Here is a 56,392-nt window from a genome sequence, read left to right as displayed (position 1 = left end):
GCGGCCGTGAGCGTCAGCTGGTCGCCCGCGATGGTGTAGTCGGTGCCGCGGACGAGCTCCGTGCTGCCCTGGCGCAGCCCGGTGAACGTGGTGCCGTTGAGGTTGAGCGTGAGCGTCTTGCTCGTGATCGCGGTCGACCTGGCGCTGAAGACCAGGTCGCTGGCGGCCGTGCCGGACCGGGTGGTCCAGCTCGACTTGAGCTGCGCGAACAGCTCCGGGTCCTGCCACTGCAGCGAGGTCCGGCCGAGGTGCTGGCCGTTGTCCCACAGCATGGTGGTGACCTTCTTCGTCCGGGCGTGGTAGCCGAAGAGCTCGAAGAACTTCAGCTTCTCGCCCTGTTCGATGGTGCCGGTGTGCCGGTCGAAGCCGAGCAGGCCGTACTCGCCGATGATCACCGGGATGCCGCGGGCCACGAAGGTGGTGGCGATCCGGTCGAACATGCCGGTCAGGTCCTGCTGTGCGGTGGCGTCGAAGCGGTAGCCGCCGGCGATGTTCACGCTGAACGGCCAGTAGCCGTAGTAGTGGACCGTGGCGATCAGGTTGGGGTCGTTGACCGCGGTGAAGGTCGCGGCGAGCTCGTCGAGCCGGGCCTGGTCGGCATTGGTGTGCAGGGTCGGCAGCACCAGCAGCCGGGTCGCGTTGCCGCCGCCGGAGTTGCGGACGATCGTCCGGAACGAGGTGTTCAGCTCGTTGAGCAGCGTGGCGCTCTGGGCGTCGCCGGAGCTGCCGGTGAACTGCGGTTCGTTGACGCTCTCCAGCACCAGCTTGGCCGGCGAGTCGCGGAACGCGGCGGCCAGCTGGGTCCAGGTGGCGTTGTAGCGGTTCAGCACGTTCGTCCGGTCGGTGGGCATGGTGTTGATCCACTGCCACGAGTCGTGGTGGATGTTGACCATGACGTAGAAGCCGTCGGCCAGCGCCCAGCCGACCACCTCCTTGACCCGGTTGAGGTAGGCGGCGTCGATCGGGTAGTTCGGCGCGCCGCCCTGGTGCTGGCCCCAGGTCACCGGGATGCGGATGCTCTTGAAGCCCTGCGCCCGGACGCCGTCGAGCAGCGCCTCGGTGATCCGCGGGTTGCCCCAGGAGGTCTCGTCGGCGCCGGTGGCGTCGAGGGAGTTGCCGAGGTTCCAGCCGGGCTGCATCGCGGCGACCGCGGCCATCGCGGTGCCGGCCGGCGGCGTGGACGGCGAGGTGCTCGGCGACGGGCCGGGGCCGGACCCGCTGGGCGACGGGCTGGGCTCGCCGACACCGCCGGTGCAGGCGACGCCGTTGAGGGTGAACGCCGTCGGCGCGGTGTTGCTGCCGGTCCAGGTGCCGTTGAAGCCGAACGAGGCCGAGCCGTTCGTGGCCAGCACGGCGTTGTGGGCCACGTTGACCGCGGTGACCTGCGCACCGGAGGCGCTCACCGTCGCGTTCCACGCCTGGCTGACGGTCTGCCCGGAGGGGAAGACCCAGCCCAGACGCCAGCCGTCGATCCGGTCGCCGAGGTTGGTGACGGTGATGTTGGCGGTGAAGCCGCCGGGCCACTGGCCGGCGGTGGCATAGCCGACCCGGCACCCGGCGGCGGCGCTGGCCTCGGTCGCGGTCGCTACGCCGAGCCCGGCGACCAGCGTGGCAGCGGCGCCGGCGAGCAGGCCGGCCCGCCATCGGTTCCTACGGAGGGACCCCTGCAAGCCGATCATCATGCTCCTCGATCCGCGCGACCCATGCAATTGACCAGCGCAGACTAAGTCTGGACTCCAAACTATGTCAATCGACGAGGCTGGATTTAGCAGCGGTCCAACGGTTCTCCGGTACGGGCAGACCGAGGTTGCCGCGCAGCGTGGTCGCCTCGTATCCGTCGCGCACCACGCCGCGCTCGCGCAGGATCGGCAGCACCCGGTCGGTGAACAGCGCGAATTCGCTGGGCACGGTGACCGTGACGTTGACGCCGTCGAGTGCCCCGGCCTCGAACCAGCGCTGGATCTCGTTCGCGACGGTCAGCGGCGACCCGACGAACGGCGAGCGGCGGGACTCCAGCGTGTGCTGCACGGTCTGGCGCAGGGTGAAGCCGTTCTCCCGGGCCAGCCGGGTGATCTGCTCGGCCTGGGTCTTGAAGCTGCGGGCGCCGAGGTGGCTCACCTCGGGGAACGGCGCGTCCAGGTCGTACGCGGTGAAGTCGTGCCAGCCGAACGGGCGGCCCAGCTCCTTGAGCGCCCGGCGGAAGTCCTTGCCGGCGAGCGCCCGGCGCTCCTTCTCCCGGGCCTGCTCGTCGGTGTCGGCGATGGTCAGGCTGATCCCGGGCACGATCAGCACCTCGTCCGGGTTGCGGCCCTTGGCCCGGGCGCGGGCCCGGATGTCGGCGGCGAACGCCTGACCCTGCGCCACCGTCTGCGCGTGGGTGAAGATCGCGTCGGCGATGCCCGCGCCCAGGTCACGGCCCTCCTCGGAGTCGCCGGCCTGGAAGATGACCGGCTGACCCTGCGGCGAGCGCTCGATGTTGAGCGGCCCGGCGACCGAGAAGTGCTCCCCCTTGTGGTGCAGCGCGTGCTGCCGGGCGGGGTCGAAGAAGACACCACCCCGCTTGTCGCGGGGGAACGCGTCGTCCTCGTACGAGTCCCACAGCCCCTGGACCACCCGGACGTGCTCGAGCGCCCGGCCGTAGCGGGTGGCGTAGTCATAGTGCTCGTCGCGACCGTAGTTGCCGGCTGTCCCGCCGTCCCCGGTGGCCACCACGTTCCAGCCGGCCCGGCCGCCGCTGATCAGGTCGAGCGAGGCGAGCCGGCGGGCGACGTTGAACGGGTCGTTGTAGGAGGTGGTGAGCGTCCCGACCAGCCCGATGTGCGAGGTGTGCACGGCGACGGCGGACAGCAGGGTGAGCGGTTCCAGGCGGTTGAGGTAGTGGTGCGGCGAGTCCGGGGTGATGAACTGGCTGTCCACGATGAACACGTGGTCGAAGCCGGCGGCCTCGGCCTGCCGGGCCCGGGCGATGTACCAGCGGATGTCGACGCTGGCGTCGCCGGGGATCTCCGGACTGAGCCAGGTGTCGTGCTGGCCCGGCCCGCCCACTCCGAGGAGCACAGCGCCGAGCTTGAGGGTCCTGCGAGTCATCCTACTGACCCTATGTGCCTAGTAGGAATTAGTCCACCCTTGCCCGCGCCGAGCGGGCTATGTACCATGCCATAGCAATTAGTTACCGGTGAGTAGGGTGTTGCCGGGCCCCCGGCTCGGACAGGAGAAACCATGGCTGCGGACCTCGCGGCGGCACGTTTTCCGCATCTGCTCGCGCCCCTCGATCTCGGCTTCCTCACGCTGCCGAACCGCGTCCTGATGGGCTCGATGCACACCGGCCTGGAGGACCGCCCCCGGCACGCCGGACGGCTCGCCGAGTTCTACGCCGAACGCGCCCGCGGCGGGGTCGGCCTGATCATCACCGGCGGCTACGCCCCGAACCGCACCGGCTGGCTGCTCCCGCTCGCCGGGAAGATGACCAACCGCCGCGAGGTGCGCCGCCACCGCGGCATCACCGAGGCGGTGCACGCCGGCGGCGGCCGGATCGCGCTGCAACTGCTGCACGCCGGGCGCTACAGCTACCACCCGTTCAGCGCGACCGCGTCTGCGTCGAAGTCACCGATCACCCCGTTCCGCGCCCGGGCCATGACCGCCCGCACGGTCGCCCGGACCGTCGACGACTTCGCGCACGCCGCGGTGCTGGCCCGGGCGGCCGGCTACGACGGCGTGGAGATCATGGGCTCCGAGGGCTATCTGATCAATCAGTTCCTCGCCGAGCGGGTGAACCGCCGCGACGACGCGTGGGGCGGCACCGCGGCCAAACGCCGCCGGTTCGCCACCGAGATCGTCCGCAGGACCCGCGCCGCGGTGGGCGACGACTTCATGATCATCTACCGGATGTCCCTGCTCGACCTCGTCGAACGGGGTCAGTCCTGGCCGGACACGGTCGCCCTCGGCCAGGAGATCGAGGCCTCCGGCGCCACCCTCATCAACACCGGCATCGGCTGGCACGAAGCCCGCATCCCCACCATCGTCACGTCGGTCCCCCGCGCCGCGTTCACCGCGATCACCGGACGGCTGCGCCGCGCGGTGGCCCTGCCGGTCGTGGCCTCCAACCGGATCAACATGCCGGAGACCGCGGAGGAGGTCCTGGCGCGCGGCGACGCGGACATGATCTCCATGGCGCGGCCGTTGCTCGCCGATCCCGACTGGGTGGCGAAGACGGCGGCCGGCCGCGCCGACGAGATCAACACCTGCATCGCCTGCAACCAGGCGTGCCTGGACCACACGTTCGCGCACAAGACGGTCAGCTGCCTGGTGAATCCCCGGGCTGCCCACGAGACGAAACTGATCCTGCGCCCGGCTCGGCGGGTCAAACGCGTCGCCGTCGTGGGCGCCGGGCCCGCCGGCCTCGCCGCCGCGACCACCGCCGCCGAACGAGGACATCAGGTCACCCTGTTCGAGGGCTCCGCCACGATCGGCGGGCAGTTCCAGCTCGCCCGGCGCGTCCCCGGCAAGGAGGAGTTCGGCGAGACCCTGCGGTACTTCACCCGCCGCCTGCGGACCCTCGGTGTCGAAGTGCGACTCGGCCAGGCCGCCACGCTCGCGCAGTTCAGCGACGGCGGATGGGACGAGATCATCGTCGCCACCGGAGTCACCCCGCGAGCGGTGACCATCCCCGGCAGCGACCGCCCCAACGTGCACAGCTACCCCGACGTGCTCACCGGCGCGGTCACCGTCGGGCCCCGCGTCGCCGTCGTCGGCGCCGGCGGCATCGGCTTCGACATGTGCGAGTTCCTCACCCATGCCGGGATCCTCGGCACGCCCCAGCCCGTGGCGGAGTGGATGCGCGAGTGGGGTGTCGACGACACCGGCGCGTACCCCGGTGGATTGGTCCCGCCGTCCGGGCCGACCCCGCCGCGGCAGGTGTATCTCCTGCAGCGCAAGACCGGCAGGATCGGCGCCGGGCTGGCGAAGACGACCGGATGGGTGCACCGGGCCGCCCTCAAGGCCCGCGGCGTCGAGTTCATCGCGGGCGTCAGCTATGACCGGATCGACGACGGCGGGGTGCACCTCACCGTCGGCGGCACGGCCCGGCTGCTGGCGGTCGACGACGTGGTCATCTGCGCCGGCCAGGAGGCGCGCCGCGAGCTCTACGACGAGCTGCGCGCGGCCGACCTTCCCGCCCGGGTCGTCGGTGGCGCGGACGTCGCCGCCGAGCTCGACGCGAAACGCGCCATCTCCCAGGGCACCCACGCGACGCTCACGATCTGACCACCGGCCAGGCACGACCGACCAGAGAGGCACGAACACCCATGCCCGCAGCCAACCCGGACCGGGTCGTGACCACGATCGACGGGCCGGTCGCCAAGGTCGCGCTCAACCGCGCCGACAAGCTCAACGCCCTCGATCTTGACATGATGCGGGCACTGGTCGACGCCGCCCGGCAGCTGCGCCGGGCCGGCGGCGTCCGGGCGGTGATCCTCACCGGCGACGGCACCAGCTTCTCCGCCGGGCTCGACTTCGCCTCGGTGGCCCGGCAGCCCGCCCGCATGATGATCAACTTCGTGCGACCGCCGTGGCGCTCCACCAACCTCTACCAGGAGGCCTGCCGGGCGTGGCGGCGGCTGCCCGTCCCGGTGCTCGCGGTGATCCGGGGACACTGCTTCGGCGGCGGGCTGCAACTCGCGCTCGGCGCCGACTTCCGGTTCACCACCCCGGACTGCCAGTTCTCCATCATGGAAGCCAAGTGGGGCCTGGTGCCGGACATGAGCGGCACGGTCAGCCTGCGCGAGCTGCTGCCGATGGACGTCGCCAAGCGGCTGACCATGACCGGCGAGGTCTTCGACGGCGCCCGCGCCCGCGAGCTGGGCCTGGTCACCGACGTCTCCGCCGACCCGCACGCGGCGGCCATGGCACTCGCGCACCAGCTCGTGGCCCGCTCGCCCGACTCGATCGCCGCGACGAAACTGCTGTTCCACAAGGCGTGGCCGGCCGCGCCGTGGCGCGCGATGCGCCTGGAGAGCCGCTATCAGCTGCGGCTCCTGCTCGGCGCCAACCACAAGATCGCCCGTACGGCGAACGCCGCCAGGACCGCACCCGAATTCACCCGCCGCACCGTCAACCGGTGAGAAACGGAGCTCCCCATGCCCACCCTCGCGCAGCAGGACGACGTCTTCGTGCTGGACCTCGGTGACACCGAGAACCGCTTCCATCCGGACTGGATCGCCGCCGTCAACGGCGCGCTGGACGAGGTGGAGAAGGCCGGCTCCGGCGCCCTGGTGACCACCGCGACCGGCAAGTTCTACTCCAACGGCCTGGACCTGGAGTGGCTGCTCGCGCACGGCGACCAGTACCAGGCCTACGTCGTGAGCGTCCACGAACTCCTGGCCCGGATGCTGGCGCTGCCGGTGATCACCGTGGCCGCCCTGCAGGGGCACACCTTCGCCGCCGGGGCGATGTTCTCCCTGGCACACGACTTCCGGGTGATGCGCGCCGACCGCGGCTACTGGTGCCTGCCCGAGGCCGCCATCGACATCCCGTTCACCGCGGGCATGTCCGCGCTGATCCAGGCCCGGCTGACCCCGCAGGCGGCGCACGAGGCGATGACCACCGCGCGCCGCTACCCCGGCGCCGATGCCCTCGCCGCCGCCATCGTCGACCGGGCGGTCGGCGAGGACGCGGTGCGGGCGACCGCGATGGAGATCGCCCAGTCGCAGGTGAGCACGGCCGGCACCACGCTCGGCACCATCAAGGCCCGGATGTACGCCTCCGTCCTGGACACTCTGCGCAGCGACAAGGGCCCGGTCGGCTGACGAGCCACCCGCCTGGCCGGACCGACAGATGCTCACCAAGGAGCGGTAGTGACAGGCGCATATCTGCGTTACGTAGCACTCGGGGACAGCCAGACCGAGGGAATGAACGACGGCGACGAGGTACGCGGCTACCGCGGCTGGGCGGACCGCCTCGCCGTACAGCTGGCGGCCGCGGACCCGCGCGTGCACTACGCCAACCTCGCGGTCCGGGGCCGGCTCACCCAGGAGGTGCACGCGGAGCAGCTCCCCGTGGCGCTCAGCCTGCGCCCCGACCTGGTCACCGTGCTGGCCGGGATGAACGACCTGCTCCGGCCCCGGTTCGACGCCGCCGAGGTGGCCGGCCACCAGGAGCGCATGGTCGCGGCGCTGACCGGTCTCGGCGCGCACGTCGTCACCTTCGCCCTGCCCGACCCCTCGGTGCTGGTGCCGGCCGCACGCGGGCTCGCGAAACGCGCACAGGACCTCAACGCGCACGTCCGGGAGGCCGCCGGCCGGCACGGGGCCACCGTGGTGGATCTGTCCGCGCACCCGGTCTGCACGGATGCGCGGTTGTGGAGCCCGGACCGGTTGCACCTGAACACGCTCGGCCACACCCGGCTCGCCGCCGCCGTCGGTCACGCGCTGGACCTGCCGGGCAACGACCCCCAGTGGATGAGTCCACTCGCGCCACAGCGGAGACCCGCGGCATGGCGGCGCGCGGTTGGCGAGGCGCACTGGGTCGCGAGCTTCGTCGGGCCGTGGCTCCTCCGGCGCCTGCGCGGTCGTTCCTCGGGAGACGGCCGTACCGCGAAGCGCCCCGCCCTGGCGCCCGTCGAGGAAAATCTCTGACCTAGGTCAGAGATCTCGCGGTAGCATCGGCCGATGGACCCCGCCATCGAGCAGGTCGAGACGGTTCGCGACTTCAACCGGTACTACACGCGCCGCCTGGGCGTGCTGACCGATCGGTATCTCGGCCAGGACCGCCCGCTGAGCGAGGCCCGGCTGCTCTTCGAGATCGGCGACCGGGCCGACGTCCGCGACCTGCGCGCCCGCCTCGGCCTGGACTCCGGCTATCTGAGCCGGCTGCTGCGCTCGCTGCAGGAGCAGGATCTCGTCCGCACCCGCGCCCACCCGGCCGACGGGCGGGTCCGGATCGCCGAGCTGACCGACGCCGGCCAACGCGAGCGCGCCGACCTCGACGCCCGCTCGCGGGCCGGGATCAGCGAGCTGCTGGGGCGGCTCTCGGCCGGCCAGCGCCGGCAGCTGATCGACGCCCAGGACCGGATCCGGCGGCTGCTCCGGCTGGCCGCCGTGACGGTGCGCGGTGCCGCCGCCGGCTCCGCCGACGCCCGGCGATGCCTGCGGGCGTACGCCGCGGAGCTCGCCGTCCGCTTCCCGGAGGGGTACGACGACGCGGCCCTGGTGGACCCCGGCGAGCTGACCGGGGACGCCGGAGGCTTGCTGGTCGCGTACGAGGAGGACCAGCCCGTCGGCTGCGGCGCCTGGCGGCGGCTCGGCGACCGGACCGCCGAGATCCGCCACCTGTGGGTGGCCGGGCCGGCGCGCGGGCTGGGGCTCGGCCGCCGGCTGCTGGACAGCCTGGAGGCGGAGGCGGCCGCCCACGCCGTCACGACCCTGTGCCTGGGCACTCACCGTGCCCTGACCGAGGCGATCGCGCTGTACCGCGCGAGCGGCTACGAGGAGATCGAGCCCTACGACCGGTCGCCCTACAACCAGCTCGCCTTCGCCAAGCGCCTGACTCAGTAGCTGCTTTCGAGGCGGGGCCGGCCCAGGACGAAGCCGTGTTTCTCCGCGACCGCGGAGATCGTCTCCACCTGATCCGCGGAGATCTGGCCGTAGCTGTAGTGGGTGCGGATGCCTTCCAGGCCCAGCAGCACCGTCTCGGCCATGCAGGCGAAGGAGAGCCCGGGCTCCAGCGGGATCCCGCCGATGACGAAGTCGGGGTTGGCGGGCAGGCGCACCACGCCGCCCTGGATGACCGTGACGTCGGGGCGCCGCGCCCGCACCGAGGCGTCGGTGTCCATCGGGACCGAGATATCGCAGATGACCACCGGCTGCGGGCCCAGCATCCCGGCGAAGATGAGCGGATCGGGCGAGTTGCTGGCGGCCAGCACCAGGTTCGCCCGCGCCAGGCCACCGAGATCGGTCGCGATGCTCAGCGGGGCTTCCCCGGGACCGGCGGTCAGGGCGTCGTGCAGCCGCCGGATGTCGTCCTCGGTGCCGGGCCACGTCCGGTCCGCCAGGGCCTGGAAGGACGGATGGCGGAAGATGCTGCCGGCCAGGCCCCGCAGGCCGGCGGTGCGATCCGCCGCACGGGCGGCGTCGATGCGCTTCAGGGCGCGGGCGTAGACCCGCCGGGCCGCCTTGAAGATCGCCTCTTCCCGGCCGGGCCGCCCGATCAGCAGCAGGCTCGGCACCCGGTCGGACATCAGCTCGCTGTAGATGCTGGCGATGTTGCCGTTGGCACCGACCGCGGCGAACCGGGCGCTCTCCAGCGGGATCCCCCGCTCGGCCGCCGCCCGCTCGACGGCGCGCAGGCCCATGCCGACGGTCAACGCGTTGCCGGTGGTCAGCGCCAGGTGGTCGGGCGGCAGGGACTGGGCGTTCGCCGTCACGATGGAGTTGTAGCCGCCCAGGCCCAGGGCGACGCAGCCGGCGGCGGCAGACTCCTGGACGGCTTCGGAGATCATCGCCCGGGTCCGGGTGCCGTCGCCGAAGATGCTCCGGCTCATCTGGCGCGACGAGGCCAGCACGCCCAGGAAGTTCAGCTGGACCTTGGCGCCGGTGCCGGAGACGACGGTGCGGCGATCGGTGAGCTCCGCCTTCAGGTAGGGGCCCACCCGCTCGAGGTAGTCGACGAGTTCCGCGCTCGTGAACAGCTCGAAGCTCGGGTCCCAGAGCGCCATGTCCGAGGTGGTGATGAAGTGACCGACGAAGGCCACCTGCGGCAACGACGGGTCGTGGGCGTCCCAGCCGAGGTCCCGCCGGTAGTCCGCGACGCGCGACCCGCCGGTGGCGCCCACGATGAACCGCGTCAGCCGGTAGGCGTTGGCCTTGTGGATCACCTCGCACGCCGATTCCAGCGCCCGCAGCAGCAGCGCGCCCTCCTCCAGGGACAGCGTCGCGGCGGGTTCGAGGCGCAGGGTGTTGGGGTTCGAGAGGGTGGGTGCGACCCGCACCCCGTGCTCGTGCAGCAGATAGCCGGTCAGCGCGTAGCCCAGCAGCCGCTGCGCGTCGAGCAGCCGGATCGCCCGCGACGGGCTCGCGGACTGGCCGGCGAACTCGACGCCGATCATCAGGCCCGCCCCGCGGATCTCCGCGAGCACCCCGGGATAGCGACGGCGCAGCTGTTCCAGCTGCTCGCGCAGCCACCTGCCGGTCGCCGCGGCCCGGGTCATCAGTCCCTCGCTGTCGAGCACCCGCAGGGCCTCCAGGGCGACGCCCGCGCTCAGATCGTCCTCGGCGAACGTGGAACTGTGGATCTCACCGAACCGGTGCCGGTACCGCTCCCGCCGGACGAGCAGGGCGCCGATCTTCACCAGGCCGCCGCCGAGGCTCTTGGCGAGCAGGACGTAGTCGCCGCGGACCCCGGACTGCTCGCTGAAGCAGAAGCTGCCGGTGCGGCCCATGCCGGACTGGATCTCGTCCAGCACCAGCGGGACGCCCTCGGCGCGAGCGGCCGCCGCGAGCTCCCGCAGGCGCCGCGGGGTGAGGACCCGGATGCCGCCCTCACCCTGGATCGGCTCGACGAAGAACGCGGCTGCGGCCGAGAAGGACCGGCTCGTGATCACCAGCGCGGATCCCGACACCGTGACCTCGTACCGCGTGCGCCGGCAGGCCCGCAGCTGCTCGGCCAGCGCCGCCGGGCCGCTGACGAACCTGGTCGAGCCCTGGTCGAAGGGTCCCCGGTAGGTGTCGTGATGGGTCAGCTGGACCGCGCCCATGGTCTTGCCGTGGAACGCGCCCTCCAGGGCCAGGAACTGGGGGCTGCCGGCGGCCGCCCGGTCGTTGAGGGCGATCAGGTGGTCGAGCGCGGCCCGGGTCCGCCGGTCGCCGGTGTAGCCGAGCTGCCGCAGCACCCTCAGCGCGGCGTCGTCCAGCTCGGGCAGCTGGCGGACCAGCTGCGCCGACTTCTTGACCAGCCGCTGCCGGTGCTCCGCGACGCCTTCCCGCCAGGCCAGCTCCGCGTGTTTGACCGCCGCCTCGACCGCCTCCGCGCCGGTGCTGGCGAACGTGACGACGTACTCGTCCACCCCGCCGCCGACGCGCCGCGACAGCTCCCTGGCCAGGTCCGCCGTGACGGACCGGATCGAACCCTGCGCCTGGACCGGGACGCGGCCGGCGACGAGCCGCACCAGCCGGTCGGTCAGTGCCGGGTGGTAGTGGCCGAAGAAGTTCGCCCCGTACCCGCCCACCGCGTCGAGCACCCGGGCCGGGCCCGAGCCGTCCCCGCAGGAAAGCCAGTTGCCCTCGGCACGCGTGTAGGAGACGTCGAGCCGCAACGAGCGCAGCAGCCCGCCGAGCCAGGGCCGGACATAGGTCTCGTACGTTTCAGCCTGCTGACTCACATGCGATCCCTTACCACCGGACATGCCCGTTACGCCGCCCACAAATGTCGCAGAATGCACCTTTTTGCGGCACCGGACGTTCGGCCCGAAGACGCTGACCTCCGGGAGGGCGCAAGGCCCCGTTCCGCCGGTTCGGCCTACTCTCGACGGTGTGACCATCGCGCCGCCGGCCCTCAGCCTGGACAACCGCTTCGCGCGGGAGCTACCGGAGCTCGCCCTCGCCTGGCGGGCCGAGGAGGCTCCCGACCCGCGGCTGCTCGTGCTCAACGAGCCGCTCGCCGCCGAGCTGGGCCTCGACCCGGCGCGGCTGCGCGGCCCCGACGGTGTGCGCCTGCTGCTCGGCACCGCCGTCCCCGACGGCGCCACCCCGGTCGCGCAGGCGTACGCCGGGCACCAGTTCGGCGGCTACTCCCCCCGGCTCGGCGACGGCCGCGCGCTGCTGCTCGGTGAGCTCACCGGCCCCGACGGCCGGTCCCGCGATCTGCATCTCAAGGGCTCCGGGCGTACGCCGTTCGCGCGTGGCGGTGACGGTCTGGCCGCGGTCGGCCCGATGCTGCGCGAGTACGTCGTCAGCCAGGCCATGCACGCCCTCGGCATCCCCACCACCCGCGCCCTCGCCGTGGTGGCGACCGGGCGCACGGTGCACCGGGAGACCCCGTTGCCGGGCGCCGTGCTCGCCCGGGTGGCCGCCAGCCACCTGCGCGTCGGGAGCTTCCAGTACGCCCGGGCCACCGGCGACACCGACGTGCTGCGCCGCCTCGCCGACCACGCGATCGCCCGGCACCACCCCGCCGCCGCCGGGGCCGAACGGCCGTACCTCGCCCTGTTCGAGGCGGTCGTCGCCGCCCAGGCGGCGCTGGTGGCCCGGTGGATGCTCGTCGGCTTCGTGCACGGGGTCATGAACACCGACAACATGACCATCTCCGGCGAGACCATCGACTACGGCCCGTGCGCGTTCATGGAGGCCTACGACCCGGCCACGGTCTACAGCTCGATCGACCACGGCGGGCGATACGCGTACGGCAACCAGCCGGCCATCGCCGAGTGGAACCTGGCCCGGCTCGCCGAGGCCCTGCTGCCGCTGCTGGACGACGACCAGGAACGGGCCGTCGCCCTCGCGGTGGAGTCGCTCGGCGGGTTCCGCCCCCGGTACGACACCGCGTGGTCGGACGGCATGCGAGCCAAGCTGGGCCTGCCCGGCGCCGTCGACGCCACCGTGGTCGCCACACTGGCCGGCGACCTGCTCACCCTGCTGCGGGCCGACCACGTCGAGCACACGTCGTTCTTCCGTACCCTCGCCACCGCGGCCCGCGGCGCCGCCGAGCCCGTCCGCCGCCTGTTCGTCGACCTGGCCGCGATCGACGGCTGGGTGGCCCGCTGGCGGGCCCTGGGCCCGGACGCCGACGCGATGGACCGGGTCAACCCCGTCTACATCCCCCGCAACCACCTCGTCGAGCAGGCCCTCGCCGCCGCGACGGACGGCGACCTGGACCCGTTCGAACGGCTGCTGGAGGCGGTCACCGCCCCCTACGACGAGCGCCCGGGTCTCGAGCGCTACGCCGCCGCCGCGCCGGAGGACTTCGGCGCCTACCGGACCTTCTGCGGCACCTGAGGCTCGCCTCGGCCGGTCTCAGCCGAGGTGGAAGCGGGCGTCGGTGGCCAGCGCCGCTAGCTGCGGCACGGTCAGGGGCAGGTTCGTGAGCGAACCCGGGTTAGCCTCGCCGTTCGAGGCCGTGCGGCTCTGCGCCATGTAGACCACGACACCGTCCGAGTGGCGGAAGGCCGCCCACTGGTCGATCCCGCTGTCACTGCCGCCGGACTTCACGACGCCGACCCTCGCCGTGCCGACCGTGACGATCTCGCAATCGCCACCCATGGTCCAGAAGCTCCGGGCCAGCTCGCACGGCTCCTGCGGCAGTCCGTTGTCCTTGGTGTGCACCTCCGCCAGCAGCCGTCCGGTCCCGCCGTCCTTGGCGACCGCCGCGCTGGCCAGATATCCCCAGGTCTTCCCGGAGTTGTCGCCCTCGACCGCGGCCTGGTGGCTCCGCAGCGGAATCTTGTCGGCGGTCTCGCCGGTCGGCTTGCTCCAGCCGGCGGGCACCACGGCCAGGATCTCGTCGAGCAGCTTCTTGCCCTGCTCGTAGCGCTCGCCGGAGCGGGCGGTGGCATCCTCCTGGGGCTGACCGTCGCCGTCGAGCGGCCAGGCCGGCTTGGTGTGGTCGCCGGCGTCGGCCGGGGTCGGGTGTGCCGACGGGACTCCGGGGCCGGCCCAGGGCGCGTTGCCGCCGTCGCCGCCCGCGACCAGCCGCAGGCCCGGGTTCACGGCCAGGGCCGTCGCCGTGACCAGCACCGCGGCCACCCCGGCGCCGGCCAGCGTCGTGCGCCGGCGTACCGCCCGGCGCCCGGCCGTCACGGCCGCCGCCGACTCCATCGGCGGTGGCGGGGTGATGGTCAGGCTGGCCCGCATCGCCTCGCGCAGATCGTTCTCGTTCACGGTGCTCTCCTCATCCGGCGCATTCGTCATTCGGCGGTGACGGGGTGGGACATCAGCGTTCGCAGGGTGTCCAGGCCACGCGCGGCCTGGCTCTTGACCGTGCCGGGCGAGCAACTCAGGACCGCCGCGGTCTCCTCGATCGACATGTCCTCCCAGTAGCGCAGCACCAGCACCGCCCGCTGCCGGGGCGGCACCTCGGCCAGGGCCCGCATCAACACCAGCCGGTCGTCGGCCGACACCGGCATGCCCGCCCGGTCGATCGGCGTCTCCTGCGGCCGCTCACGCCGCCACCAGCCCCGGCGGCCGTCGTCGATGTAGGTGCGGATCAGCGCCTGCCTGACGTACGGGTCCAGCGCCTCGTGCCGCGCCACCCGGTTCCAGCGCGTGTACAGCTTGGTGAACGCGGTCTGGACCAGGTCCTCCGCCCGGTGCCAGTCCCCGCAGAGCAGAAACGCCGTCCCTCGCATCGGCCCCCGACCGGGCCGCGAAGTACTCGGCGAACGCCGCGTCGCGATCGCTCATCCCCACCCCTATCCGTGCAGTCCCGGTAAGCACGAGTCCGGACCGCCGAAGGGTTGCACCGGGGCGCCACTAATTGTCAGGACCCGACCGGGCGGCGGGGAGTCAGCACAGATCGAACGCGCCCGGCGTCACCGTGGGACCGTAGGGAGGCCGGCCCGCGGCGGGCCGGCATACTCGGTCATCGCGTCGAGCAGCCAGCGGGCCAGGTAGTCGGCGAACGACGACCGCGGCAGCAGCCGGTAGCCGGCCGCCCCGGTCTGCCAGAGGACCACCGGCACCGGGCCCACGGTCGTCGTGACCGCCCGGCCCGGGAAGAACGCCCGGGGGTGCAGGTCGACCGGGCAACCCTTCTCCAGGACCGCGCGGGCCCGGCCGCCGCTGAGCTCGAGGACGGTCCGGTTGGCCGACACGTCGACGACCGACCCGTGTTCCCCCGCCAGCGCCTGGTGGAGCAGGGCCGCGAGGGTCGACGGCTCGTCCCGGCGCGAGACCACCAGCCACTCGTCGGGGCCGAGCCAGAGCACGTCGTGCTCGCCGGCGGCGGAGGTCTGGCCGCAGGCCGCGGGCAGCGGGCAGCCGATCGCGTCGCCGAGCCGCGCCGCGGCCGCGCTGCCGGGCTCGACGCGAACGCTGATCATGCTCAGCAGCCCGATCTCGCGCAGGGCGACCGCCCCGCCGTGGGTGGCACGCATCGTGCCCTCGAGGTGGGCCAGTGGGCTCTCGCGCAGCATCGTCGGCTCAGCCATCACGCTTGCTCCCTTCGGGGTCGTACAGGACCGGACCGGCCACGAGGACCGGTATCCGGGCGGCGCCCACGGCGGCGACGACGGTCTGGCCGATCCGGGCCCGGCCGCCGGCGACCAGGCCGAGGGCGAACGGCCGGCCGAGAGCCTCGCTGTGGTAGCTGGAGGTGACGTGGCCGAGCATCGGGACGGGGCCGTCCGCCGGGGTGATCGGCACCCCTTCGGCGACGAGCTGGGTGCCCTCGGGGAGCCGGGTCGTGCCGTCGACCGGCAGCAACCCGACCAGGTGCTTGCGGTCGGGGCGGGCGGTGTCGAGCCGGTCGAACGAGCGCTTGCCGATGAAGTCCTTGACCTTCGAGACCACCCACCCCATCCCGGCGTCCTGCGGGGTGACCGTGCCGTCGGTGTCCTGCCCGACGATCGGATAGCCCTTCTCGGCCCGCAGCACGTGCATCGTCTCGGTGCCGTACGGCGTGATGCCGAGCTCGGCGCCCGCGGCGTACACCTGCTCCCAGACCGCCCGGCCGTACCAGCCGGCCACGTTGATCTCGTAGGCGAGCTCGCCGGAGAAGGAGATGCGGCAGATCCGCGCGGGCACGCCCGAGGCGAGGCCGGTCTCCCGGAAGGTCATGAACGGGAAGGCGTCGTTGGCCAGGTCGACGTCGGGCGCGACCCGGGCGACGACCTCCCGCGACCGCGGGCCGACGACGGCGATCGTGGTCCACTGCTCGGTCACGGACGTGCAGTGCACGTCGAGGTCGGGCCACTCGGTCTGGAGCCACTCCTCGAGCCAGTCGAGCACCTTGGCGGCGCCACCGGTCGTGGTGGTCAGGAAGTAGCGGTCCTCGGCCAGCCGCAGCGCGACCCCGTCGTCGAGGATCATCCCGTCGGCGCCGCACATGACCCCGTACCTCGCCGAGCCGACGGCGAGCTTCTTGAAGCCGTTGGTGTAGACCCGGTTGAGGAACTCCCCGGCGTCGGCACCGACGACCTCGATCTTGCCCAGGGTGGTCGCGTCCATCATCGCCACGCCGGTCCGGGCCGCGCGGCACTCGCGGGCGACGGCTTCGTCCATCGTCTCGCCCGGTCGCGGGAAGTATCGCGGGCGCAGCCACTGCCCGACGATCTCGAACTCCGCGCCGTGCGCGACGTGCCAGGCGTGCGGCGACGTGGTGCGCGCGGGATCGAACAGGTCGCCCCGCTCCCGGCCGGCGAGGGCGGCGAACGCCACCGGCGTGTACGGCGCGCGGAACGTCGTGACGCCCACAGCCTCGGGCGTGGTCTCCCCGCCCAGGGCGGCGGCGATCACGCCGATCGCGTTGACGGCGGAGGTCTTACCCTGGTCGTTGGCGGTGCTGATCGAGGTGTAGCGCTTGATGTGCTCGACGCTGCGCATGCCGGTGCCGGTCGCGCGCCACACGTCGGCGACCGTCTGATCCCGCTGCAGGTCGACGAAGTGCCCGGTCCACTGCCCCGGCTCGCCCGCGGCGCCCGGCACCAGCCAGACCGGCCGGATGCCGCCCAGCCCACCGCCTTCGCCCCGCGGCGCCTCGGCGTCGGTGGGGAAGCCGGCCCGGGAGGCGGCGGTCGCGCCGGCCGTGCTCCCGCCGGCCAGCGCCCCGTCGAGCGTGAAGTCGCCGGCCGCCGCGCCGGCGACGAACTGGTCGGCCACCGCGCCGAGCGGCACGAACGCCGCGATCTCGTCGCTCCACGTCAGCCGGCCCTGCCGCTGGCTGTGCAGGTGGACGACCGGACTCCAGCCGCCGGAGACGGCGAGGGTGTCGCACGCGATGGTCTCCCGGTCGCCGGCCAGCAGCCCGTCGTCGCCGAGGCGGGCCACCTCGACGCCGGTGAGCCGGCCGTCGCCGTCGGTGTCGCAGACGACGCTGCCGGTCAGCACCGGAACCGGGGCGGCGAGCGCCCGGGCCGACGCCCCGGGGCGCGCGTCGACGACGGCCGCCACCTCGACGCCCGCGCCCACCAGATCGGTGACCAGGTCGTAGGCGCTGTCGTTCGTGGTCGCGACGACGACGCGGCCGGCGGGGCGCACGGCGTACCGGTTGAGGTAGGTGCGCACGGCGCCGGCCAGCATCACGCCCGGCCGGTCGTTGCCCGCGAAGACCAGGGGCCGCTCGTGGGCACCGGTCGCGAGCACGACCTGGCGGGCGCGGATGTGCCAGCACCGCTGCCGGGAAACACCCTCCGGCGCGGCGTCGAGGTGGTCGGTCCGGTGCTCGACGGCGAGGACGTAGTTGTCGTCGTACGAACCGAACGCCGTCGTCCTCGGCAGCATCGTGACCTCGGCGGCGGCCGCGAGCTCCGCCCGCACGCCGGCCACCCACTCCCCGGCCGGGCGGCCGTCGATCCGCTCGGTGCCCGCCGACAGCAGCGAGCCGCCGCACTCCGGCTGGTCGTCGACGATCACGACCCGGGCCCCACCGCGGGCGGCGGCGGAGGCCGCCGCCAGTCCGGCCGGGCCGGCGCCGACCACGAGGACGTCGGTGTGCACGAACTTCTTGTCGTAGATCGCGGGGTCCGGCGTGGGATCCAGGCGGCCGGGCCCGGAGAGCGTCTCGACCGAGAGACCCTCGCGAACCGCCACCGTCGTGGCCGGCAACATCGACTCCGAACAGCGGCCGAGCACCCGCAGCAGCGCGTTCGGCTCCTCCACGCCGGCCGCGACGATCCCGCGCGGACGGTCCCGGTAGATGGAGCGGCCGACCTCGACCAGCCCGTGGGCGAGCATCGCGGAGGCGACGGTGTCGCCGGGGTGGGCGAGCAGCTCACGGCCGTCGACCGTGATCCGGACCTCGCGGTCACGGTCGATGCGGCCACCGGCCGGCAACCGGTGGGACTGTGCGGTCATCGCGGGTCTCCCGAGGCGATGCTGGGACGGGGATCCCGCGGCCCGTAGACCGCCAGGACCGCGTACGTCACGGTGTCGCGCACGACGTTGAACCAGCGTCGGCAGCCGATGCTGTGCACCCACCGCTCGGCGGACAGACCCTTGGGGTTGTCCCGGACGAAGAGGTATTCACCCCACTCGGCGTCGGTCAGGTCGGCGGGATTCCCGGGGTAGGCGACGTGGCTCTGTCCCCCGTAGTGATACTCGGTCTCGTCCCGGGGCCCGCACCACGGGCAGGTCAGCAGCAGCATCGGTGACTCCTGGGTCTAGTGCGCCACGGCGGCGGCGCCGTGCTCGTCGATGAGGGCGCCGGAGGTGAAGCGGCTCAGCGCGAAGGGCTCGTTGAGGGGGTGCCGGCGGCCCGTGGCCATCGTGTGCGCCATCGTCCAGCCGGCCGACGGGGTCGCCTTGAAGCCGCCGGTCCCCCAGCCGCAGTTGACGTACAGGCCCTCGACCGGGGTGCGGTCGATGATGGGCGAGGCGTCCGGGGAGACGTCGACGATGCCGCCCCAGGTGCGCAGCACGTGCGCCCGCGCGAAGATCGGGAACAGCTCGACCGCCGCGGCCATCTGCTTCTCGATGACGTGAAACGACCCGCGCTGGCCGTAGCCGGTATAGGTGTCGACGCCGGCGCCCATCACCAGCTCGCCCTTGTGCGCCTGCGAGACGTAGACGTGGACGTGGTTGGACATCACGACCGTCGGGTGGACCGGCTCATGCAGCTCGGAGACCAGCGCCTGCAGGGGATACGACTGCACGGGCAGCCGGAGGCCGGCCTTGGCCGCGAGCACGCTGCTGTGCCCGGCCGCCGCCAGCCCGACCGTTCCGGAGTGGATGTCGCCCCGGGAGGTGCGGACGCCGACGACCCGGTCGCCGGCCCGGAGGAAGTCGAGCACCTCGCAGTTCTGGATCAGGTCGACGCCCAGCCGGTCCGCCGCGCGCGCGAAGGCCCAGGCCACGTGGTCGTGCTTGGCGATGCCGGCGCTGGGCTGGAAGGTGGCCCCGAGCACGGGATAGCGCACATCCGGCGAGGTGTTGACGATCGGGCAGACCTTCGAGACCTCGTCCGGCTCGAGCCACGCCACGTCGAGACCGTTGAGCTTGTTGGCGTTGACCCTGCGGGTGCATTCCCGCACGTCCTGCAGCGTGTGCGCCAGGTTCAGCACACCGCGCTGGCTGAACAGGAAGTCGAAGTCGAGCTCCGCCGGCAGCACCTCCCACTGCTTGAGGGCGAAGTCGTAGATCGCCGCGCTCTCGTCCCACAGGTAGTTGGAGCGGATGATCGTGGTGTTGCGCGCCATGTTGCCGCCGGCCAGCCAGCCCTTCTCCAGCACGGCGACGTTCGTGATGCCGTGGTTGCGGGCCAGGTAGTACGCCGTGGCGAGGCCGTGCCCGCCACCGCCGACGACGATCGCGTCGTAGGAAGGCTTCGGATCCGGGGTGCGCCACAGCCAGTCGGGGTGCTCCGGCAACCGATCGCTGGGCATACGCGCCTCCGTGGTATACATCTAATATATCAGTCGTCTGGTAGGCTAGTCGCCATGTCTCAGACCGTCAACCAAGCGTCGCTGACCCGCGACCCGGTGGACGGCCTACGCCCTTCCGCCGAGCAACCGTCGATGTCCGAACGGGCCTACCGGGAGATCCGCGACCGGCTCGTGATGCTGGACATCCGGCCCGGCACGCCGATCAACGACCAGCACCTGGCCCTCGAGTTCGGCATCGGCCGGACCCCGGTCCGCGAGGCCCTCAAGCGCCTGGAGACCGAGCGGCTCGTGGTCGCCTTCCCGCGGCGGGGCACCTTCGCCACCGAGGTGCACCTGACCGACCTGGCCTACCTCACCGAGGTCCGCATCCTCCTCGAGCCGGCCGCCGCGGCCCACGCCGCGATCCGCGCCCGCCCCGCCGAGCGCCGGTTCCTGACTTCGCTCGCCGACAGCGTGGACGAGCTGGACGCCGCGGCGGTGCCGGCCCGCGAGCTGATCCGGGCGGACCTGACGATCCACCGGGCGGTCTACGACTCGACCCACAACCCCCACCTGCGAGACACGCTGGTCCGCTACGACAATCTCGCCACCCGCATCTGGTGCCTGATGCTCGACCAGATCCCGGCCGTCGCCACGCACGTCCAGCAGCACGGCCCCCTGCTGCGCGCGATCGTCGCCGGCGACGCCGACGGAGCGGCATCGCAGGCCCGGGAGCATGTCGCGGGCTTCGAGCGGCAAGTGCGCACCCTGCTGTAGCTCCCCCGGAGCTCAGCGGGTGGCACGCAGCGGAACGTCGGCCCAGTTCACGTCCGAGGCCAGATAGAAGCCGGGATACCCGGGCTGGTTGTAGGTCGTCTGCTGGCGGGCCACCTCGACGCGGTACTGCGGGTCCTGCATGAGCGTGTAGAGCTTGTGGCCGGTGACCTCGGTGCTCAGGTAGATCCGTACCGCCGTGCTGTCCGCCGTGCGGGCCAGGAGTTCCTCGCGCCAGTCGCCGAGCACGTCCGCGACCAGCGACGGGTTGCCCTTGGTGCCGTTGTTGGTCAGCGTGCCCGCGGCGGTCAGCAGGGTGCCGCGCCGCCAGTCGTCGATCGTCGGGGTGACCTCGCCGGCGCCGTTGACGATCTGCGTGGTCAGGTCGGCCGCCCAGCGGATGCTCTGGTTGGTGCCGGGCACCCCGCCGGGCAGCACGGTGCCGGTGGCGGTGTGCAGCCCGGACGCCTCGGAGCCGCCGGGCATGCTGGCCCACGACTCGATGCCGCGCACCTCCGGCAGCACGTCGCCGATCATCCCGCGCCCGGTGTCGCGCCCGGAGTAGGTGCCGAACAGCACCTCGCCGGTGGCCGCGTCCCGCATCGCCATGCCGTACGGGGCGTACGTGGCGCCCTCGTGCACCGTGAAGGACTCCAGGCCCGGCCGGTCCGGGTCGATGTCCGTCACGTGCATGGCGTCGCCGTGCCCGAGCCGGACCCGCTGCCCCGGCGCGGCGCTGCCCTCCGGGAGCGTGCCGAACGACGAGTGGAGCAGGCTGCCGTCGTCGTCGATCGTCGCGGCGCCGTACACGATCTCCTGGCGGCCGTCGCCGTCCACATCGGCCGCGCTCAGCGAGTGGAAGCCCTGGGTGGTGAGCGTGCCGTACCGCGGATCGGTGCCGTCGCGGCCGTGCGGGGAGTCGTTGAACGGGTTGCTCATCGGCGTCCAGCCGCTGTCCACGTACCAGTTCTCCCGCAGCCGGTGACCGTCCCAGCGGTAGGCGACCAGCGTGGTGCGGGTGTAGTAGCCGCGGGCGAACACCGCCGACGGGTGCCGGCCGTCGAGGTAGGCCACCCCGGCGAGGAACCGGTCGACCCGGTTGCCGGGCTCGATCCGGGGCATCGCGTAGTCGCCCCACATCAGCCCGTCGTCGTGCCGCCCCGGCCGGTAGCGCACGGTCTGCAGTTCCCGGCCGGTGGCACCGTCGAACACCGTCAGATACTCGGGCCCGTCGACGATGAAGCCCTCGAAGGCGCGCAGGTTGTTGCGGGCGCTGCGGGCCGGGGCGTAGACGTCGATGAAGTAGTCGACCACGGTCTCGGCGTCGGCCCGCGACAGTGGGTAGGCGTACCGCGGCGCGATGCCGAAGGCGGCCTCCAGGGTCGCCGGCCAGCGCCCGGCCACCACCTCCGGATGCGCGTGCCAGCCCCGGAACATCGTCACCAGGTGCTCGCGGTAGCCGGCCGCGCTGAGCCGGTAGTCGTCGGTGTGCGCGTAGCCGGCCCGCACGTCCGCGCGGGGCATCGTGACGTACCGCCGGGACACCTCCCGGCCGGCCGCGTCGTACCGGATCACCCGCGTGCCCGGCGCCGTCTTGAGCATGAGCTCCGCGCGGCCGTCGCCGTCGAAGTCGTACACCGGGAACTGGGTGTAGTGCGCCCCCGCCCGGATGTTGACGCCCAGGTCGATCCGGTACAGCAGGGTGCCGTCCGCACGGTAGGTGTCGAGATGGACCGGCCCGGTGTAGCCGACCTGCGAGACGTCCTTGGAGTTGGACGGGTCCCACTTGACCACGTACTCGTACTGCCCGTCACCGTCGACGTCGCCGACGCTCATGTCGTTGACCGTGTAGGTGTAGGCCTGCCCGGCGGGCGTCACGCCGTCGGCGGGCTTGCGCAGCGCCAGGTCCCGGTGTGCGGCCGCCCACGGCGTGACGGCGGCACTGCGGCCGGCCTCGCGGCCCCGGACGACCGCCGCCACCCGGTACCGGGACGTCGGGGTGCCGTCGCGGTCCAGCCAGTTGGTACTGTCCGTGACCAGCGCGACCGGCCGCCCGTCGCGGTAGACCCGGAAGTCCGGCCCGGCCAGGCCGGTCGCGGTGGCGCCGGTCGCCTCGGCCGCGAGCAGCCGCCAGCTCACGAACACGCCGTCGCCGGTGGCGGCGGCGACCAGCCCCCGGTCGAGTCGTTCCATCGTGGGCCCGCCGGGCCGCCGCCCGGCCGTGGCGGGCAGGGAACCGCTGAGGGTGAGCAATACCGCGCAGGCCGCGGCCACGAGGGCCGTCGGCCGACGGTACGGACGCAGCGGGTTCCGCACGACGACACCTCCGCGGATCGGACACACCTGACTGAAACGAATCAACGCAGGCTAGGTATAGATCACCGTGGATGTCAAACGTTTCCGCGCGGTTTCCCTGACTGGCGCGAACTGTCAGCAGTCCCCGCAGGCCATCGTGGCGACCTCCGCTCGCCCACCGAGGAGCGGGGGCCCACCGGAGGTCGCGACGACGGCATTGACCAGGTGCTCGAAGACGTGCCGGTCCTGGGCCGAAAGACCCTCGAGGATGTCGGGCAGCCGGTCGGACACGTCGGCGAAGAGCGCATCGACGGCCTCCTTGCCCAGCGGGGTGGTGCTGAGGGTGACGGCGCGCCGGTCGCGCTCGGGGGTGTTGCGGCGGACGAGCCCGCGCCGTTCGGCGCGGTCGACCAGACCGCTGAGGCCCGGCTTGGCCAGACCCATGAGCTGGGCGAGCTCGGTCATGCCCCGCGGCCGGTCTTTGATCATGCACAGGAGCTGGGCCTGGGCGGGCGTGAGGTCGTGCTCGGCGCAGATCTGCGCGTGGCGGCGCTGGATCAGCACGGCCAGGCCGACGAGGGAGGCCCCGAATCCGTGATGCTGTGTCACATCGGCCAGTCTACCTTGCAAAAGTTCGCGCCACGAATTACTTTGTTCGTGGCGCGAACTTCCGATGAGGGTCGCGCGGCGCCGCGGCATCGCGCGGCCGGCAGGTGAGGAGTGAGTCAGATGGTCTTCGACACCCGACGAGGCACCCGGTGGCTGGTCCGGCTGAACAGACCCCGCGGGGCTAACCGTCGCGGCCCGCGGAGCGAGTGAGACCGTCCTCGATCCGGCGCAGCACCCGCAGCGTCTCCGTGCGCTCGTCGGCGGTGAGGTCACCGGCGGTGAGCTCCTCCAGCTGAGCCCAGATCCGTTCGACCTCGTCGCGCAGGGCGAGACTGGCGGCGGTCGGCTCGATGATGAACGCGCGCTTGTCGCCGGCGCACGGGCAGCGGCGCACGAAGCCGGCATGCTCCAGACGCTGAATGGTGCGGGTCATGGTCGCGGCGTCCGAGTCGAGCACGTGCACGAGGTCGGCCTGACGCTGCGGGCCATCGCTCCACAACTGCATCATCACCAGTTCCTGCCCCGTGTGCAGGCCGACCCGGCGTAGCAGCTGACCCGCCAGCATCCGGTGCAGGCGGGCGACCCGCACGATGGCGTGACTGACGAGGCCTTCCCGCGCCTCGGCGCTGCTCTTCATCTCCGCCATTCCCACCCCTTCCTGTTCAGACAGCAACCTACCCCGCGGGAGCAGGTGACCTAGCTCCCAATGGATCCAGGAATCATCCCGGGCAAGATACTTGTTCGGACAGGTAACTCAACGAGTGAAGGAAAGATCATGGCTACCACGTTCGACGCGCACGACCTCGCCGGCACGAAGCTGGCCAACCGCATCGCGATGGCCCCGATGACCCGCAGCCGCGCCCACGGCCCCGGCGGCACCCCGACCGCCCTGACGGCCACCTACTACGCCCAGCGGGCCAGCGCCGGGCTGATCATCACCGAGGGCACCCAGCCGTCGGTGATCGGGCAGGGCTACACCAACACCCCGGGTCTGCACTCCGAGGAGCAGGTCGCGGCCTGGCGCGAGGTCACCGAGGCGGTGCACGACGCGGGCGGCGTGATCTTCGCGCAGCTCATGCACACCGGCCGGATCGGCCACCCCAGCCTGCTGCCGGACGGCCTGATCCCGGTCGGCCCGTCGGCGGTGAAGGCGGCCGGGCAGGTGTTCACCCACGAAGGCCCGCAGGAGTTCGTCACGCCGAAGGAACTGACCGAGCAGGAGATCACCCAGACCATCGCCGACTTCGCGGCCGCCGCCCGCAACGCGATCGCGGCCGGCTTCGACGGTGTGGAGATCCACGGCGCCAACGGCTACCTGGTTCAGCAGTTCCTGTCCTCCAGCGCCAACCGGCGCACCGACGCCTGGGGCGGCTCCGTCACGGGCCGCATCCGTTTCGGCGTCGAGGTGGCGGCCGCGGTCGCCACGGCCATCGGCGGCGACAAGGTCGGGTTCCGGATCTCGCCGAACAACCCCTACAACGACATCGCCGAGGACGACGTGGACGAGCTCTACCGCGCCCTGGTGGCGGAACTGGCCCCGCTCGGCCTCGCCTACCTGCACCTGGTCGAGAGCCCGGACCGGGACCTGACCCGCCGGCTGCGCGAGCAGTGGCCCGCCACCTTCATCCTCAACCCGTTCACCCACCCGGAGCCCACCGGCCCGGCCGCGCTGGCGCTGATCGAGGACGGCACCGCCGACCTGATCGCCTTCGGCGCGCTGTTCCTGGCCAACCCGGACCTGCCCGCCCGCCTCGCCGCCGGCGGCCCGTTCAACACCCCGGACCTGTCCGCTGCCTTCGGCGGCGACCACCGCGGCTACACCGACTACCCGGCCCTCTGAATCGCACGCGGAGAATTCCCCATGAAGCAGGACAAGAGTGTGGTCGTTCGCCGCTCCAACCCGGCGAACCTCGACCTGACCGGCACGAACGTCGCCATCGTCGGCGGCACCGGCGGCATCGGGCGGGCCTTCGCCCGGTTGCTGGCCGCACGAGGCGCACACGTGCTGGTCGTGGGCCGCACCTTCCGGGACGCCGGCCTGCCGGGCATCGAGTTCCTCCCCGCCGACCTGAACCTGATGCGCGAAGCCGAGCGTGTCGCCGCGCGGTTGCCGGCCGAGACGCTGGACCTGGTCGTCCTCACCACCGGCATCTTCGCCGCGCCGGCCCGGCAGGAGACCAGCGAGGGCATCGAACGCGACATGGCCGTCAGCTACCTGAGCCGGCTGGTGATCCTGCGCGGCATCGCCGAGCGCCTCGGCACCCGGCGGCCGGCGATCGAGCACCGGTCGCGCGTCTTCGTCATGGGCTACCCCGGAACCGGCAGAGCCGGCACGCACGACGACCTCAACGCCGAGAAGTCGTACCACACCATGGCCGTGCACATGAACACCGTCGCCGGCAACGAGATGCTCGTCCTCGACGCGGCGAGGCGCTACCCGCACCTCGGCGTCTTCGGCCTCAACCCCGGCTTCATCAAGTCCGACATCCGCGGCAACCTGCTCGGCGCCGGCAGCCTGCCGCACCGCCTCATGGAAGGCGCCGTCGGGTTGCTCACCCCCAGCACCGACACGTACGCCGAGCGCATCGTCCCGCTGCTGGTCTCCCCCGACCTGGACGACCACAGCGGCGTCATGTTCAACCGCAAGGGCGCGGCGGTCCGGCCCACCGCGGCCCTCACCGACGACCACATCGAGAAGTTTCTGTCCGCCTCGACGGACCTGGTCACCCGGACCGGCGTCCGCCTCGGCCCGAGCGCCGACGCCGGCTGAGCGCCGGCCGGCTCAATACCATGTGGATCACACGCGACAGAAAAGGCGAGGCACCCCGATGAGCGACTGGAACACCAAGATCATCGACGAATTCCGGGCGAACGCGGGCATGGTCGGCGGCCCCTTCGCCGGCGCCCCGATGCTGCTGGTGCACCACCGCGGCCGCAAGACCGGACGCGAGAGCGTCAGCCCGATGATGTACCTGCCACACGACACCGACAACGAGATCATCTACGTCTTCGCCTCCAAGGCCGGCGCGCCGACGAACCCGGACTGGTACTACAACATGACGTCCGCCGGAGACGCGACGGTGGAGCGAGGCACCGAAACCTATCCCGTATCCGTTCGGGAACTGGTCGGCGGGGAACGCGACCGGGTGTACGAGGAGCAGGCCCGCCGCTACCCGGGCTTCGCCGAATACGCCCACAAGACCGCCGGCATCCGGATCATCCCGGTCCTGGAGCTGACCCGCGGCACTCAGGAGGGCCCCGCCTAACCGAGGCGACAGAGCTCCACCTGTTCCGGACCGAGCGTCAACCCGGTATGTGGGAGCGGGGTCCGCGCGCTGGACGTGGTGCCCGCATCGTGGACCGTCGGCGAGCCTCGCAGAGGAAGCGATTCCGCCGACTCGCTTCAGGGGCGCTGGCACTGGGATCAGCGTCGCGGGTGCGGTCACCGGGTCTGCGCCGACCACACCCGCGCTGCCCACAGAGTCCACATCGAGCAAGAGCATCGGACGCCGCCGACCAGAAAGACAGCTCCTCCGCGGCGATGAGCGGGTCACCCGTTCGGCGGGTGCGGGTCAGTCGTCCGTGGGCGATCCGTCCCGCCCCAGCCGGTCTGCCGCTAACCTCTGCCCGGCACAAAACGGGCTAACGGGGGTGGACAAGTGGCGAAACGGTGGCTGATCACGGCGGTTCTGCTTCTGGCGCTGGGCGGCTGCGGCGACGAGCCGGAGGCCGAGCCCGCGACCGTACCCGTGCCGGCGACCAGCAGCGACGCGCCCGCACCCGCGCGTCCCCCCGTGGTAGCCGGCCAGACCGCCGTCAGACAGAGTGCCACGGAAGCGGAGAAGAGCGCGGCCGGCTTCGTCACGATTGTGCAGCGCGAGCTGCCCGGCGTGGCCGTGGACCACCGCGACGAGGAGATCGCCGCGCTCGCCGAGCAGGCCTGCGCCGCGCTGGCGGCCGGCCGGTCCGCCGATGCCGTGATGGCCGGGGTCCGGGCCTTCGGCACCGACCGGGCCAGCGCCCGGGAGCTGGTCAGGCTGGCCGTCGGCACGGTATGCCCGGCGCAGGACCGCCGGATCGGCGAGTTCTGACCGGACCACCGCCGGAACAACGCATCCCCACCGGACCACCGCCGGATCGGGCGCGCGTCAGACCTTGCGTGCCACTCCGCAGTACTGGTTGACGTCGATGTCCGGATCGCCCGGGCCTGGGCGCCAGCGTGAGCAGGACACGACGCCCGGGTCGAGCAGCTCCAGGCCGTCGAAGAAGCCGGCGATCTCCGCCGCGCTCCGATACTTGATCTTGGGGGTGCCGTACTCGTTCCAGTATGCGACGATGCTGTTCGCGGCCTCGGTGTTGATGTCGTGGCAGCCGTGCGCGATCGCCAGGTAGCTGCCGGGCGGCAGCGCGCCGACGAGCTCCGCCACCACGTCGCGGGCGTCGTTGTCGTCGCGGATGAAGTGCAGGATGCCGAGCAGCGTGACGGCCACGGGCTGGGTGAAGTCGAGCGTCTTGCGGGCCGCCGCGATGATGGCGGCCGGGTCGTTCAGGTCGGCCTCGACATACTCGGTGACGCCCTCCGGCGTGCTGGTCAGCAGCGCGCGGGCGTGCACCAGCACGAGCGGGTCGTTGTCGACATAGACGATCTTGGCGTCCTTGGCGATCGCCTGGGCGACCTGGTGGGTGTTGTCCGCGGTGGGCAGGCCGGTGCCGATGTCGAGGATCTGCCGGATGCCCCGGTCCGCGACGAGGTGGCGCACCATCCGGCCGAGGAACGCGCGGTCGGCCACCGCCAGGTCGATGATCGAGGGCAGCTGCCGGGCGATCTCGTCACCCGCGGCCCGGTCGGATGCGAAGTTGTCCTTGCCGCCCAGCCAGTAGTTCCACAGCCGGGCCGAATGCGGCACCTGCGTATTGATCCGGGCGTCCACGGCCGGCTCCGACATCGAGGTTTCTCCTTGGTCCACAGTGGGGGAGGCGACACATCCTCGCACCATCTCCGCGGCGAGCACACCCCGGATCGGGTATCAGCCGAAAGTCGCAGTCGATCCACAGCATGTCAATCCCCTGGTCAGATGCAACGCACAGGTGAACTCCGGATGCTGGGAGGTGTCCACCACCCAGCCCAGGAGGTCATCATGTCGGCTCGCGGAATGCTCGGACTGGTCGGAACCGCCGTCGGCGGCCTGATCGGCTGGAACGGCGACCCGCTGCCGACCGCCGACCCGGCGGCGCTGCGCGACCTGTTCGCGGACCTGGGCCTGCGCGTCGGCCCGGCCGAGGACGACCTGGCCGCGGCCGTCCGCGGCTTCCAGGCCCGCGTCGGCCTGGCCCCGGACGGCGTCGCCGGCCCGCACACGGTCCACCTGCTCGCCCGGTACGCCAAGGAAGCCCGCGAGCTGCACCGCTTCGAACGCGACGTGGCCGCCTGAAGAGAAGCGACATAGCCGCCCGAGAGAAGCGACATAGCCGCCCGAGAGAAGCCACGTAGCCGCCGACTGAGAAAGACGCCTGAGAAAGATGCCGGAGAGAGACGCCTCCCCCGAGCCGGGCCGGGCGAGAAAGCCTCAGTCCGGATTTCCCAGCTGACGGAGCGCGTCCAGCCCCGGCAGCAGGAAATACTCCCCGCCCCGGCAGGTCACCAGGGGGCGCGGCACCGGCACGTACGCCGGCGGCGAGCCCTCCAGCAGGATCCGCGCGCCCGGCCCGCCGGAGGTGGCGAAGACGTCCTCCTCGCGGCCCCGGCCGAAGGCGTTGCCGTCGGCCAGCCACTCGGTCTGCACGAACTCGAACTGCCGGCCCGGGTCGCCGACCACGGCCAGGAACAGCAGCCCGCGCTCCGTGCCGTCGTCGTCCGCGCCGGGTGGCAGGTACGTCCCGTACGGGATGCCGCGGCGCAGCATCAGGTGCCGCCGGCTGAGCTTGCGGCCGCCGGGCAGCGACCCGCGCGGGTTGGCCCGCCGCACGTGCGCCCCGGCCGGGCACGGGGCCAGCGGCTCGCCGTCGCGGCGGCGGCCGACGAGACCGGCGGCGACGTCGTCCGCCCCGCCCTCGAAACGCCCGGCCGCGGCGGCCGTCATCTCCCGGAACGCGGGCACGTCCTGCTCCAGCTTGCGATAGACGAGGTAGCTGCCGTTGCGGCTCAGGCCGGGCGGCAGGTGCCGGCCGGCGACGTCACCGTCGACGTCGGGCATGCCGAGCACGAACTCGCCCGGCGGCAGCACCTCGCCGGGGCCGGCGCGGCCGTGGCCGGCCACCCGCGGCTGGGAGATGCCGTCGGCGAAGCCGAAGTGCTCGATGAACGTGCGCCCGTCACCCTCCGGGGCGGGCATCCGGGCGCCGCGCTGCTCGCCCACCACCCGCAGCCCGCCGCTGTCGGCCACGTCCGTGCGCAGCCGGGCGAGCCACGGCTCCAACTCGGCGTCGCCGGTGGCGGACAACAGCAGCACGATGTCCACCCCGCCGGGCGCGTCGAAGGGCTGCTGCCAGGGCTCGGTGCCGCGGCCGGGAGACAGCACGTCCTCCCGGGCGTGCATGCCCTCGCGGAACTCCTCCGGGAAGGCCGCCAGCTGCGCGGCGGGCACCCCCAGGCGGGTCAGCCCGGCGTGACTGATCCCCAGGTGCAGGGCCCGGGCGGGCCGGTCGCCCACCTCGGCGGCCGCGGTGACCTCGGGTGCGACGGTACGCAGCCAGCGCCGCGCCGGCGCACCGGAGGTGACCCGCAGGAAGAGGTGGGCGGCGACACTGTGGTCAGCGAAGCCGCGCAGCACCAGTCCCTGGATGTCGGGCAGCTCCAACTCCGCCGCCGGCCCGGGGTCCGGGGCCTGCTCCTCCGCCGGGTCGACGGCGATCCGGAAGCGGCTCCGCAGGGTGCCGTCGGCGTCGTTCGGCGCGGTCGCGGCGAAGGCGGCCACCTTGCCGCGCAGCCGCAGGGCCTCGTTGATCTGCGCGACCGTGGCCTCGGGGCTGCCCGAGAAGGTGTAGTCGGCGCGCACGCTGCGGTCGGCGAAGAACGCGACGAAGGGCTCCTGCCGGTGGTGCCCGGGATAGCCGGTGCAGTCGCCCCAGATGGCGTCGGCGGCCGGGCCGAGCGACTGCAGCCGCCCGAAGAAGTCGGCCGGCTCGCCGTCGACGGTGGCGGTCAGCATCAGGTACGGGTGCGGCAGGTCGTCGGGGCGGGGCGGCCGGCCGCCGTGCGCGAGCAGGTCGAGCAGCCGGGCCTTGCGGGTCATGCCCGCCGGCCGCCGCTGGCGCACCGCGTGCTCCAGCACCACCAGCCGGGCGAAGTGGACGCCGGCCACGCCGGCGAACGGGCTCCGCTCCCGGTACGCCCGCAGCCGGGCACGGACGTCGGCGGCCCTGCCGTCGGCGATCCGCGCGAACACGGTCACGGACCGGGTGCCGGTCTTGACTCGGCTCATGGCTGTGCCTGCCTTTCGCCTGCCCTCGTGGCCCTCGCCTGCGAGGCCGTCGCCGACGCCGGCATGCGCCGCTCAGTGCGCTCGCTCATGCCGCCGCCTCCCAGCTGTAGAGGTCGCCCTGGGCCTCCTCGAGGAACCGCTGCCAGGCGGCGCCGAACTCGGCCGGGTCGGCGGTGCCGAGGTGCCGCTCGTACGCCTCCCGCACGCGCAGCGCGGCCGCGATCTCGGTCACCCCGGACCCGGGGTACGCGGAGTAGTAGTGGTCTACTTCCAGGTCGTTCGCGGCGATGTAGCGCCGGAACGGCTCCGGCGGCAGCGCACCCGGGAAGCCGAACGACCAGCCCCAGATCAGCGCCATCCGGGCCGGGATCTCCAGCGAGAAGGCGTCGATGTACTTGCCCCAGGCGCCGTTGAAGTCGCTGCGGAACAACAGGTAGGCGTACCGCGAACGGCGCCGCTGGCCGGGCAGCCGAGGGAGCACCGACCAGTGCGCGAAGTGGATGAACGACATCCGTTTGAGGTCCTCGGGCGCACCCATCAGGTGCCGGATGAACAGGAAGGTCCGCAGCAGCGGAACCCAGCGCCGGGGCATCGGGGTGAGGACGGTCAGCGGGGTGCCGCGACCGGCCAATGAGGACAGATAGGAACCGTCCCGCGATTCCTCGCCCGGTGGATCCGTTGTCTCGATCATGGTGATGATCCCTCACGAAAGATCAACCGAATCGGCTTCCGCCGACGCGGTACGGGTATCCTCGCGTCGTCGCGACGGGAATACACTCGGCCGATGATGCTCGGACGGACCGCCGAACGTGCATTGATCGACGGTCTTCTGACAGGTGCACGGGCTGGGCGCAGCGCCGCGCTCGTGCTCACCGGGGAGCCGGGCATCGGCAAGACGACCCTGATCGGATACGCGATTGAGCAGGCCACGGGCCTGCAGGTGCTGTCGGCCCGGGGTTATGAGGACGAGTCGGAGATCCCGTTCGCCGGCCTGGCCGACCTGGTGCGCCCGCTGCTGGACAAGCTGGACGAGTTGCCCGCCCCGCAGGCCGCCGCGCTGCGCAGCGCCCTGGCCCTGGGTCCCCCGGTCGCCGGCGACCGGTTCACCGTGTGCGCCGCCACCGTCGGGATCCTGGCCGCGGCCAGCGAGACCTCGCCGCTGCTGATCGTGGTGGACGATCTGCAGTGGCTGGACGCGTCCTCCCGCGAGGCCATCCTGTTCGCCGGGCGGCGGCTGCACGCCGACGGCATCGCGCTGCTGCTGGCCACCCGCGACCCGGCCGACGCGGCCGCCCTGCGCTCGTCGCAGGTGCCGCTGGCCGGTCTGTCCGTCGAGGAGGTCGACGAGCTGTGCCGGTTGACCCTCGCGGTCGCCCCGGCGGGCACCGGGGCGCGGCTGCACGCCGCCACGGCGGGCAACCCGCTCGGGGTCATCGAGCTGTGCCGGGAGCGGCCGGAGACGACCGACGAGGGCGTCACCGCGCCCTTCGTGGCGCCGGGCTCGCGCATCGAGCGGGCGCTGCACGGCCGGCTGGACCAGCTCGACGACATCACCCGGCGGGCGCTGGTGCTGGCCGCGGCCGCGGTCGGCGGTGACATCGGCACCCTGCTGGTGGCCGCCCGGGCGACCGGCCTGGCGCTGCGCGACTTCGCGCCGGCGGAGAAACAGGACCTGATCATCGTGGACGACCAGCGCATCGAGTTCCGGCATCCGCTGCTGCGCTCGGTGGCCTACCACGGCGCGTCCACCGACGAGCGCGTCGCCGCGCACACCGCCCTGGCCGACGCCCTGGCCGACGTGCCGGGCGACGCCGCGGCCGACGCCCGGGCCTGGCACCTGGCCGCGGCCACCCTGGCCCCCGACGCCCACGTCGCCGCGGAGCTGGAGCAGGCCGGGCTGCGGGCGAGCCGGCGCGCCGGTTACGCGGCGGCGGCGCGGGCGTTCGGACAGGCCGCACGGCTCAGCCGCGGCGCGGAACGGTCCCGGCGGCTGCTGCGCGCGGCCCGGTGCTGGCAGCTCGCCGGGCGCAACGACCAGGTGCTGACGCTGCTCGACGACGCGCTGCCGCTGACCACCGAGCCCGGCCGCCGCGCCCTGATCCAGCACATGGACGCCTACGTGCGGATGTGGCGGGAGCGCCCGGACGGTGTGCTGTCGTTCCTGGTGGAGAGCGCGGAGGCGGTGGAACAGGCAGATCCCGCACGGGCCGCCTTGATGTATTCCGACGCCTGCATCCCGTACTTCATGGTCGGTGACATCGAGCAGCTGCAGGCGGTGGTCCGCCGCGGCTACGAGCTGGCCGGCCGGGTCGGCGGGACGGCCGAGTTGGTCGCCGCGGTCGCGCTGGCCGGCGGGCTCACCCTGGCCGGCGACCGCCAGGCGGCGACCGCGCTGCTGCTGCAGTGCCACGCCGAGCTGATGACGGCCGATCCCCTGGTCCGCGCCCAGGACCTGTGCCACGCGGCGCTGACCTGGATCTGGCTCGAGGACTTCGACCGGGCCGGGGAGCTGCTGGGCCGGGTGGTCGCCGCGGCCCGGTCGGCCGGCGCCCTGGGGGTGCTGCCCCAGGCCCTGGGCATCGAGTCGGAGCTGCATTTCCGGATCGGGCGCTGGCACGACGCGCGGGTCAGCGCGGCGGAAAGCGTGCGCCTGGCGAGCGAGACCCGCCAGGCCAACCTGTACGGGCTGTTCTTCGCCGGCCGCCTCGACGCGGTCCAGGGCCGCGACGACGACTGCCGCAAGCAGGTCGCCCGGACGGTGGAGGTGGCCGAGCGGCTGGGCGTCGCGTGCATGGCCCTCTACACCGGTCACGAGCTGGGCCTGCTGGCGCTGAGCCACGGTGACGCCGGCGAGGCGATCACCCGGCTGGAGGCGGTCCGGGCGCTGCCCGTCGTCGCGCACATCCACGAGCCGGCCGTGGTGCCGTGGGTGTTCGACCTCGTCGAGGCGTACACCCGGGACGGCCGGACGGACGCCGCGCGGGAGCTGCTCGCCGAGCAGGAGTCGCGCCCGGGCGGGTCGTGGGCCGAAGCCGCCGCGGCCCGGTGCCGGGCGCTGCTGGCCGCCCCCGAGGAGATGGCCGAGGCCTTCGAGGTCGCCCTGGCGGCCCCGGGGTGTGCCCTGATGCCGTTCGAGCGGGCCCGCACCCAGCTCTGCTACGGCGAGCGGCTGCGCCGGGTCCGCCGGCGGGCGGACGCCCGCCGGCAGCTGCACGACGCGCTGGAGACCTTCACCCGGCTCGGCGCCCGGCCCTGGGCGGAGCGGGCCCGCACCGAGCTGCGCGCCACCGGCTCGACGGTCGGCCGCTCCACAGACGCGCTGCCCCGGCTCACCCCGCAGGAGCTGCAGGTGGCGCTCGTGGTGGCCAGGGGGGCCACCAACAATGAGGCGGCGGCCACCCTGTTCCTGTCGCAGAAGACCATCGAATACCACCTGAGCAACATCTACCGCAAGACCCACATCCGGTCCCGGGGCGAGCTCGCCGGCATCGCCGGTGCCGCGCAGGGTTGAGCGGATCAATGCCATGCCTGCGCACCGAGGCCGGCCCGCTCCAGCGACGACCGCAACTTGCGCAGCGAGCGCATCCGGGTCGGCCCGATGCTGCCGATCGGGATGCCCCGGCGCCGGGCGAGATCGGCGTACGCCGGAGCGTCGTTGCTGCTCAGCGCCACCATCAGGGCGCGGGAGGAGTCCGGCAGGGAGTTCACGTGCTGCCACAGCAGGTCGTTCATCCGGGCGTCGAGGACGGCCTTCTCCGGGTGCGGTGCACGCTCGTCGCGCTGCTCGGCCTGCTGCTCCAGGCCCGGGACCTCGCGCTTGCCGGTGCGCATGACCTTCAGGCACTCGCGGCGGGCGATGGTCACCAGCCAGGAGCTGACCCGCTCCGGGTCGCGGACGTCCTCGAGGTGCTCGAACGCGCGCAACCAGGTATTCTGCACGACGTCCTCGGCGTCGGACTCCGCTAGCCGGAACGACCGCACCGTCCACCAGACGAGCCGCTCGAACTGCCGCACGAATCTGTCCGCGGCACCGGCCGCGCCGGACTGGGCGTCCCGCAGGACGTCCCGGGAACCGCTGAACTGATCGATCGTCATGATCGTTCCTCCCCTGGACCGGGTTCCGCTCGTGACGGAACCGCTCGGAACCCGACTGACGCTAGGGACTGACGGCCCGGCTGAGATCCGGGTGCCACCCTGGGGATTTCGGGCGCCGACCCTGGGGTCCGCCCCCGGGCCGGTATCGGTACTGAAATCGGTATGGCTACCGTGGTCCGGCGAAGGCCCGGCGTGCAGAGTGGATGTCGCGGAGGCACACCTGCACGGAAGGGGCCGAGCGATGTCCAGAGAGATCAGCAGTGCGGTGCCGGGCGAATGGACCCCGGGTGCCGAACTGGCGGCCACGGCCGAGGCGCTGGCGGCGCTGTGCTGGCTGCTCAGCCAGCCGGCGCCAGGTCAGCCGGGTCCGGCCGGCCGGACCGCCGGAACTGTCGCCACGATCAGGGGCGCCACGATCAGAGACCTCCCGCAGCGCCGGCACGGCGGCGGCCGGCTGGCGACCGACCCGGGTGCCTGACCATGTCCCGCCCCTGCCCCGGGCCCGGGGCGGCCGGCGAGGAGCCGGCCTATCCGGGGCCGGGCCGCACGACGGCCCAGATGACCTTGCCGGTGGCCGTCGGCATGGCACCCCAGACGGTCGCCGCGGCGTGGACGGCGCGCAGCCCCGGGCTGCCCTCGTCCCACGCATGCCGGCCACGCGGCGCCGGATCGGCGACGACCGGCAGCCGCGGATCCTCGTCGCTGACGGCCAGGTGAATCCCGGCACCGCGCCGCGCGACGGTGGCGACGACGGCGGTGCCGGCGTGCTTGACGGCGTTGTCGACCAGCTCGCAGATGATCAGGCCGGCCGGATGCCGCAGCCGGGGCAGCTGCCACGCCTCGCAGGCGTCCGCGATCAGGGCACCCGCCGTGATCACCGCGCCGGGCTGCGGCGGCAGGTGCACCCGGACGCGCTGGGTCAGCGGCAGCCGGCCGGCCACCGCGGCACGGGCGTCGGGCAGGGTCGTGAACACCGGCAGGTACCGCTTGGCGCCCAGCCTGTTCAGCCGGGCCGTCAACGCCGTCGTCAGCGGCAGGCACACCACGACCGACACCGGCGGGGCCAGCCGGGCCCCGGTGATGCCCATCGTCCACCAGGCCGGGGCACTGGAGGCCAGCGGATCGTCCAGGTCGTGCAGGTCGACGATGACCGCCAGGGGATGCTCGACGAAGCACTTGGTCACCGCCGTCCAGGCCTCGACGCGCAGCGACGGGCTCCAGCGGCCCCGGACCGCCACCTCGATCACACCGGCGTCCACGTCGGCGGTGACGGAGACGGAGCCTTCACGGCGAGCACGGGCACGGCGGATCAGGTACGGCGGCTTCAACTCGCCCGACATCGTTACTCCCGCATAGGCAGCTTGGTACACAAGCGCGCCACCCGACTGCTTGAGCAGCAAATGTCCATCGACCCAACGCGATTCACGCTAGCTGCGACCGCCGGGCGTCCGCTATCACCCGCAGGTGGCGTCCTGCGGCGCGACCACGGACCGGCGCCGCGCCGCGTGGGCCTGATGACCGATCCGGTGAAGATCGATCCGGTTAGGATCAGGCCAGCTCGCTGGCTGCGACGTACTTCGATGGACGAGGAGCATCCTGTGCCGGACCGCAACGGAATCGGGGGCAGCACGCGGCCGCGGCCGGCGATCAACACGACGGTCGCGCACAACGCCCGGGTCTGGGACTACTGGCTCGGCGGCGAGGACAACTTCGCGGTCGACCGGCAGGTCGGTGACCGGATCCGCGCCAGGTTCCCGGTGATCAGCGACGTGGCCGCGGGCAGCCGGCAGTTCCTGATCCGCAGCGTGCGCTACCTGGCCGGCGAGGCCGGCATCCGGCAGTTCCTCGACCTCGGCACGGGACTGCCGACGGTCAACAGCACCCACGAGGTCGCCCAGGCGATCGCGCCGGAGTCGCGGGTCGCCTACGTCGACAACGACCCGCTGGTGCTGGTGCACGCCCGGGCCCTGCTGACCAGCGGTTCCAAGGGTCTCACCGACTACGTCGACGCGGACGTGCACGACCCGGAGGCGGTGCTCGCCGGCGCGGCCCGGACCCTGGACCTCTCCCTGCCGGTCGCGGTGATGATGCTCGGCGTCCTCAACTTCGTGCACGCCGACACCGACGCGCGGCGGATCGTCAGGCGGGTGATGGCGGCCGTACCGTCCGGCAGCTACCTGGCGCTGAGCCACCCGACGCTGGAGCTCGGCGGCGAGCCGCACGGCCCGGCGATCGCGTTCTGGAACGAGCGGTCCACTCCGAAGACCCGCGCCCGCAGCGGCGCCGAGGTCGCCGCGCTGCTGACCGGCCTCGACCTGGTCGCACCGGGCCTGGTCTCCTGCCCGCGCTGGCGCCCGGACGACGACGGCGAGCCGGCGGAGATGCCCCTGTGGGGTGCCGTAGCCCGCAAGCGGTGACGCGCCCGGCCGGGGTCAGTCCCGGGGGGCCACCCCCGCGGCGACAGTCAGGGTCCCGGCCACGGTGTCGATCGTGGCCCGCGTGCCGAGCGGCACGGTCAGCTGCCCGATGCCGTGCCCGACGCGCAGCCCGCCCAGCACCGGCACGCCCAGGTCGCCGACCCGGTCCTGCACGGCCTGCGCCGCCGTCCACTGCCCGGCCGGGGTGGGCGCGTTGGTGAACTGGCCGATCGCGATGCCCTTGATCCGGTCCAGCGCGCCGGCCCGGCGCAACTGCGTCAGCATCCGGTCGTAGCTGTACGGCGCCTCGTCGACGTCCTCGAACAGCAGGATCGCCCCGTCCAGTTCCGGGAAGTCGCGGGTGCCGTACCCGGTCTGCAGGATCGTCAGATTCCCGCCGAGCAGCGTCCCGGTCGCCGTGCCCGGCACCTCGACCGCGGCGCTGGGCTCGGCCGGGTCGCGGGTCAGGACCACCGGGTCGGTCGTCATGATCGCCGCGCGCAGCGCCGCGATCTCCGCCGGGCCGGTCCGGGAGTCCGTCCAGTTGACCATCGGGCCGTAGAAGCTGACCAGCCGCGCGCCGCGCCACAGCCGGCCGCTCAGCGACGTGAGGTCGCTGAAGCCGACGAAGACCCGCGGGTCGCGGCGGACCGCGGCCAGGTCGAGGCGGTCGATGACGCGCTGGGTGCCGTAGCCGCCGCGGGCCGCGAAGACGCCGCGGACGCCGGGGTCGCGGAACGCCGCGTTCAGGTCCGCGAGGCGGGCGTCGTCGGTGCCGGCGAGGTAGCCGAAGGTGTCCCGGACGTGGGCGCCGAGCTCGACCACCAGGCCGAAGCCGGTCAGGATCTCGATGCCGCGCGCCAGCCGGGCGTCCGGCGCCGAGCCGGGTGCGACCACCCGCACCCGGTCGCCGGGACGCAGCATCGGGGCCCGGACGACCCGGCGGGGCGCGGCCTGCGCCTGGGCGGGGACGAGGGTGCCGCCGGCCAGGGCGGCGGCACCCAGGAGGGTACGGCGAGTGATCGTCATACCTCGCAGCGTGTCGTGCCGGGCTATCGATGGTCAAGGGCAGCGTACCGGGCGTTCTCGCCCAACTCCTCCTCGATGCGGATGAGCTGGTTGTACTTGGCGGTGCGGTCCGAACGGGACAGCGAACCCGTCTTGATCTGCCCGCAGCCGACCGCCACCGCCAGGTCCGCGATGGTGGTGTCCTCGGTCTCGCCCGAGCGGTGCGACATGACCACCCGGTAGCCGGCCTTGCCCGCCGCGTCCACCGTGGCCAGGGTCTCGGTCAGCGTGCCGACCTGGTTGAGCTTCACCAGGATCGCGTTGGCGTAGCCGCCGTCGATGCCGGCGCGCAGCCGCCCGGCGTCGGTGCAGAACACGTCGTCGCCGACCAGTTGCACCCGGTCGCCGGCCCGCTCGGTCAGCAGCCGCCAGCCGGCGAGGTCGTCCTCGGCCACTGGGTCCTCCAATGAGCTGATCGGATAGCGGGCCAGCAGGCCTTCGAGGTAGTCGACCTGCTGCTCGACCGTACGGTCGCGGTGCTCGCCGGCGTAGCGGTAACGGCCGCCGGAGAAGAACTCGGAGGCGGCCGGGTCGAGGCAGATGGTGATGTCGGTGCCGGGCTGGTAGCCGGCGTCCTCGATGGCGCGCAGCACGAACTCCAGGGCCTCGTCGGCGGTCGCGAAGCGCGGCGCGAAACCGCCCTCGTCGCCGACGTTGGTGTTGTGCCCGGCCGCGGCGAGGGACGCCTTCAGGGTGTGGAAGACCTCCGCGCCCATCCGGACCGCCTCGAAGAAGGTCGGCGCACCGACCGGCGCGATCATGAATTCCTGGAAATCGAGCGGGTTGTCGGCGTGCGCGCCGCCGTTGACGATGTTCATCATCGGCACCGGGAGCAGCCGGGCGCCGGCGCCGCCGACGTAGCGGTAGAGCGGCTGGTGGTGGGCCCGCGCGGCGGCCTTCACCGTGGCCAGGGAGACGCCGAGGATCGCGTTGGCGCCCAGCCGGGCCTTGCCGGCCGTACCGTCGAGCTCGATCATGGTCCGGTCGACCCCGGCCTGGTCCTCGGCTTCCAGGCCGGTCACGGCCGCGGCGATCTCGCCGTTGACCGCGGCGACGGCCCGGCGCACCTCGCGGCCGTGGAAGCGGGCCGGGTCGCCGTCGCGTAACTCGACCGCCTCGTGGCTGCCGGTGGAGGCCCCGGACGGCACCGCCGCCCGGCCGCGCGAGCCGTCGGCGAGCACCACGTCGACCTCGACCGTCGGGTTGCCCCGGCTGTCGAGCACCTGCCGGCCGGTCACGCTGCTGATCATCGTCATGGGCCCAGCGTGGCAACAGATCGGGGCCCGCGGAAGCGCGACGATGAACACCTTGACCCGTACCCCGGGGTACGGGTTTAGGGTCGCCGGATGCGGGTGGGTGAGCTGGCGCGGCGGACCGGGACGACGATCCGCGCCTTGCGGTACTACGAGACGGCCGGGCTGGTCGTGCCGCGGCGGCTGGGCAACGGCTACCGCGAGTACGACGCCGTGGCGATAAGGCTGGTCGCGCAGATTCGCGAGCTCATGGCGCTCGGGCTCAGCGTCGAGGAGACCCGCCCGTTCGTCGAGTCGATCGCCGCCGGTGCCGACGACGCCGACGTGTGCGCGGCGGCGCTGGCCACGTACCGGAGCACCATCACCGGCCTGCAGGAACGCATCGGAGCGCTGACCGCCCAGCGCGAGGCCCTCGACGCCCGGCTCGACGAGGCCGCCGGCCGCGTCGTGACCGGGCGGCCCGCGCCGGGCGCGGATCCGGCCGCGCTGGCCGGCCGGCGGTTGCCCGCGCTGGACTTCTACGGCACCGACGGGCGGCCGGTGGACCTCGGCGCGCTCGGGCCGGGCCGCAGCGTGATCTTCGTGTACCCGCTGACCGGCCGGCCCGGCGTCGACCTGCCGAACGGGCTGCTGGAGATCCCCGGGGCGCGCGGCGGCACCGAGCAGGCGGCGTGGTTCCGCGACCACCACGCGGAGCTGCGCACGGCCGGCGCGGCCCGGGTCTACGGGCTGTCCGCGCAGTCCAGCGGCTACCAGCGCGAGCTCGTGCACCGGTTGCGGCTGCCCTACCCGCTGATCGGCGACCCCCGGCTGACCTGCGCGCGGGCGCTGGGCCTGCCGACGTTCACCGCCGGCGACATGACTCTCTACGAGCGGCTCACCCTGGTCGTCGCCGATGACGTGGTCGAGCACGTCTTCCATCCGATCCCCGAGCCGGCCTCGCACGCCCGGCAGGTGCTGCGCTGGCTGACCAAACGCCGGTCGGCGAGCCGGAACGAACCGCGGATGTGACACTGGGCAGCGATGCCAACCATCGACCGCTCCGCGACCCCGTGGCGTGCCGCCCGCCGGATCGCCGCCGAGGCCGCCACCGCCCTGCCCACCGAGGACGTACCGCTGGACCGGGCGGTGGGCCGCGTCCTGGCCGCCGCGGTCCTGGCCCGCTCCGACCTGCCCGGCTTCGACACCGCGGCGATGGACGGCTACGCCGTGTCCGGCGCCGGGCCCTGGCAGGTCGCCGGCCGCGTGCTGGCCGGCGGCCCGGCGTGGCCGCGGGAGCTCGGGCCGGGGCAGGCCGTGGAGATCATGACCGGCGCGGTCGTGCCGGCCGGGACGGTCGCGGTGCTGCCGTACGAGACCGCCGATCTGAGCGGCAGGACGGCCGGCACGAAGCCGCACATCCGGCGGACCGGTGAGGACGCGCGGGCCGGTGCCGAGCTCGTCGGCGCGGGCCGGCTCGTGACGCCGGCCCTGGCCGGGCTGCTGGCCCAGGCCGGCGCCGACGAGGTGCCGGTGCGCCGGCGGCCCCGGGTGCGGCTGGTGGTCACCGGTGACGAGGTGACCAGCGCCGGGGTCCCGGCGCCGGGGCAGGTCCGGGACGTCTTCGGGCCGATGGTGTCGGCGCTGGTCGTGGCCGCGGGCGCGGTGGTGGCCGAGCGGCTGCTGCTGCGCGACGACGCGGGCCTGCTGGCCGACTGCCTGACCCGGCCGGACGCCGACGTGGTCGTGGTGACCGGGTCGTCGTCGGCCGGTGCCGCCGACCATCTGCACCGGGTGCTGGAGAAGGTGGGCGCGCGGCGGCTCGTCGACCGGGTGGCGTGCCGGCCGGGCGGGCCGCAGTTGCTGGCCGCGCTGCCGGGCGGCCGGTGGGTGGCCGGACTGCCGGGCAACCCGTTCGCCGGCCTGGTCGCGGCGGTGACCGTGCTGCAGCCGCTGCTCTGCGCCCTGACCGGCCGGTCCGGGCCGCCGCTCCTGCGGCTGCCAGTGCGGGGCGAGGTGGTGATCACGCCGCCGACGACCCGGCTGGTGCCGGTCCGGCTGGCCGGTGACCACGCCGTGGTGGTGCCGGGCAGCCGGCCCGCCAGCCTCGCCGGGGCCGCCACGGCGGACGCCCTGGCCGTGCTGGAGGACGGCTGGACCGACGGCTCCCCCGCCGACCTGGTGCTGCTCTGAGCCGTCGCGGGTGGTTTCAGGCGGGGACGACGAGGCGGAAGCCGACCCCGCGGCGGTTCTCGATCCAGCCGGCGCCGCCGAGCTTGCGGCGCAGGCTGGCCACGTGGAAGTCCAGGGTCTTGCCGGGGCCGAAGAAGTCCGGTTCCCACACCGTGTCGAGGATGTGCCGGCGGTCCACCACCACGCCCGGATCGGCGGCGAGCAGCACGAGCAGGTCGTACTCCTTGGGCGCGAGCGACACCGGCACGCCGTGCAGGCGGATCTGCCGGGTGCGGGTGTCGATCGCCAGCGGGCCGTAGCGGCGTACCGGGTCGGCCGTGGGCGCGGCACGGACCCGGCGGCCGACCACCCGCATCCGGGACACCAGGTCGTGCACGCTGAACGGCTTGGCCAGGTAATCGTCGGCGCCCAGCGCCCGGTCCGCCTCCTCCCCCGGCGCGGTCAACATGATCAACGGTACGTCCCGGGTGCGGCGCAGCCGCCGGCACAGCTCGATGCCGTCGAGGCCGGGCGGGTCGAGGCTGGACAGGTCGAGATCGAGCACGGCCACGTCGTAGGGCGGCGCGACCAGGGCGGCGGCGCCGGTGACCGCGTGGTCGGCGACGATGCCGTACCGGGCCAGGCCCTCGATGAGCGGTTCCGCGATCGACTCGTCGTCTTCCACCAGCAACACCCTCATACCCGGTGGTACGGCTGCGAAGGCCCCATGGTTGAACTCAGCCGGGCGCTTGTGGGGCGGCGGGGCGAGCAGCACCCTGGTGGGATGGAGCTGATCGACCCCGCGCAGGATCCGCCCGCCGCCGAGCCGGTGCGCATCGGGCTGGCGCTCGGCGGCGGGGCCGTCCGCGGCGCGGCACACATCGGCGTCCTCAACGTCCTCGACAAGGCCGGCCTGGCGCCGGCGGTGATCGCCGGCTGCAGCGCGGGCGCCCTGGTCGGCGCGCTGTACGCGGCCGGGATGAGCGCGCCGGACATCTCCGCGCTGGCCCGCGGCCTGGGGTGGAAGCGGCTGGTGCGCCCGAGCATCTCCGGCCGCGCCCTGTTCGAGACGTCCCGGCTCGGCGCCTTCCTGGACAAGACCCTCGACGGGCGGGACTTCGCGGATCTGCCACTGCCCTTCGCCACCGTGGCCTGCGAGCTCACCACGGCCCGGCGCGTCGTGCTCGACGACGGCCCGGTCGCCAGCGCGATCCTGGCCAGTTCGGCCATCCCGGGCGTCTTCCCGCCGGTCGAGCGCGACGGCATGCTGCTGGTCGACGGCAGCCTGGTGGACATGGTCCCGGCGGCGCTGGCCCGCAGCATGGGCGCCGACATCGTGGTGGCGGTGGACGTGTCGGGTCCGCTGCCCCGCCGGCCGCCGCGGACCATGGTGCAGATCATGGTGGCGGTCAGCGCGCTGCAGCCCGGCGTGGCGGAGCTGCTGGCCCGCGACGCCGACCTGGTGCTGACCCCGGATGTGGACGCGTACGCCTTCTGGGAACTGTCCCGGATGAGCGAGTTCGAGCAGGCCGGCCAGGCGGCGGCCGAGGAGTCCCTGCCCCTGCTGCAGGCCCTGGTGCGGGTGGCCGAGGCCCGCACGGCCTGGGCGCACCGCACCGCCCGCCCGGCGCCCTGAGCGGGCCGCGCAGTGCGGGTGATCGGCCGCAAGGTGAGTCTCGCCGGGGTCCGGCGCGGCTGGTTCTGGGTGCTGCGGACCACGCTGAACCGGGCGGTCATCCGGGCCGCGCGGCGCGGCCACGGCCCGTTCGCGCTCATCCGGCATACCGGCCGCAAGACCGGCAGACCGTACGAGACACCGATGCTGCTGATCCCGCACGGCGACGGCTTCATCGCGGAGCTTACGTACGGTCCGCGGGTGGCGTGGCTCCGCAACGTCGTCGCCGCGGGCGGCCACTGCACGGTGCTCCGCGAGGGCGTCACCTACCGGATCGACGCCGTCCGGCCCTGCGATCCGGAGGTGGGCCGGCGCGCGTTCGGCTTCCCCGCCGCCCTGGTGCTGCGCCTGGCGCGCCGCCGGGATTTCCGCCTCCTGCACGTGGCGACGCCTCCCGCGGGTGGCGGCGCGGAAATCGATCGCGCGGCGGGGTGAGCCTGTGTGATCGTGCCCGCGTGGCCCAACCGATCCTGCGCACCGACCGTCTGCTGCTGGTCCCGCTCGCGGACCGCCACCTCGAGCTGGAGGTCGCGCTCGACTCCGACCCGGAAGTGCTGCGCTACCTCTTCGGCCGGGCGCGGAGCCGGGACGAGGTGGCCGCCTCCCACGCGCAGCGGATGGCCCACGCCGGCCCGGTGGACGGCCTGGGCTTCTGGATGGCGTTCGCGGCCGACGGCGGGGAGGACGACTTCGTCGGGCTCATGATGCTGCCCCCGGCGCACGGGCCCGACCAGCCCGACGACCCCACCGTCGCCGAACTCGGCTACCGGCTGGCCCGCCGGCACTGGCGGAAGGGCCTGGCCAGCGAGGCCTCCCGGGCACTGCTGGCGCACGCCTTCGACACCGTCGGGCAGCGCCGGGTGATCGCGCAGACCATGACGGTGAACGCCGGCTCCCAGGGCGTCATGCGGGCCGTCGGGATGCGGTACGTGCGCACCTACTTCCCGTCCTGGGACGATCCGCTGCCGGGGGCGGAGTCCGGCGAGGTCGAATACGAGATGACCCGGGCGATGTGGGCCGGGCAGCGACGGTAGGCCGCGGCGCGGATGACAGACTTGGGGCCATGGGGCTGTTCACGGTGGCGCGGGCACGGACGGAACTCACCAGGCTGCGGCCGCTGCTCGACGAGCTCGTCGTCGTCCGGGCCGACCTGGTGGAGTTGTCCGCCGCCCTGTCCACGGACGGCGCACCGAGTGCGCTGGGCGGCCTCCCCGAGCAGAAGGCCGCGGAGGCCCGGCTCAACGAGCTGATGACCGAGGTGCAGGAGACCGGGGCGGATCTCAAGGGCGTGGCGCCGCTGCTCGTCGACTTCCCCGCCGACCTCGACGGCGTTCCGGTGCTGTTGTGCTGGCTGGAGGGCGAGCCCGAGCTGGCCTGGTACCACCGCCTCGACCTCGGCTTCGCCGGCCGGCGCCGGCTGCCCTGACCGCTCATTCCTCCGGCGGCACCAGCAGGGGGTGCCGGAGAGCGTCCCGTTCCGCCAGCCGCTGCACCGCCCGGCGGTATTGCGCCGCATTGATCTCGCCGGCCAGCAACTGCCCGGCGAGCACGCCTTCCAGCGTCTCCGGCACCCCCGGCGCGGGACTCCGGGCGGAGTCCTTCGAGGATTCCTCCGGGGCCTCGTCCGCCGTGTCCTTGACGGCCACCCAGGCGGTCGCCACGACGATGGCCACCAGAGTGATCGTCAGCAACACCATGAAGATCATCGTCGCCATCACCTCCCAGCACCATCCTCGGCCCGACAGGCCCCGTAGACCAGAGCCGAATGTCCCACCGGCATCCCGATCGACCTGCCGGACTTTCGTCCGTTCATTCAAAAGTTTGCTGCAAAGGAGACTATCTTTCGTCGAAATTGACGGCTAGCGTCCTGTCTCAGGCGTAACACGTGTGACACAAACCCCCTTGCGTCTCCCTACTCAGGCAGGTCCGGTGCTTCGGCGACACCGGGCCTGATGGTGCCCATCCCTCTGCACAAAGCAACAGGTGGAGAAGCCATGAACGAGCCTCAGTCCAAGCCCCCGCTCACCCGCCGTAGCCTGCTCGCCGCCTCCGCCGGAGCCGCAGCCGCCATCGGTGCCGTGGGTCTTCCCGTTCTGCAGACCGCGACCCCGGCGCTCGCCCACGGCAAGCTTCGGGTCGAACCGCTGATCCCGCAGCGCAACCGGGGCATCATCCTCTACAGCGTGCGGGACCGGATCGCCGCGGCGCCCGACGACTCCGGTGTCCCGTACGGCTTCGAGCGGGTGCTGGCCCGGCTCGCCGAGATCGGCTACAAGGAGATCGAGTTCGCCGGCTACAACCAGCACACGTCGATCCTGGGCCGGCAGATCACGCCGGCCGAGATCCGCAAGATCCTCGATGACAACGGTCTGGTCGCCAACGGCACCCACACCCAGATCAACCCGGCGACGTTCGAGCAGCAGCTGGACATCGCCGAGACGCTGGGCATGAAGCACATCGGCACCGGCAGCGATCCGACCGGCAGCGCCTACCCGGCGGACTGGGACGCGGCCGCGGACGTCTGGAACGGATTGGGCCGCGCCGCCCGCAAACGCGGCATCAAGCTCTACACCCACAACCATGACGCCGCGTACGGCTTCCTGCTCGACACCGGCCCGCTGGACGCCAACGGCAGGCCCACCCGCTCGTCCGGCGTCCGCAAGCTGGAGTACTTCTTCGGCAAGACCGACCCGCGGTATGTCTACTTCGAAATGGACATCTACTGGGCGTACGTGGCGCGGTTCAAGCACAAGGAATACACCGACAAGTGGGGCCGGGCGCGCACCGACATCTTCGATCCGATCCTGACGGTGGCGCCGCGGACCGAGCGGTTCCCGCTCTTCCACGCCAAGGACGGTGACCGGGCGCCGGAGCAGGCGAACGGCCACGTGATGGTGCCGCTGGGCGAGGGCGACCTCAACTTCCAGCAGTTCTTCGAGGTCATCGGCGAGCAGAGCTATCACCATGCCAACTGGGAGCAGGACACCGCACCGGGCGGTGCCGCCAACCCCGGGCAGTCGCTCGCCTTCGCCAAGACCAGCTACACCAACATGTCCGAGCTCACCATCTACCGCCACTAGGCCGGGGTGCCGTCGTGCTGCCTCTGCGAAACCCCATCAGGCGATGGCTGTCCGTCGTCTCGGCCGCCGCGCTCGCGGCGCCGTTCATCGTGGCAGGTCCCGCGGTCGCGCACCCGGGCCACGAGCACCACGACATCGATGTGCTGGTGTTCACCAAGACCGCCGGTGAGCGCCGGGCGTCGATCGACAAGGGCGTCAGCGTCATCCGCGCGCTGGGCCGGGACAACGACTTCCGGGTGACGGTCAGTCAGGACGCCGGCGTCTTCACGTCCGAGAGACTGACCAGATACGACGCGGTGGTCTTCCTCAACACCACCGGCGAGGTGCTCGACGCCGCACAGCAGGCGGCGTTCGAGGTCTACGTCCAGGCCGGCGGCGGCTTCGTCGGCGTGCACGCCGCGGCCGAGACCGAGCCGACCTGGACCTTCTACCACGACCTGCTGGGCGCCACGGCGACCAGCGCGTCCCCGGTGAGCCCGGCCGGGATCACGGTGCGGGACCGGGTGCACCCGGCTGCCGCGCCGATGCCACGGACTCAGAGCTTCACCGAGGAGTGGTACAACTTCACCATCGGCACGCCCCATGTGCTGGCCACCGGCGGCTCGGTGGGGCCCGACCAGCCGATCGCCTGGTGCCAGGACTTCCAGGGCGGCCGCTCGTTCTACACCGGACTGGGCCACTCGGCCGGGACGTATTCGGCGAGCGCCTTCCGCAAGCACCTGCTCGGCGGCATCCAATGGGCGTCCGGCCAGGTGGCCGGCGACTGCGGCGCCACCGTCCAGGGCAACTACGAGAAGGTCACGCTCAACGACGAGCCCGGCGAGCCGATGACCCTCGCCGTGCTGCCCGACGGCCGGGTGCTGCACAACACCCGCACCGGGCAGGTTCGGCTGTACACCCCGGCGACCGGCCTGAGCCCGGTGATAGCCGACATCCCGGTCTACACCCACGACGAGGACGGCCTGCAATCCGTGGCTGTCGACGCCGGCTTCAAGACCAACAAGTGGGTGTACCTCTACTACGCGCCGCGGCTCAACACCCCGATGGACGATCCGGCCACGCCGACGATCAACGAGGGCGACGCGCCGGCCACCAGCGCCGATCCGACCGTCTGGGACAAGTTCAAGGGCTACAACCAGCTGTCCCGGGTGAAGCTGGTCGAGACCCCGACGCCGCACCTGGACATGGCGACCGAGCAGCAGATCCTGCGGGTGAACACCGACCGCGGCAACTGCTGCCACGTGGCCGGCGAGGTCAAGTTCGACGCCGCCGGGCTGCTCTACCTGGTCACCGGCGACGACACCAACGCCGGCGGCTCGGACGGCTTCACGCCGATCTTCGAGGCGCCCACCCAGAGCCCCGCCTACGACGCGCAGCGCTCCGCGGCCAACACCAACGACCTGCGCGGCAAGGCGCTGCGGATCAAGGTCAGATCCAACGGCACGTACGGCATCCCGGCCGGGAATCTCTTCCCCGAGTGGCGGGACAAGGCCGGCCGGACCCGTCCCGAGATCTTCCTGATGGGCCTGCGCAACCCGTTCCGTTTCGAGGTGAGCGACAGCGGCTACGTCTACCTCGGCGACTACTCGCCGGACTCGCGGGTGCCCAGCGCGGCCCGCGGCCCCGAGGGCACCGGCCGGTGGATCGCCACGAACAAGGCCGGCAACTACGGCTGGCCGTACTGCTACTCGCCCGATCTGCCGTACCTCGACTACGACTTCGCCACCCGCACGTCCGGACCGCCGTTCAACTGCGCGGCGCCGGTGAACGAGTCACCGCGCAACACCGGCCTGACGCAGCTGCCGCCGGTGCGGGCGCCGCAGTTGACCTACACCTTCAACGCGCTCACCCCGTGCCCGTCCGCGTACCTGGCGAACCCGCCGGTGGCCTGCGACTTCAAGTGGCCGACGCTGGGCACCGGCGGCGTCGGGCCGATGGGCGGCCCGCAGTACGACTACAGCGCCCGCCTCGACTCGGAGACGAAGTTCCCGGCCTACTACGACGACGCCGTCGTCTTCGGCGAGTTCACCCGGGACCGGCTCTTCGCCATGCGTACCGACGGCAGGGACCGGCTGCTCGGCGTCGAGCCACTGCTGAACGGCTTCGTCTGGGACAACCCGATGGACATGGAGTTCGGCCCCGACGGGCACCTCTACGTCCTGGAGTACGGCAACGGCTTCTTCCGGGCCAACCCGGAGGCGCAACTGTCGATGGTCCGGTACGTGAAGAACGGCCGGTCCCCGGTGGCCAGGGCGGCGGCGACCCCGACGTCCGGCCGGGCGCCGCTGACCGTGCGATTCTCCAGTGCGGGCACCGCGGATCCCGACCCCGGCGACTCGGTCTCGCTCGGCTGGGACTTCACCGGCGACGGCACAGTGGACTCGACCGACGCCGAACCGAGCTTCACCTACACCGCGAACGGGGTCTACAACGCCCGGCTGACCGTCACCGACAGCACCGGCCGGACCGCGGTCGCCACCCGCACCATCACGGTCGGCAACACCGCGCCGGTGGTCGAGGTGGTCACGCCGGCCACGGGCTCGTTCTTCGACTGGGGCGACACCATCCCGTTCACGGTGCGGGTGACCGACCCCGAGGACGGCGTGATCGACTGCACCCGGGTCGAGGTGTCGCTGGTCATCGGGCACGATGAGCACGGCCACGGCATCAACTCCACGACCGGCTGCTCGGGCACGCTGCCGAGCCCGGCCGACGGCGCCGACCACGCGGGCGGCTACCTGTTCCTCGGGGTCAGTGCCACCTACACCGATCAGGGCGGCGGCGGGCAGCAAGCGCTGTCCGACACCGACCAGGCACGCGTCCAGGTGTGGCGGCAGCAGGCCGAGAACGCCCAGGCCAAGAGCGCCGTGGCGAGCGCGCTGACCAACGACGTGGACGGCGTGGCGCACCTGACCGCCATCGACAACAACGACCATCTCGCCTTCCGGCCGATCGACCTCGGCGGGATCGGCTCCGTCACGCTCCGCGTGGCCGGTGGCTCCGCCGCGACCGCGGGCAGCCCGCGGGCCGCGGTCGAGTTTCGGCTGGGCTCGCCCACCGGGCCCGTGGTGACCACGGCCACCGTACGGGCCACGGCGGGCACCGCCTTCTGGGAAAGCCAGACGTTCCCGATCAGCCATCCGGCAGGCGAGCAGGATCTGTACCTGGTCGTCAAGACCGTGCCGGGCGCCCCGGCCACCGGGCTCTTCAACCTGAACTGGGTGGAGTTCACGGCCGCGCCGTAACAGACGTGTGGTGGGCGGGGCCGGGCGCCGACCGGCCCCGCCCACCACCGCCATTTCCAGCCCCGTGGCCGGCGGGTCAGGCCGGCAGCAGCTCGGCGGCGGGCAGGCACGACTCGGCGCTGTCCCTGATGCCGGCCAACATCCGGCGTTCCCGCACCAGGCCGCCCGGCTCCAGCACCACGCGCTGCACCGCCCGGCCGACGATCGTGATCGCCCCGGCCGAGTGCACCGAGGTCCGGGGCACGCTCGCCGGCGCGGCTATCCGGTTCCGGCTGACCAGGCGGGTGCCGCCGCGCTCCGCGGACAGGCCGAAGATCCGGACCCGGGCGTGGTCCCGCGACCGGAAGGCCAGGGTTTGCGGAATGTCGCAGATCTCGACCCGCATGTCGGGCCCGGCCGGGCCCGGCGGCAGCACGTCACCCACCGCCAGCTGCGGAAACTCCGGCAGGACCGGCTCCGCGCCGCCGGCCATCCGCACCAGCCACGGCCAGACCGCCTCCGGCGGCGCGTCGATGGTGACGCCCCGGGTGGACACCACCTCGGGCGCGGGCAGCATGTCATCGCCGGGCATCGGCCGGCGGACCTCCTCGTCGGTGGCGCCGCAGGTCAGACACCATCGCCGGACGGACGGGGTGTAGCCGAGGGCGGCGATCAGCGCGGCGCCGGCCAGGACCTTGACGATCCGTCGCATGGTTTCCTCCTCGAACGTACGCCGCCTGAGGCCGTGCGTCCTTCCTACCGTCCCGGGCCCATCGACGAAAGGTCCCGTCGTGCCCGTCCGGGCCAAGGGCGAATGGCCCTTCCGGTCATCGGCCGTTAGGGCGATGCTGGACAGGAAACCCGACCGGCTCGCCTACCGCTGGAGGATCGCCATGAACGCCCACATCGGTGACCAGCTCGTCCTCGACGGCACCCACGTCGGCGACAGCCGCCGGACCGGTGTCATCACCGGACTGCCGCACCGCGACGGATCCCCGCCGTACCTGGTCCGCTGGCTCGACGACGGCCGCACCACGCTGATCTTCCCGGGCCCGCAGGCCCGGATCGAACCGCCGGACCCGTCGGAATCCGGCAGCGGCGCAGCCTGAGAGGCGCACCATGGTCACCCGGGTCGCAGCGCCACGATCACCGACGGTCGACGAGATGAGCGCGGCCGTCGTGCGGGAGCTGCACCAGCGGTTCCCGCGTTGTGCCGTCACCCGGCGCGGCCCGCACGACGGCGACCCCGCGCTGCTGCGGGCCGACGGCGGGGAGATCTCCTTGATCGGAACGCGCTGGGCCGAGGCCGACGGCCGTTCGACGCCCGTCGTGCTGGTGGGCGGGACGGCGCCGGCGCCCGGGCAGCCGGTGGTGGCGGCTGTCGACGACGACGCCTGCACCAGCCGCGTCGTCCGGTATGCCGCCGAGCAGGCCCGCCGGCTAGCCGTTCCGCTGCGCGTGGTGCACGTCTGGACCGGCCAGGACCGGGCGGCGCCGTGCCCGCGGACCAGATATCACGACGGTGCGTGCGACGCCGACCGGCTGCTGTCGGCGGTGCTGTACGACCACCTGCCGCAGGAGGAGGCCGACGCCGCCGAGCGCGAGATCCGCCACGACAGCGAGACGGTGCCCGCGCTCACGGCGTTGAGTGCGACGGCCTCGATGATCGTGGTGGCCGCCTGCAGCAGGCCGCTGCCCGCCGGCGAGTGCCCGCTCGGTGACACCGTGCGGGCACTCGTCGGCCGCACGGCCTGCCCCCTGGCCGTGCTGGCACCCGACCCGACCTGACAACGGTCAGCCGGCGGTGCCCAGGCGGTCGCGGAGGAATCGCAGGGCGCGCGCCTCGTCGAGGATGCCGCCGCCCTCGTGCCCGTTGTACGGCCAGACCTGCAGCTCCCGTTCGCCGCGGTATTCCTGGTAGGCCGCGCAGACCGTCGACGGCGGACAGACCGCGTCCATCAGCGCGACGGAGAACAACGCGGGCGCGCCCGCCCGGCGCGCGAAGTTGACCCCGTCGAAGTACGCCAGCGTCCGATGCACCCGCTCCACGCTGTCGCGATGCACGGCGAGGTAGTCGGCCACCTCCCGGTAGGGGTAGGCGTCGGTGATCCGGGTGGCCCGGGGAAAGTCGCAGAGGAACGGGACGAAGGCCACCGCCGCGGCCAGGTCGGACCGCAGCCCGGCCACCGCGAGCGCCGTTCCGCCGCCCTGGCTGCCGCCGACGACGGCCACCCGGTCCGGGTCGACCTGGTCGAGCGACCGGGCCGCGTCGACCGCGCGTACGGCATCGGTGAACAGCCGCCGGTAGTAGTAGTCGGCGGGGTCGCCGATGCCGCGGGTGAGCACGCCGGGCCCCTGCGGAGCGCCCGACCCGGGATCGGGGGTGTCGCCGGCGCTCCAGCCGGAGCCCTGCCCGCGCGAGTCCATCAGCAGGTGCGCGAAGCCGGCCGAGGACCAGAAGAGGTTCTCCAGGGCATTGCCCCGCCCGCCGCCGTAGCCGACGTACTGCACGACCGTGGGCAGCGGCCCGGTCGCGGCGGTGGGCAGCCGCAGCCAGGCCCGCACCTGCTGGCCGGCGAAGCCGCGGAAGGTGACGTCGTGGGTGACCACGGTGGTGAGCCCGGTATCGACCTCGGTCAGGCTCACGTCGAGGTCGTGCGTCGCGGCCTCGGCCAGGGTCTTCGCCCAGAAGTCGTCGAAGTCGGCGGGGTCGGTCTGCGTGCTGCGGTACGCGAGCAGTTCGTCGCCGGAGAGGTCGGTCAGCACCGGTGCGGTCCTCCTGAGCAATGGGTGACGGTCAACCTGAGCAGTGGACCACGAACGTCCTCAGCGGTGGGTGACGGGTCGTCCTGAGCGGTGGGTGACGGTCGTCAGGTGAGGGCGCAGGTCACCGCCGGCCGCGCGTTCGTGCCGTTCGACGAGGCCACGAAGCCGAAGGTGGCGGTGGCACCGACGGCCAGCGCGCCGTTCCAGCCGGCGTCCCGGGCACTGACCGCGGCGCCGCTCTGCACGACCGTAGCGTTCCATGCCTGGCTGATCCGCTGACCGTCGGCGAAGCTGAACGCCGCGCTCCACCCCGACGACGGCCCGGTGGCGCCGTTGCGCACGGTCACCTCGCCCTGGAAGCCACCGGTCCACTCCGAGACCACGCGATAGGCCGCGCCGCATCCACCGGCCGGCGTGGTCGGCGGCGTGGTGGGCGGCGTGGTCGGCGGCGTCGTCGGCCCGGTTCCGGCGAGGACCTTGGTGAGGGCGGGGTACCAGCGGTCGGCCATCTTCTGGAAGCCGGCGTTGTTCGGGTGCACCCCGTCGGTGTTGTCCGCGACCGCGTCGTAGCCGGTCCACAGGTCCGCGACGGTGATCGACGACCGTGCCGTCGTCAGGCCCGCGGCCCAGCCCGGGATCGCGTTGTTGAGCGCCACCACGTCGGCCGGGCAGGTGGCGCAGGCCGCGGCGCTCATCGGGATGATCTGCGCCACGATGATCTTCATGTCGGGGTTGTTCGCGCGCATCTGGCCGACCAGCTTGGTGAACGCGGCCAGCTTGTCCGCCAGCGGGAGGTAGCCGCCCCACATGTCGTTGGTGCCGAGATGCATCATGACGACGTCGGGCCGGGCCGCGGCCAGCCACGGCGGCAGCTGGTCGTTGGCGGCGATGCCGGTGGCCGAGTAGCCGCCGTGGCCCTCGTGGTCGGTGTCGTAGGTGTACCCGGGGTTGCAGCCGCCGCCGTCGGACACCCCGCCGACGAAGTCGACGCCGGTCTGGCCGGAGGTCTGCAGCCGCTGCCAGAGGACGGCGCGCCAGCACCCGGGCCCGGCGGTGATGGAGTCGCCGAGCGGCATGATCCGGACCGGGGCGGCGGCCGAGAGCGCGGGCCGGGCCGCCGTGAACGCCGGCACAGCGGCGACGGCGACGAGGGCCGCGGCCAGCAGGATCGAGCGGAACCTTCGCGACATGGTCGTTCCTTCCGATGCTGGGCGCGACAGCGCCGCGGGCCGCCCTGGCCGGCCGGCCCGTCACGGTGGGAGCGTGGCGGACCGGCCGGGTTTTCGGGGGCGGGATGGAGGTCTATGGGTTGACGGTCAGCAGGTGGGCCTTGAAGCCCTCGCCGTAGGTCTTGGTCGGGGTGCCGTTGAAGTCGTCGATGAGCACGTTGCCGCCGGTGCAGCCCCACGGGTTCCAGGTCCAGGCCGTATACCCGACGCCGTTGGCGTCCGCCCAGGCCATCACCTTGTCGATGTAGTCGTGCGCGCAGGTGTCCTGGCCGATCTCGCCCGCCTGCACCGGCACCTGCGCGGCGACGGCGCCGATCTGGCTGTCCCAGCAGGCGGCGGTGACGCAGGCGTTGAAGTTGTAGGTGTGCCAGGAGGCCATCAGGTTGCCGGTGCGGTCGGCCGGCTTGTAGGCCAGCCACTGGCTCAGGTCGTTGGTCCAGGTGAGGCCGGCGGTCATGACGACGTTGGTGGCGCCGGTGGCCCGGACCGCGTCGAGCAGGTCCTGCATGCCGGCGACCTCGTAGGTGATGCCGGTGCAGGTGCCACCGTCCCGCAGGCACTTCCAGGCGGCGGTCATGTCGGACCAGTTGTTGGAGGCGTCCGGATAGGGCTCGTTGAACAGGTCGAAGACGACCGCGTTGTTACCCTTGAACATGGTGGCCACGCCGGTCCAGAACTGCGGCGTGTACTGCATGGTCGGCATCGGCTTCTGGCAGGTCGCGTTGACGTCGGCGCAGGCCGAGATGTTGCCGGTGTACTGGCCGTGGGTCCAGTGCAGGTCGATGATCGGGGTGATCCCGTTGGCGGCCAGCGCGTCGGCGTAGGCCTTGACCTCGCTCTGATACGCCGCGCCGCTGGGCGAGCCGGAGAGGCCGAGCCAGCAGTCCTCGTTGAGCGGGATCCGCACCGCGTGGATGTTCCAGGCCTTCATCGCGTCGATGCCCGCCTGGCCGGTCGGGCTGCCGTCCCACATGCCCTTGCCCTGCACACAGGCGAACTCGCCGCTGGACCGGTTGACACCGAGCAGCCGGTAGGTCTTCCCGGCGGCGGTCACCAGCTTGTTCCCGGAGACGTGCAGCGCCGGCGCCGCACCACCCGGCGGCGGCGTGGACGGAGGAGTGGTGGGCGGGGTCGTGGGCGGGGTCGAAGGGCTGCCGTTGCAGGCACGGCCGTTGATGCTGAACGAGGTGGGCGGCGGGTTGCTGCCGCTCCACGAGCCGGTGAAGCCGAGCGACGACACCGTGCCGCCGGTGGGCACGGCGCCGTTCCAGCCCAGGCTGGTGGCGGTGACGTGGGCACCGGACTGGGTCCAGGTCGCGTTCCAACCCTGACTGACCTGCTGGGTGGCGCCGGGGAAGTCGAACTCCAGTTTCCAGCTGGTCAGCGGGTCGCCCAGGTTGGTGAACGACACACCGCCCTGAAACCCGCCCTGCCACTGGCTGACCACCGTGTAGGTGGCGGAGCAACCGGTGGCGGCGGCCGACGCGGTGGACACCGCCGCCGTTCCGCCTGCGATGACCAGGACGGCGGCCGCCGTAGCCACGAGGGCGACGCGGTGCTTCATCGAGGCTCTCCTCTCCGGGACGCGATGCGTGGGTATCAATATGATGGGAGCGCTCCCAATAGAGTCCGGCATGTTTCTTAGGTAAGTCAAGATATGAACTTCACTAACTTAAGCGACTTAATAATGGGTCGCACCACGAGCCGGCGAGGACCACGGGCCGCCTCGCCACCTCGCCGCCTCGCCATCTCGGCCGGACGGCGGATCGGACGACAGCCCCGGCAGACCTAGGCAGGTCAGGACCCAGGCGGTCAGCCGCGCAGGGACGACTGCAGCACCAGGGCGGCCGCGCCGGTGGCGGAGGCGGTCGCCGCGGCCAGCGACACGGTGACCGAGACGGACCGTCGCCAGGTGCGGGCGCTGGCCGCCGCGATCCGGTCGGTGATCGCGGGACCGTACACGAACGACGCCGCGGCGAACCCCGGGCCGGTGAGCACGAGCAGGTCGACGTCGAGCAGATTGACCACCGACTCGGCGGCCGCGGCGACGTAACGGGCCGACTCCTCCAGCAGCGCGCGGCAGCCGGGCGCACCGGCGCGCGCCGCGCGGGCCACGGCGGCGAAGTCGGCGATCGTGCTCCGCCGCGCGGCCCGCTCCAGCCCGGCCTCACCGGCGGCCACCGGATCGGCCAGCGCCGCCTCGACGACCACCTGCGGCCCGGCGAGAGCCTCAAGACACCCGCGGCTGCCACACCAGCAGGCCGGGCCGTCGACCTGAAGGCAGAGGTGGCCGAACTCGCCGGCGTTGGCGTGCCGGCCCCGCAGTGCCACGCCGTCGAGCACGATGCCGGCCCCGATGCCACTGCCCATGTAGAGCGCGGCGAACGGCCGGGTGGCCTCGACCCGGGCCACCCAGTACTCCCCGACGGCGGCGGCGGTCGCGTCATTCTCCACCAGCACCGGCCAGCCCGTGGCCTCGGCCAGCCGCCGGTCGAGGTCGTCACCGTAACGGCCCGACAAACCCGACCCGCCCAGCACGCCCGACCCATCCGACAAACCCGACACGTTTGGCAGGCGCGACCCATCCGGCAAGCCCGGCCTGCCCGATACATCCGGCAAACCCGACACGTTCGGCAAACGCGGCTCATCCGACAAGCCCGATACATCCGGCAGGCGCGACCCATCCGGCAAGCCCGGCCCGCCCGATACGTCCGGCAAACCCGACACGTTCGGCAAACGCGGCTCATCCGACAAGCCCGATACATCCGGCAGGCGCGACCCATCCGGCAAGCCCGGCCCGCCCGATACGTCCGGCAAACCCGACACGTTCGGCA

Annotated in this window: 51 protein-coding genes (1 of these 51 cut by a window edge); 25 read left to right on the top strand and 26 right to left on the bottom strand. The window is 72.8% G+C overall.

All coding sequences use genetic code 11. The features are described from left to right. On the bottom strand, positions 1 to 1,670 hold the 5' portion of the coding sequence (locus DMB66_RS43395) for a cellulase family glycosylhydrolase (RefSeq protein ID WP_233625260.1). It extends 427 nt beyond the left edge of the window; only the first 1,670 of its 2,097 coding nucleotides appear in the window; the start codon lies at positions 1,668 to 1,670; its stop codon lies beyond the left edge, outside the window. Positions 1,671 to 1,746: 76 nt separating this feature from the next. Continuing rightward, on the bottom strand, positions 1,747 to 3,087 hold the full coding sequence (locus DMB66_RS43390) for an NtaA/DmoA family FMN-dependent monooxygenase (RefSeq protein WP_125809952.1): 1,341 nt from the start codon (positions 3,085 to 3,087) through the stop codon (positions 1,747 to 1,749). 132 nt (positions 3,088 to 3,219) lie between these two features. Here DMB66_RS43390 and DMB66_RS43385 point away from each other — a divergent pair, with 132 nt between their 5' ends. From DMB66_RS43385 to DMB66_RS43365, 5 genes are read left to right on the top strand one after another with little or no spacing between them, the layout of a single operon-like run. Then, positions 3,220 to 5,262, top strand: a complete 2,043-nt coding sequence (locus DMB66_RS43385) for an NADPH-dependent 2,4-dienoyl-CoA reductase (RefSeq protein ID WP_125809951.1) — start codon at positions 3,220 to 3,222, stop codon at positions 5,260 to 5,262. Positions 5,263 to 5,303: 41 nt separating this feature from the next. After that, entirely contained in the window at positions 5,304 to 6,119 is an 816-nt protein-coding gene (locus DMB66_RS43380) for a crotonase/enoyl-CoA hydratase family protein (RefSeq protein WP_125809950.1), read from the top strand. Between the two features lie 15 nt (positions 6,120 to 6,134). Further along, the gene (locus DMB66_RS43375; protein ID WP_125809949.1) at positions 6,135 to 6,803 is read left to right on the top strand and encodes an enoyl-CoA hydratase-related protein; all 669 of its coding nucleotides are present in this window, start codon (positions 6,135 to 6,137) and stop codon (positions 6,801 to 6,803) included. A gap of 48 nt (positions 6,804 to 6,851) precedes the next feature. Then, a complete protein-coding gene (locus DMB66_RS43370) occupies positions 6,852 to 7,631 on the top strand; it encodes an SGNH/GDSL hydrolase family protein (RefSeq protein WP_233625259.1) in 780 nt (259 codons plus the stop codon). Between the two features lie 33 nt (positions 7,632 to 7,664). After that, entirely contained in the window at positions 7,665 to 8,549 is an 885-nt protein-coding gene (locus tag DMB66_RS43365) for a MarR family winged helix-turn-helix transcriptional regulator (protein ID WP_125809948.1), read from the top strand. On the opposite strand, the gene DMB66_RS43360 is transcribed toward DMB66_RS43365, so the two are convergent. Then, the gene (locus tag DMB66_RS43360) at positions 8,543 to 11,371 is read right to left on the bottom strand and encodes an aminotransferase class III-fold pyridoxal phosphate-dependent enzyme (protein WP_158647559.1); all 2,829 of its coding nucleotides are present in this window, start codon (positions 11,369 to 11,371) and stop codon (positions 8,543 to 8,545) included. The genes DMB66_RS43365 and DMB66_RS43360 overlap by 7 nt on opposite strands. A 151-nt stretch (positions 11,372 to 11,522) precedes the next feature. Between DMB66_RS43360 and DMB66_RS43355 the strand changes: the two genes are divergently transcribed. Then, positions 11,523 to 12,983: a YdiU family protein gene (locus DMB66_RS43355; RefSeq protein ID WP_125809946.1), complete on the top strand. Its 1,461-nt coding sequence runs from the start codon at positions 11,523 to 11,525 to the stop codon at positions 12,981 to 12,983. 18 nt (positions 12,984 to 13,001) lie between these two features. Here the strand turns inward: DMB66_RS43355 and DMB66_RS43350 are convergent, their stop codons facing one another. From DMB66_RS43350 to DMB66_RS43325, 6 genes are all read right to left on the bottom strand, one after another. After that, positions 13,002 to 13,865: a hypothetical protein gene (locus DMB66_RS43350; RefSeq protein WP_125809945.1), complete on the bottom strand. Its 864-nt coding sequence runs from the start codon at positions 13,863 to 13,865 to the stop codon at positions 13,002 to 13,004. A gap of 26 nt (positions 13,866 to 13,891) precedes the next feature. Next, a complete protein-coding gene (locus tag DMB66_RS43345) occupies positions 13,892 to 14,332 on the bottom strand; it encodes a SigE family RNA polymerase sigma factor (protein ID WP_199752964.1) in 441 nt (146 codons plus the stop codon). A gap of 183 nt (positions 14,333 to 14,515) precedes the next feature. Further along, positions 14,516 to 15,133, bottom strand: a complete 618-nt coding sequence (locus DMB66_RS43340) for a sarcosine oxidase subunit gamma (RefSeq protein WP_125809944.1) — start codon at positions 15,131 to 15,133, stop codon at positions 14,516 to 14,518. Then, positions 15,126 to 17,996, bottom strand: coding sequence for a sarcosine oxidase subunit alpha family protein (locus tag DMB66_RS43335; protein ID WP_125809943.1), 2,871 nt, complete (start codon positions 17,994 to 17,996; stop codon positions 15,126 to 15,128). Before DMB66_RS43335 ends, DMB66_RS43340 begins: the two co-directional genes overlap by 8 nt. Then, on the bottom strand, positions 17,993 to 18,286 hold the full coding sequence (locus DMB66_RS43330; RefSeq protein WP_125809942.1) for a sarcosine oxidase subunit delta: 294 nt from the start codon (positions 18,284 to 18,286) through the stop codon (positions 17,993 to 17,995). The genes DMB66_RS43335 and DMB66_RS43330 overlap by 4 nt, the downstream gene beginning before the upstream one ends. A gap of 15 nt (positions 18,287 to 18,301) precedes the next feature. Further along, positions 18,302 to 19,522: a sarcosine oxidase subunit beta family protein gene (locus tag DMB66_RS43325; RefSeq protein ID WP_125809941.1), complete on the bottom strand. Its 1,221-nt coding sequence runs from the start codon at positions 19,520 to 19,522 to the stop codon at positions 18,302 to 18,304. Between the two features lie 54 nt (positions 19,523 to 19,576). Here DMB66_RS43325 and DMB66_RS43320 point away from each other — a divergent pair, with 54 nt between their 5' ends. Continuing rightward, a complete protein-coding gene (locus DMB66_RS43320; protein WP_125809940.1) occupies positions 19,577 to 20,278 on the top strand; it encodes a GntR family transcriptional regulator in 702 nt (233 codons plus the stop codon). Between the two features lie 12 nt (positions 20,279 to 20,290). Here the strand turns inward: DMB66_RS43320 and DMB66_RS43315 are convergent, their stop codons facing one another. From DMB66_RS43315 to DMB66_RS43305, 3 genes are all read right to left on the bottom strand, one after another. Then, entirely contained in the window at positions 20,291 to 22,591 is a 2,301-nt protein-coding gene (locus DMB66_RS43315; protein WP_199752962.1) for a rhamnogalacturonan lyase, read from the bottom strand. Between the two features lie 114 nt (positions 22,592 to 22,705). Further along, positions 22,706 to 23,179 (bottom strand): MarR family winged helix-turn-helix transcriptional regulator, encoded by a 474-nt coding sequence (locus DMB66_RS43310; RefSeq protein WP_233625258.1) that lies wholly within the window; start codon positions 23,177 to 23,179, stop codon positions 22,706 to 22,708. A 181-nt stretch (positions 23,180 to 23,360) separates the two neighbouring features. Then, complete coding sequence (locus tag DMB66_RS43305) at positions 23,361 to 23,825, bottom strand: MarR family winged helix-turn-helix transcriptional regulator (protein ID WP_199752961.1); 465 nt, start codon at positions 23,823 to 23,825, stop codon at positions 23,361 to 23,363. A gap of 129 nt (positions 23,826 to 23,954) precedes the next feature. On the opposite strand from DMB66_RS43305, the gene DMB66_RS43300 reads away from it, so the two are divergent. The 4 genes from DMB66_RS43300 to DMB66_RS43285 all read left to right on the top strand — a co-directional run bounded on the left by DMB66_RS43300 (position 23,955) and on the right by DMB66_RS43285 (position 27,270). Next, positions 23,955 to 25,019, top strand: a complete 1,065-nt coding sequence (locus tag DMB66_RS43300) for an alkene reductase (RefSeq protein WP_125809938.1) — start codon at positions 23,955 to 23,957, stop codon at positions 25,017 to 25,019. Between the two features lie 21 nt (positions 25,020 to 25,040). Beyond that, positions 25,041 to 25,949: an SDR family NAD(P)-dependent oxidoreductase gene (locus tag DMB66_RS43295; RefSeq protein ID WP_125809937.1), complete on the top strand. Its 909-nt coding sequence runs from the start codon at positions 25,041 to 25,043 to the stop codon at positions 25,947 to 25,949. 58 nt (positions 25,950 to 26,007) lie between these two features. After that, positions 26,008 to 26,445 carry a nitroreductase family deazaflavin-dependent oxidoreductase gene (locus DMB66_RS43290; protein ID WP_125809936.1) on the top strand — a complete coding sequence of 146 codons (438 nt, stop codon included), beginning with the start codon at positions 26,008 to 26,010 and terminating at the stop codon, positions 26,443 to 26,445. A 393-nt stretch (positions 26,446 to 26,838) separates the two neighbouring features. Continuing rightward, positions 26,839 to 27,270 carry a DUF732 domain-containing protein gene (locus DMB66_RS43285; RefSeq protein ID WP_158647558.1) on the top strand — a complete coding sequence of 144 codons (432 nt, stop codon included), beginning with the start codon at positions 26,839 to 26,841 and terminating at the stop codon, positions 27,268 to 27,270. A gap of 57 nt (positions 27,271 to 27,327) precedes the next feature. Here the strand turns inward: DMB66_RS43285 and DMB66_RS43280 are convergent, their stop codons facing one another. Then, positions 27,328 to 28,125 carry an SAM-dependent methyltransferase gene (locus DMB66_RS43280; protein WP_125809934.1) on the bottom strand — a complete coding sequence of 266 codons (798 nt, stop codon included), beginning with the start codon at positions 28,123 to 28,125 and terminating at the stop codon, positions 27,328 to 27,330. 192 nt (positions 28,126 to 28,317) lie between these two features. Here DMB66_RS43280 and DMB66_RS43275 point away from each other — a divergent pair, with 192 nt between their 5' ends. Next, on the top strand, positions 28,318 to 28,611 hold the full coding sequence (locus DMB66_RS43275; RefSeq protein WP_125809933.1) for a peptidoglycan-binding protein: 294 nt from the start codon (positions 28,318 to 28,320) through the stop codon (positions 28,609 to 28,611). A gap of 135 nt (positions 28,612 to 28,746) precedes the next feature. On the opposite strand, the gene DMB66_RS43270 is transcribed toward DMB66_RS43275, so the two are convergent. Next, positions 28,747 to 30,600, bottom strand: coding sequence for a Dyp-type peroxidase domain-containing protein (locus tag DMB66_RS43270; protein ID WP_125809932.1), 1,854 nt, complete (start codon positions 30,598 to 30,600; stop codon positions 28,747 to 28,749). 85 nt (positions 30,601 to 30,685) lie between these two features. Continuing rightward, a complete protein-coding gene (locus tag DMB66_RS43265) occupies positions 30,686 to 31,291 on the bottom strand; it encodes a hypothetical protein (RefSeq protein WP_125809931.1) in 606 nt (201 codons plus the stop codon). Between the two features lie 93 nt (positions 31,292 to 31,384). On the opposite strand from DMB66_RS43265, the gene DMB66_RS43260 reads away from it, so the two are divergent. Further along, positions 31,385 to 34,111: an AAA family ATPase gene (locus tag DMB66_RS43260; protein WP_125809930.1), complete on the top strand. Its 2,727-nt coding sequence runs from the start codon at positions 31,385 to 31,387 to the stop codon at positions 34,109 to 34,111. Between the two features lie 5 nt (positions 34,112 to 34,116). Here DMB66_RS43260 and DMB66_RS43255 read toward each other — a convergent pair whose 3' ends face one another. Beyond that, positions 34,117 to 34,695 (bottom strand): RNA polymerase sigma factor, encoded by a 579-nt coding sequence (locus tag DMB66_RS43255; protein ID WP_125809929.1) that lies wholly within the window; start codon positions 34,693 to 34,695, stop codon positions 34,117 to 34,119. Positions 34,696 to 34,936: 241 nt separating this feature from the next. Between DMB66_RS43255 and DMB66_RS43250 the strand changes: the two genes are divergently transcribed. Next, entirely contained in the window at positions 34,937 to 35,173 is a 237-nt protein-coding gene (locus DMB66_RS43250; RefSeq protein ID WP_125809928.1) for a hypothetical protein, read from the top strand. A gap of 49 nt (positions 35,174 to 35,222) precedes the next feature. Here DMB66_RS43250 and DMB66_RS43245 read toward each other — a convergent pair whose 3' ends face one another. Then, entirely contained in the window at positions 35,223 to 36,035 is an 813-nt protein-coding gene (locus DMB66_RS43245) for an ATP-binding protein (RefSeq protein WP_125809927.1), read from the bottom strand. 225 nt (positions 36,036 to 36,260) lie between these two features. On the opposite strand from DMB66_RS43245, the gene DMB66_RS43240 reads away from it, so the two are divergent. Further along, the gene (locus tag DMB66_RS43240) at positions 36,261 to 37,112 is read left to right on the top strand and encodes an SAM-dependent methyltransferase (RefSeq protein ID WP_370320375.1); all 852 of its coding nucleotides are present in this window, start codon (positions 36,261 to 36,263) and stop codon (positions 37,110 to 37,112) included. Positions 37,113 to 37,127: 15 nt separating this feature from the next. Here DMB66_RS43240 and DMB66_RS43235 read toward each other — a convergent pair whose 3' ends face one another. After that, a complete protein-coding gene (locus DMB66_RS43235) occupies positions 37,128 to 38,036 on the bottom strand; it encodes an LD-carboxypeptidase (protein WP_233625264.1) in 909 nt (302 codons plus the stop codon). Between the two features lie 128 nt (positions 38,037 to 38,164). Continuing rightward, positions 38,165 to 39,436, bottom strand: coding sequence for a phosphopyruvate hydratase (gene eno, locus DMB66_RS43230; RefSeq protein WP_125809924.1), 1,272 nt, complete (start codon positions 39,434 to 39,436; stop codon positions 38,165 to 38,167). 90 nt (positions 39,437 to 39,526) lie between these two features. Here eno and DMB66_RS43225 point away from each other — a divergent pair, with 90 nt between their 5' ends. Both DMB66_RS43225 and DMB66_RS43220 read left to right on the top strand, forming a co-directional pair. Next, positions 39,527 to 40,444 (top strand): MerR family transcriptional regulator, encoded by a 918-nt coding sequence (locus DMB66_RS43225; RefSeq protein ID WP_125809923.1) that lies wholly within the window; start codon positions 39,527 to 39,529, stop codon positions 40,442 to 40,444. Positions 40,445 to 40,456: 12 nt separating this feature from the next. After that, a complete protein-coding gene (locus DMB66_RS43220; RefSeq protein WP_125809922.1) occupies positions 40,457 to 41,605 on the top strand; it encodes a molybdopterin molybdotransferase MoeA in 1,149 nt (382 codons plus the stop codon). Positions 41,606 to 41,621: 16 nt separating this feature from the next. Here the strand turns inward: DMB66_RS43220 and DMB66_RS43215 are convergent, their stop codons facing one another. Further along, on the bottom strand, positions 41,622 to 42,269 hold the full coding sequence (locus DMB66_RS43215; RefSeq protein ID WP_199752960.1) for a response regulator transcription factor: 648 nt from the start codon (positions 42,267 to 42,269) through the stop codon (positions 41,622 to 41,624). 99 nt (positions 42,270 to 42,368) lie between these two features. On the opposite strand from DMB66_RS43215, the gene DMB66_RS43210 reads away from it, so the two are divergent. Genes DMB66_RS43210 through DMB66_RS43195 form a run of 4 tightly spaced genes read left to right on the top strand, consistent with a single transcriptional unit; the run spans position 42,369 to position 44,685 of the window. Beyond that, positions 42,369 to 43,220 carry a patatin-like phospholipase family protein gene (locus DMB66_RS43210; RefSeq protein WP_125809920.1) on the top strand — a complete coding sequence of 284 codons (852 nt, stop codon included), beginning with the start codon at positions 42,369 to 42,371 and terminating at the stop codon, positions 43,218 to 43,220. Positions 43,221 to 43,238: 18 nt separating this feature from the next. After that, a complete protein-coding gene (locus DMB66_RS43205) occupies positions 43,239 to 43,694 on the top strand; it encodes a nitroreductase/quinone reductase family protein (RefSeq protein WP_233625256.1) in 456 nt (151 codons plus the stop codon). A 20-nt stretch (positions 43,695 to 43,714) separates the two neighbouring features. Continuing rightward, the gene (locus DMB66_RS43200; RefSeq protein ID WP_125809918.1) at positions 43,715 to 44,293 is read left to right on the top strand and encodes a GNAT family N-acetyltransferase; all 579 of its coding nucleotides are present in this window, start codon (positions 43,715 to 43,717) and stop codon (positions 44,291 to 44,293) included. Between the two features lie 29 nt (positions 44,294 to 44,322). Further along, positions 44,323 to 44,685, top strand: a complete 363-nt coding sequence (locus DMB66_RS43195) for a DUF2203 domain-containing protein (RefSeq protein ID WP_125809917.1) — start codon at positions 44,323 to 44,325, stop codon at positions 44,683 to 44,685. 4 nt (positions 44,686 to 44,689) lie between these two features. On the opposite strand, the gene DMB66_RS43190 is transcribed toward DMB66_RS43195, so the two are convergent. Beyond that, positions 44,690 to 44,977, bottom strand: a complete 288-nt coding sequence (locus DMB66_RS43190; RefSeq protein ID WP_125809916.1) for a hypothetical protein — start codon at positions 44,975 to 44,977, stop codon at positions 44,690 to 44,692. 276 nt (positions 44,978 to 45,253) lie between these two features. On the opposite strand from DMB66_RS43190, the gene DMB66_RS43185 reads away from it, so the two are divergent. Together DMB66_RS43185 and DMB66_RS43180 are read left to right on the top strand one after the other, a co-directional pair. Next, positions 45,254 to 46,339: a sugar phosphate isomerase/epimerase gene (locus tag DMB66_RS43185; RefSeq protein ID WP_125809915.1), complete on the top strand. Its 1,086-nt coding sequence runs from the start codon at positions 45,254 to 45,256 to the stop codon at positions 46,337 to 46,339. Positions 46,340 to 46,353: 14 nt separating this feature from the next. Beyond that, positions 46,354 to 49,584 (top strand): ThuA domain-containing protein, encoded by a 3,231-nt coding sequence (locus DMB66_RS43180; protein WP_125809914.1) that lies wholly within the window; start codon positions 46,354 to 46,356, stop codon positions 49,582 to 49,584. Between the two features lie 76 nt (positions 49,585 to 49,660). Here the strand turns inward: DMB66_RS43180 and DMB66_RS43175 are convergent, their stop codons facing one another. Next, entirely contained in the window at positions 49,661 to 50,275 is a 615-nt protein-coding gene (locus DMB66_RS43175) for an SRPBCC family protein (protein WP_125809913.1), read from the bottom strand. A 133-nt stretch (positions 50,276 to 50,408) separates the two neighbouring features. On the opposite strand from DMB66_RS43175, the gene DMB66_RS43170 reads away from it, so the two are divergent. Both DMB66_RS43170 and DMB66_RS43165 read left to right on the top strand, forming a co-directional pair. Next, complete coding sequence (locus DMB66_RS43170) at positions 50,409 to 50,672, top strand: DUF1918 domain-containing protein (RefSeq protein WP_233625255.1); 264 nt, start codon at positions 50,409 to 50,411, stop codon at positions 50,670 to 50,672. Between the two features lie 55 nt (positions 50,673 to 50,727). Then, complete coding sequence (locus DMB66_RS43165) at positions 50,728 to 51,351, top strand: universal stress protein (RefSeq protein ID WP_158647557.1); 624 nt, start codon at positions 50,728 to 50,730, stop codon at positions 51,349 to 51,351. 6 nt (positions 51,352 to 51,357) lie between these two features. Here DMB66_RS43165 and DMB66_RS43160 read toward each other — a convergent pair whose 3' ends face one another. The 4 genes from DMB66_RS43160 to DMB66_RS43145 form a co-directional block, all read right to left on the bottom strand. Further along, entirely contained in the window at positions 51,358 to 52,329 is a 972-nt protein-coding gene (locus DMB66_RS43160; RefSeq protein ID WP_125809911.1) for an acetylxylan esterase, read from the bottom strand. Between the two features lie 104 nt (positions 52,330 to 52,433). Beyond that, on the bottom strand, positions 52,434 to 53,519 hold the full coding sequence (locus tag DMB66_RS43155) for a cellulose binding domain-containing protein (protein WP_125809910.1): 1,086 nt from the start codon (positions 53,517 to 53,519) through the stop codon (positions 52,434 to 52,436). 112 nt (positions 53,520 to 53,631) lie between these two features. Next, the gene (locus DMB66_RS43150) at positions 53,632 to 55,122 is read right to left on the bottom strand and encodes a cellulase family glycosylhydrolase (protein ID WP_125809909.1); all 1,491 of its coding nucleotides are present in this window, start codon (positions 55,120 to 55,122) and stop codon (positions 53,632 to 53,634) included. Between the two features lie 248 nt (positions 55,123 to 55,370). After that, complete coding sequence (locus tag DMB66_RS43145; RefSeq protein ID WP_233625254.1) at positions 55,371 to 56,114, bottom strand: ROK family protein; 744 nt, start codon at positions 56,112 to 56,114, stop codon at positions 55,371 to 55,373. Between the last annotated feature and the right edge of the window lie 278 nt (positions 56,115 to 56,392).

This window comes from Actinoplanes sp. ATCC 53533 (genome assembly GCF_003947245.1).
This window is presented reverse-complemented; position numbering and strand designations above follow the sequence as displayed.

Excerpts from the sequence above, each read along its gene's own strand:
- DMB66_RS43390 (WP_125809952.1), bottom strand. The coding sequence starts at position 3,087 with ATGACTCGCAGGACCCTCAAGCTCGGCGCTGTGCTCCTCGGAGTGGGC.
- DMB66_RS43385 (WP_125809951.1), top strand. The coding sequence starts at position 3,220 with ATGGCTGCGGACCTCGCGGCGGCACGTTTTCCGCATCTGCTCGCGCCC.
- DMB66_RS43380 (WP_125809950.1), top strand. The coding sequence starts at position 5,304 with ATGCCCGCAGCCAACCCGGACCGGGTCGTGACCACGATCGACGGGCCG.
- DMB66_RS43375 (WP_125809949.1), top strand. The coding sequence starts at position 6,135 with ATGCCCACCCTCGCGCAGCAGGACGACGTCTTCGTGCTGGACCTCGGT.
- DMB66_RS43365 (WP_125809948.1), top strand. The coding sequence starts at position 7,665 with ATGGACCCCGCCATCGAGCAGGTCGAGACGGTTCGCGACTTCAACCGG.
- DMB66_RS43345 (WP_199752964.1), bottom strand. The coding sequence starts at position 14,332 with ATGCGAGGGACGGCGTTTCTGCTCTGCGGGGACTGGCACCGGGCGGAG.
- DMB66_RS43340 (WP_125809944.1), bottom strand. The coding sequence starts at position 15,133 with ATGGCTGAGCCGACGATGCTGCGCGAGAGCCCACTGGCCCACCTCGAG.
- DMB66_RS43335 (WP_125809943.1), bottom strand. The coding sequence starts at position 17,996 with ATGACCGCACAGTCCCACCGGTTGCCGGCCGGTGGCCGCATCGACCGT.
- DMB66_RS43330 (WP_125809942.1), bottom strand. The coding sequence starts at position 18,286 with ATGCTGCTGCTGACCTGCCCGTGGTGCGGGCCCCGGGACGAGACCGAG.
- DMB66_RS43325 (WP_125809941.1), bottom strand. The coding sequence starts at position 19,522 with ATGCCCAGCGATCGGTTGCCGGAGCACCCCGACTGGCTGTGGCGCACC.
- DMB66_RS43320 (WP_125809940.1), top strand. The coding sequence starts at position 19,577 with ATGTCTCAGACCGTCAACCAAGCGTCGCTGACCCGCGACCCGGTGGAC.
- DMB66_RS43305 (WP_199752961.1), bottom strand. The coding sequence starts at position 23,825 with ATGGCGGAGATGAAGAGCAGCGCCGAGGCGCGGGAAGGCCTCGTCAGT.
- DMB66_RS43300 (WP_125809938.1), top strand. The coding sequence starts at position 23,955 with ATGGCTACCACGTTCGACGCGCACGACCTCGCCGGCACGAAGCTGGCC.
- DMB66_RS43295 (WP_125809937.1), top strand. The coding sequence starts at position 25,041 with ATGAAGCAGGACAAGAGTGTGGTCGTTCGCCGCTCCAACCCGGCGAAC.
- DMB66_RS43290 (WP_125809936.1), top strand. The coding sequence starts at position 26,008 with ATGAGCGACTGGAACACCAAGATCATCGACGAATTCCGGGCGAACGCG.
- DMB66_RS43280 (WP_125809934.1), bottom strand. The coding sequence starts at position 28,125 with ATGTCGGAGCCGGCCGTGGACGCCCGGATCAATACGCAGGTGCCGCAT.
- DMB66_RS43275 (WP_125809933.1), top strand. The coding sequence starts at position 28,318 with ATGTCGGCTCGCGGAATGCTCGGACTGGTCGGAACCGCCGTCGGCGGC.
- DMB66_RS43270 (WP_125809932.1), bottom strand. The coding sequence starts at position 30,600 with ATGAGCCGAGTCAAGACCGGCACCCGGTCCGTGACCGTGTTCGCGCGG.
- DMB66_RS43265 (WP_125809931.1), bottom strand. The coding sequence starts at position 31,291 with ATGATCGAGACAACGGATCCACCGGGCGAGGAATCGCGGGACGGTTCC.
- DMB66_RS43260 (WP_125809930.1), top strand. The coding sequence starts at position 31,385 with ATGATGCTCGGACGGACCGCCGAACGTGCATTGATCGACGGTCTTCTG.
- DMB66_RS43255 (WP_125809929.1), bottom strand. The coding sequence starts at position 34,695 with ATGACGATCGATCAGTTCAGCGGTTCCCGGGACGTCCTGCGGGACGCC.
- DMB66_RS43250 (WP_125809928.1), top strand. The coding sequence starts at position 34,937 with ATGTCCAGAGAGATCAGCAGTGCGGTGCCGGGCGAATGGACCCCGGGT.
- DMB66_RS43245 (WP_125809927.1), bottom strand. The coding sequence starts at position 36,035 with ATGTCGGGCGAGTTGAAGCCGCCGTACCTGATCCGCCGTGCCCGTGCT.
- DMB66_RS43235 (WP_233625264.1), bottom strand. The coding sequence starts at position 38,036 with ATGCTGCGTCCCGGCGACCGGGTGCGGGTGGTCGCACCCGGCTCGGCG.
- eno (WP_125809924.1), bottom strand. The coding sequence starts at position 39,436 with ATGACGATGATCAGCAGCGTGACCGGCCGGCAGGTGCTCGACAGCCGG.
- DMB66_RS43225 (WP_125809923.1), top strand. The coding sequence starts at position 39,527 with ATGCGGGTGGGTGAGCTGGCGCGGCGGACCGGGACGACGATCCGCGCC.
- DMB66_RS43220 (WP_125809922.1), top strand. The coding sequence starts at position 40,457 with ATGCCAACCATCGACCGCTCCGCGACCCCGTGGCGTGCCGCCCGCCGG.
- DMB66_RS43210 (WP_125809920.1), top strand. The coding sequence starts at position 42,369 with ATGGAGCTGATCGACCCCGCGCAGGATCCGCCCGCCGCCGAGCCGGTG.
- DMB66_RS43195 (WP_125809917.1), top strand. The coding sequence starts at position 44,323 with ATGGGGCTGTTCACGGTGGCGCGGGCACGGACGGAACTCACCAGGCTG.
- DMB66_RS43185 (WP_125809915.1), top strand. The coding sequence starts at position 45,254 with ATGAACGAGCCTCAGTCCAAGCCCCCGCTCACCCGCCGTAGCCTGCTC.
- DMB66_RS43175 (WP_125809913.1), bottom strand. The coding sequence starts at position 50,275 with ATGCGACGGATCGTCAAGGTCCTGGCCGGCGCCGCGCTGATCGCCGCC.
- DMB66_RS43170 (WP_233625255.1), top strand. The coding sequence starts at position 50,409 with ATGCTGGACAGGAAACCCGACCGGCTCGCCTACCGCTGGAGGATCGCC.
- DMB66_RS43165 (WP_158647557.1), top strand. The coding sequence starts at position 50,728 with ATGAGCGCGGCCGTCGTGCGGGAGCTGCACCAGCGGTTCCCGCGTTGT.
- DMB66_RS43155 (WP_125809910.1), bottom strand. The coding sequence starts at position 53,519 with ATGTCGCGAAGGTTCCGCTCGATCCTGCTGGCCGCGGCCCTCGTCGCC.
- DMB66_RS43150 (WP_125809909.1), bottom strand. The coding sequence starts at position 55,122 with ATGAAGCACCGCGTCGCCCTCGTGGCTACGGCGGCCGCCGTCCTGGTC.